Source organism: Lelliottia sp. SL45, assembly GCF_026672535.1.
Lineage (GTDB): Bacteria > Pseudomonadota > Gammaproteobacteria > Enterobacterales > Enterobacteriaceae > Enterobacter > Enterobacter nimipressuralis.
Genome location: NZ_JAPPRH010000001.1, coordinates 632847 through 690517, shown reverse-complemented (window position 1 = coordinate 690517; position 57671 = coordinate 632847). Strand labels below are relative to the sequence as shown.

Below are 57671 nucleotides of genomic sequence, written 5' to 3'. Positions count from 1 at the left end.
CAGCACTCCCTCGGCAAGCTTGAAATGTTGCACCATTTCCCGGAAAAACTGTTCAGCGGCTACGATATCCAGCGTTGGAAGCCCGATCCGGCCCTGATGTTCCACGCCGCGAAAGCGATGAACGTGAACGTTGAAAATTGCATTCTGGTGGATGATTCCAGCGCAGGCGCGCAGTCCGGGATTGATGCAGGGATGGAGGTGTTTTACTTCTGTGCCGATCCGCATAACAAACCGATCAGCCACCCAAAAGTGACGACCTTTACCGATCTGGCGCAGTTGCCGGAATTGTGGAAAGCGCGTGGGTGGGATATTACGCGTTAATGAAAAAAGCCGGACAGCGCTCGCGCTTATCCGGCCTACAGATCCGTGGTTTTTCAGGCCCGGTAAGCGTCGCGCCACCGGGCTTTTTACTGCGGATCACTCTTTCGGGTCTTTCCCCGCCAGCAGCTTGTCCAGCTCATCCCCGCCCACGTGACGGAAATCCTGTCCCTTCACGAAGTAGAAGATGTATTCACAAATGTTCTGGCAGCGGTCGCCGATACGCTCGATAGATCGCGCGCAGAACAGGGCGGTCAGGACGCTCGGAATAGTGCGCGGATCTTCCATCATGTAGGTCATCAGCTGACGCACGATGCCTTCATACTCCTGGTCGACCTTCTTGTCTTCACGGTAGATACGCACTGCTTCATCGAGATCCATACGCGCGAACGCATCCAGCACGTCATGCAGCATCTGCACCGTATGACGGCCCAAGGATTCCAGGCTCACCAGCAGCGGCTGGTGCTGATGGGAGAACTTCTCGAGCGCGGTGCGGCAGATTTTGTCCGCCACGTCACCAATGCGCTCCAGCTCGGCGATAGTTTTGATGATCGCCATCACCAGACGCAGGTCGCTCGCCGTCGGCTGACGTTTCGCGATGATACGAACGCAGGCTTCGTCGATCGCCACTTCCATCATGTTGACGTTTTTGTCGCCTTCAACAACGCGCTTTGCCAGCTCGCTGTCCTGGTTGTGCATGGCGGTGATCGCATCAGACAGTTGCTGCTCGACCATGCCGCCCATCGTCATCACCTGGGTGCGGATACTTTCCAGCTCTGCGTTGAACTGGCCGGAAATGTGTTTATTTAGATTGAGGTTATCCATGGTTTCTCCACATGCACTAAGGCAAATCAACCGTAGCGGCCAGTAATATAATCTTCGGTTTGTTTCTTCGCGGGCTTGGTGAACAGATCGTCCGTGTTGCTGAACTCAATCAACTCGCCCAGATACATAAACGCCGTATGGTCGGAACAACGCGCAGCCTGCTGCATGTTGTGGGTCACAATCACCACGGTGTAATCCTGTTTCAGCTCGGTGATCAGCTCTTCAATACGACCGGTGGAGATCGGGTCCAGGGCTGAGCACGGCTCATCCAGCAGCAACACTTCCGGGCGAATGGCGATACCGCGCGCAATGCACAGACGCTGCTGCTGACCACCGGAGAGAGAGTATCCGCTCTGGTGCAGTTTATCTTTGGTTTCGTTCCATAATGCGGCTTTGGTCAAGGCCCACTGCACGCGCTCGTCCATATCGGCACGGGAGAGTTTTTCGAACAAACGCACGCCAAACGCGATGTTGTCGTAGATCGACATCGGGAACGGCGTCGGTTTCTGGAACACCATCCCCACTTTGGCACGCAGCAGGGCGATATCCTGGGTATTGGTCAGAATGTTGTCGCCATCCAGCAGAATTTCACCTTCCGCGCGCTGCTCCGGATACAGCTCAAACATCTTGTTAAAGGTGCGCAGCAGCGTGGATTTGCCACAACCTGATGGACCGATAAATGCCGTGACCTGGTTCTTGGCGATATCCAGGTTGATGTTTTTCAGGGCATGGAATTTACCGTAGTAGAAGTTCAAATCACGAACCTTGATCTTACCCGGTGCAGTATCAACCATACTCATTGACTCATTTCCTCATTCGGCGCCGCGTGATGCCGCGCCGTCAAAATTAACCGTGTTTCTGCTTCGCGAAGATGACGCGCGCCAGAATGTTCAGCAACAGTACGCAAAGGGTAATAATCAGCACGCCGGCCCAGGCCAGCTGCTGCCACTCCGCGAACGGGCTCATCGCAAATTTAAAGATAGTGACCGGCAGGTTGGCGATGGGCTGCATCATGTCCGTGCTCCAGAACTGGTTGGAGAGCGCGGTGAACAGCAGCGGCGCGGTTTCACCCGCAATACGCGCAATTGCCAGCAGGATACCGGTCATGATCCCCGAGACCGACGCTTTCAGCGTGATCGCCGAAATCATTTTCCATTTCGGTGTGCCGAGTGCATAGGCCGCTTCGCGCAGGCTGTCCGGCACCAGTTTCAGCATGTTCTCGGTGGTACGAATAACGATAGGTACCTGCAGCAGCGCCAGCGCAATCACGCCCGCCCAGCCGGAGAAGTGCTCCATCTGCGCTACCACAATGGTGTAGACGAACAGACCGACAACGATAGACGGCGCAGAGAGCAGGATGTCGTTGATGAAACGAATCACTTCCGCGACCCAGGATTTACGGCCATATTCCGCCAGATAAATCCCCGCCATGATGCCGAGCGGCGTACCGACTGCGGTCGCCCACAGGATCAGCAACCCGCTGCCCGCCAGGGCGTTCGCCAGGCCACCGCCCGCTGTATTCGGCGGCGGCGTCATTTCGGTGAACAGGGCAATCGACATCCCGTCGATGCCGCGCGTAATGGTAGAAAACAGGATCCACACCAGCCAGAACAGGCCAAACGCCATCGTTGCCATCGACAGCGTCAGCGCCAGACGGTTCTTCATGCGGCGGCGCGCCTGCATTTTGCGGCGAGATTCTGCCAGTTCAGCGGTGGATTGCATTTCGAGAGTCGTCATTAGCGTGCCCCCTCACTTTTTGCGAGGCGCATAATCATCAGCTTGGAGATCGCCAGAACAATAAAGGTGATAACAAACAGAATCAGGCCCAGCTCCATCAGTGCCGCCACGTGCAGCCCAGATTCCGCTTCGGCGAACTCATTTGCCAGCGCAGAGGTGATACTGTTGCCCGGCATATAGAGCGAAACGCTGTCGAGCTGGTAGGTGTTACCGATGATAAAGGTCACGGCCATGGTTTCACCCAGCGCGCGCCCGAGGCCCAACATGATGCCACCGATAACACCATTTTTGGTGAACGGCAGGACGATACGCCAGATCACTTCCCACGTGGTGCAACCGATCCCGTAGGCCGACTCTTTCATCATCACCGGGGTTTGTTCGAAGACATCGCGCATGACCGCCGCAATGTACGGAATAATCATGATGGCGAGAATTACGCCTGCCGCCAGAATACCAATCCCGAAGGCCGGACCGGAGAACAGCGCGCCCACAAATGGAATGTTGGAGAGGATATTCCCCACCGGCTCCTGGAAGTAGGTCGCGAACAGCGGCGCAAAGATGAACAGGCCCCACATGCCGTAAACGATACTCGGGATCGCCGCCAGCAGTTCAATCGCAATACCCAGCGGGCGTCGCAACCAGCCAGGCGCCAGCTCCGTCAGGAACAGAGCGATACCGAAGCTCACCGGAACGGCAATCAGCAGGGCGATAAACGAGGTCACGAGCGTGCCGTAAATCGGCACCAGCGCACCGTAGATATCGTTTGGCGCGTCCCACTCTTTGGTCCACAGGAAGGAGAAACCGAATTTCTGGATGCTCGGCCAGGAGGAGAAAATCAGGGACACGATAATGCCGCCCAGCAGCAATAGCACAATCAGCGCAGCCAGTCGGACCAGCGCGCTGAAAATCTTGTCACCATGTTTCCCCGGAGGGCTAAAAGCAGGCTTGGTTGCAGCCATAAATCACTCTTCTGTTAAATACGTTTTACGAATAAGGGCGGGTGAAATCACCCGCCATTTTCGTCAGAATGCTGAATCAGTACAATGCTTTACCGCTGCTATCTTTTACGTTGGTTTTCCATGCAGCACGAATCTGCTCAACCACGCTGTCTGGCAGGCTGGCGTAATCCAGGTCATTAGCCTGTTTGCCGCCGTTTTTGTACGCCCAGTCGAAGAACTTCAGCACTTCGGCGCCCTGCTCAGGTTTCTTCTGATCTTTGTGGATCAGGATGAAAGTGGTGGAGGTAATTGGCCACGCCTCGTCACCTTTCTGGTTAGTCAGGTCCTGCGCGAAAGATTTGCTCCAGTCTGCGCCTTTGGCAGCGTTCGCAAAGTTCTCTTCAGTCGGGCTAACCGGTTTGCCGTCGGCAGAGATGAGCTTGGTGTAAGCCAGGTTGTTCTGCTTAGCATAAGCGTACTCTACGTAGCCGATTGAGCCAGGCAGACGCTGTACGAATGCGGCGATACCGTCGTTACCTTTGCCGCCCAGACCCGTCGGCCAGTTCACGGTAGAGCCAGAACCGACTTTGGATTTCCACTCTTCGTTCACTTTCGCCAGGTAGCTGGTGAAGACGAAGGAGGTGCCGGAACCGTCAGCGCGACGAACCACAGCGATGTTCTGCGAAGGCAGTTTTACACCTGGGTTCAGTTTGGTGATGGCTTCGTCATCCCATTTTTTGATTTTGCCGAGATAGATATCACCCAGCGTTTTGCCATCCAGCACCAGTTCGCCAGATTTGAGGCCAGGGATATTCACGGCCAGCACAACACCACCGATCACGGTCGGGAACTGGAACAGACCTTCCTGAGCCAGTTTGTCATCAGACAGCGGAGCGTCTGATGCGCCGAAATCAACGGTATTCGCCGTAATTTGTTTAACGCCACCGGAGGAGCCGATACCCTGATAGTTAACCTTGTTGCCGGTTTCTTTCTGGTAAGTATCAGCCCATTTGGCATACACCGGCGCAGGGAATGTTGCACCAGCGCCAGTCAGGCTTGCTTCTGCGAATACAGAGAAAGCGCTCAGAGATAAGGTCGCGGCGACAACAGTTGCGACAGTGGTACGCATAACTTTCATAATGTCTCCTGCAAGATTTCGTAAATCATTGTTTGAGTGGCTACGATGAGCAAAATAGGACAAACAGGTGACAGATAAATGTACGAATTATGACAGTTTTATGACACTGAAAGTTTGACTTAAGACTTCACAAAATTAGACTTAATAATCATATGGTTATCCACTTATGTGACAGTGGGATTTCAGAAAAATTTTCTTTCTGTGACACACTAATATGTAGCTGAAGATGACAGATTGTCATAAATAAAAAAAATAAGAATGGATGAAAAACGAACCGGGAAGGGATAAAAAAGCTCCACCCGAAGGTGGAGCCTGAAGGGATTATTCTACGGTGACGGACTTCGCCAGGTTACGCGGCTGGTCAACATCGGTGCCTTTGATCAGCGCGACGTGATACGCCAGCAGCTGCAGCGGAACGGTGTAGAAGATCGGGGCAATGACCTCTTCCACATGCGGCATCTCAATGATGTGCATGTTGTCGTTGCTGACGAACCCGGCATCCTGATCGGCGAAGACGTACAGCTGGCCGCCACGGGCACGCACTTCTTCGATGTTCGATTTCAGTTTTTCCAGCAGTTCGTTGTTCGGTGCAACGACGATGACCGGCATGTCTGCGTCAATCAGCGCCAGCGGGCCGTGTTTCAGCTCGCCTGCGGCGTAGGCTTCCGCATGAATGTAAGAGATCTCTTTCAGCTTCAGCGCGCCTTCCAGCGCGATAGGGTACTGATCGCCACGACCGAGGAACAGCGCGTGGTGTTTGTCAGAGAAATCTTCAGCCAGCGCTTCGATGCGTTTGTCCTGGGACAGCATCTGCTCGATACGGCTCGGCAGCGTCTGCAGCCCGTGAACGATATCGTGCTCGATAGATGCATCCTGGCCTTTCAGACGCGCCAGTTTCGCCACCAGCATCAACAGCACAGTCAACTGGGTGGTGAACGCTTTGGTCGATGCCACGCCGATTTCGGTGCCGGCTTTGGTCATCAGCGCCAGATCCGATTCACGTACCAGAGAAGAACCCGGCACGTTACAGATCGCCAGCGAACCGAGATAACCCAGCTCTTTCGACAGACGCAGTGCTGCCAGGGTATCCGCCGTTTCACCGGACTGGGAAAGGGTGATCATCAGGCTGTTACGGCGCACCGCTGATTTGCGGTAGCGGAATTCCGAGGCGATTTCGACATCGCACGGTACGCCCGCCAGCGCTTCAAACCAGTAGCGCGACACCATCCCCGAGTTGTAAGAGGTCCCGCAGGCCACAATCTGAATATGCTCGACGTTGGCCAGCATTTCGTTGGCGTTAGCGCCCAGCTCGCTGAGATCCACCTCGCCGTGGCTGATACGCCCGGTCAGGGTGTTCTTGATCGCGTTCGGCTGCTCGTAGATCTCTTTCTGCATGTAGTGACGGTACGCGCCTTTGTCGCCCGCGTCGTACTGCAGGTTGGATTCGATCTCCTGACGCTTCACCTGCGCGCCGGATTTATCAAAGACCGTCACACTGCGACGGGTCACTTCCGCGATATCGCCCTCTTCCAGGAAGATGAAGCGACGGGTCACCGGCAGCAGCGCCAGCTGATCGGAAGCAATGAAGTTTTCGCCCATCCCCATGCCGATCACCATCGGGCTACCGGAACGTGCCGCCAGCAGGGTGCTCGGATCGCGGGAATCCATAATCACTGTACCGTACGCACCGCGCAACTGAGGAATGGCGCGCAGCACTGCTTCACGCAGCGTACCGCCCTGCTCCAGCTCCCAGTGAACCAGGTGAGCGATAACTTCGGTGTCAGTTTCAGAGACAAAAGTGTAGCCACGCGCTTTCAACTCTTCGCGCAGCGGTTCGTGGTTTTCGATAATGCCGTTATGCACCACCACAATGTGTTCAGACACATGCGGGTGGGCGTTACCTTCAGACGGTTCACCGTGCGTTGCCCAGCGGGTGTGCGCGATGCCTGTTCCGCCGTGCAGCGGCGTTTCTTCCGCGGCTTGCGCCAGCATTTGCACTTTACCGAGACGGCGCAGGCGGGTCATGTGACCTTCTGCATCAACCACTGCCAGACCGGCAGAGTCATAGCCACGGTATTCCAGACGGCGTAAACCTTCGAGAAGGATTTCAGCAATATCACGCTGCGCAACTGCGCCAACAATTCCACACATAGTTAGATTTCCTGATAATGGCGATTTGCCATGCGTTGTCGCTGACCTGTATTACTCTTCGTCTTTTACGCTGAGACTGTATTGGCGGGCATGTTTTCCGCCGGGTCACAACGCAAAATCCTTTGAGTAATGCCCGTTAGGGCGCCCCGAGCCTTGTAGAGAGTGGGGTTATATTTATAGGTACTGCCTTTGGGCGGGGGATTATGTTATCCCCTCATCCCCTCATCCCCTGTCCACCGGCAATGCCGACAGACAAGTTCGTCGGGCGAGTAAGCGAAGTGCCACCCGCCCTGGTTTTACTTTTTCTTCACCGGACGCTGCCAGCCTTGCTTGTGAACCTGCGGTACGCGGCTGAGCACCAGCTCATTGTCCGCAACATCGCGCGTCACAGTCGTTCCGGCGGCGATGGTCACACCGTTACCGACGGTGACCGGAGCCACCAGCTGCGTATCGGAGCCGACAAACACATCGTTACCGATAATGGTTTTAAACTTGTTCGCGCCATCGTAGTTACAGGTGATGGTACCCGCACCGATATTGACGTTATCGCCAATTTCCGCGTCGCCCAGATAGGTCAGATGACCGGCTTTGGAGCCTTTACCCAGACGCGCTTTTTTCATCTCGACGAAGTTACCGACGTGAGCGCCTTCCAGCAGCTCAGCGCCTGGACGCAGACGCGCGAACGGGCCGATGGTGCAGGCCGCTTCCAGATGCGCATCTTCCACCACGCTATAGGGGCTGATTTCGCAGTCATCGCCAATCACGCTATTTTTGATCACGCAGCCGGTACCGATTTTGACGCGATTCCCCAGCGTGACCTGACCTTCAATAATAACGTTAGTGTCGATTTCCACATCACGCCCGTGAATCAACGCCCCGCGCAGATCAAAACGCGCCGGATCGCGCAGCATGACACCTGCCAGCAGCAGCTTTTCAGCCTGCTCAGCCTGGTAAACACGCTCAAGACGGGAGAGCTGCAGACGGTTGTTCACGCCCTCAACTTCGCTCAGGCGATCGGGATGAACCGCCACGATCTCGTTACCTTCCTGGTGCGCCAGGGCAATGATATCGGTGATGTAGTATTCACCCTGGGCATTGTTGTTGTTCAGTTTAGCCAGCCAGCGCTTCATGTCTGCGCCGTTGGCGATCAGGATTCCGGTATTGATTTCCTGAATCTGACGCTGTTCGTCAGAGGCATCTTTGTGCTCAACGATACCGGTCACTTTGCCATTTTCACGCGTGATACGGCCATAGCCTGTCGGGTCGTCCAGTTTAACGGTCAGTAAACCGATGCCGCCCTGCGGTTTGGCTTCACGCAGGCGAGTCAGGGTTTCCACCGCGATCAGCGGGACATCACCGTAGAGCATCAGAATGTCTTCATCATCGGCAAAGAACGGCGCGGCCTGCTGCATCGCATGGCCCGTTCCCAGCTGTTCTGCCTGAAGTACCCAATTGAGTTTGTCATCGCGCAACGTTTGCTTAAGCAGATCGCCGCCGTGGCCGTACACCAGATGCACTTTGCTGGCGCCTAATTCGCTTGCGGCATCAATGACATGCTGCACCATTGGCTTTCCTGCCAGGGTGTGAAGCACCTTAGGAAGATCGGAATACATGCGGGTACCTTTGCCTGCGGCAAGGATGACCACGCTCATCGTATTGTTCAACATACGCGTCCTGACTGTAATTTGAGTGAGAAGTAAAACCCTTTGACGTTGAAAATTCTACATATTTTGCGCCATAAAATGGACTGCTGGTAAAACGCTCAACATCGGCTGCTTATCGCTATTTGAGGATAGATTTGAGGCCAGAGTAAATCACTTTTTCTCTGGAAAATAGCTTTCTTGCGGCAAGTCGTAAGCGTTCACAACAAGTTAGCTATTTTTTCGCCTCAAGAATAAAGATCGTTCTAAAGCAAAACAGCGTTTTAATTATTCAATATTGTGACACCTAAAAAAGAAACACTGTTTCATCTTGATGATAATGGCGCTCAATTATCAATCAGGAGAATAAAATGAATTATAAAATACCTCTGGCCCTAATGATGTGTAGCTCCTTTGCTGTCTCGGCTGCTGAGCAGCACGTCTGGAAAGCCATTGCCTTTGGGCAGTCTACGGATCTGAATTTTTCCTCGAACGTCCTGCCGGAAAAAATAGGCGTCAACGATGTCACCATTGATGGCAAAAAACTTACGCCGCAGGACAGCGCGGATCTCACGAAACCCGTCACCCTTGAAAGCCGGGGCGGTAAGATCGCCAACTCTCACGATGGATTAACCTTTTTCTATACCGAACTGCCCACCAGCGACAATTTCGAGCTACAGGCTACCGTTCGGGTTGAGCAGTTTGGACCAGAGAATGGCGCAAAACCCGCCGCGCAGGAGGGGGCTGGCCTGCTGGTGCGTGATGTGATCGGTGTGCCGCGCCAGCAGCCGCTCAAGGAGGGCTATGAAGAGTTTCCTGCCGCCTCCAACCTGGTGATGAACGCCATCATGACGCAGGATAAAAAGGACAATGTGCGGGTAAAAATGCAGGCGGTCACCCGCGAGGGGATTTCTCAACCCTGGGGCAATGCGGGTGCAGGAATCAAAAAGCAAAGCTACAAAGAGGAGATCGATCTGAGCCAGACGCCGGAATTCCGTCTGAAACTGCAACGAACCAACGACGGATTTATTACAGCCTGGTCGCCCGTCGGCAGCGATGCCTGGGTGAGCCAAAGCGTGCCACGCGCGGATCTTATTTCAGTGCAGAAAAGGGACCATTATTACGTCGGCTTCTTCGCCTCACGTAATGCAAAAATAACGGTGTCAGATGCCTCTCTCATGACTTCAGCGGCAGAAACGGTCACCTCAAAACCCTGGCAGGCAAAAGCGCTGCCGGTGGTGGTGCAGCTGAATTCCGCAGCGAAAAGCACATCAGAGAAGTATCAGGTGCAGGCCCGGGCGAATAGCGATGGCGTTTTCAGCGTGCGTCAGAACGAAGTGGTGATCGGTAATGATAAAGCGGTCAAAGCCGGAGAGATGTACTCCCTGCCGACCACGCTGACAGAGACCAATGCCTTTAACCTGAGCTTTACGCCCGCGCACGGCGATGCGGTTCATCAGCAGTTCACTGTCGAGAAGGTCGATGGTTTTACGGCACAGACACTTTACGCCGCACCTGACGGCACGGCCAACGGACAGGGAACGATCGCCTCGCCGCTGGATTTGGCGAGTGCAATTAACCTGCTTGCACCGGGCGGCACCCTTATCCTGAAAGCCGGAGAGTATCCGCGCAGCGATATCCCACTGGCGGCCAGCGGTCATGCCGAACAGCGTAAAACGCTGCTGGCAGAAGGCAAAGCCGTGATCCATGGTCTGCTGGTGGACGCCAGCTACTGGAACATTAAAGGCGTCGATATTACGGACAAAAGCCTGCGCATCCAGGGCAGCCATAACCTGATTGAAAATGTGACTGCATACCGTAACGACGATACGGGCATTCAGATATCGTCCCCGGATAACGTGGGCCGACCGCTGTGGGCAAGCGATAACCGGGTGATCAACTCGGAGTCTTACGCCAACGTTGATCCCGGCAAAATCAATGCTGATGGGTTTGCGGTGAAGATGCGCGTGGGTGAGGGCAATCGTCTGGAGAACTGCTATTCCCACGACAATATCGACGATGGCTTTGACCTGTTTAATAAGATAGAAGACGGCGCAAATGGGGTTGTGGTGATCGAGAACTCTATCGCCCGCAATAACACCAGCAACGGCTTTAAACTGGGGGGAGAGGGGCAGCCAGTGGCGCATGAAGTGCGTAACAGCAAGGCGGAAGGGAATCAGCTGGACGGGTTTACCGACAACTTCAATCCAGGGAAACTGGTGGTGACGAACAATGTGGCGGTGGACAATCAGCGCTTTAACTTTATCTTCCGTCCGAGTCCGTATGGAGATGCCTCAACGCAGGGTATTTTCAGCGGGAACAAATCCGTGCGGACAAAACCGGGCCGCTATGACGATGCCGTGGTCGGTAATATTGATGAGACGAATTATTTTATCGCGGACGGGAAAAGCGTGAATAACAGCGGGGAAGTGCTGCCAGATGGCGCTTCGCTTATCACACAACGGTAAGCGTGGCGCCACTCGGCATACAGCAGATTACAGATTGAACGTGCCGAAAGAGACGTTCATATTGCTGAAGAGAGCAATGACTTTATTGATCAGTTTCATGTTGGTATCCCAATGTTGTTGGCGTTAATTATGTGACACACATCACAAAAAGAAGTCTACTCCTCAACATTTAACCGATCAATATTTTTGTGATGAAAATCACAAAAAATTAAAACACCTTTTCAGTTCCATAAAATCTGAAACGCAGCCATAAAAAAAGCCAGTCTGAAACCAGACTGGCTTTTGTGCTTTTCAAGCCGGTGTTACATCGCTTTTTTGGTCAACTCGATAACGCGCAGTTTCGCGATCGCTTTGGCCAGCTCAGCTGAGGCCTGTGCGTAATCCACGTCGCCGTGAGAGCTCTTAATGTGCTCTTCCGCTTTACGCTTCGCTTCCAGAGCTCGCGCTTCGTCGAGATCCTGGCCACGAATAGCGGTATCAGCAAGAACGGTCACACTACCAGGCTGCACTTCAATCATGCCGCCGGACAGATAGATAAACTCTTCGTGACCGAACTGTTTCACGATGCGGATCATACCAGGCTTAATGGCGGTGAGCAGCGGTGCGTGCCCTGGGAAAATACCCAGTTCACCTTCACTACCCGTTACCTGGATTTTTTCGACCAGACCAGAGAACAGCTGTTGCTCTGCGCTGACGACGTCCAGGTGGTAAGTCATTGCCATATCACCCTCCGATTAAGGCGTTAAAGTTTTTTGGCTTTTTCCACGGCTTCGTCGATGGAACCAACCATGTAGAACGCCTGCTCTGGCAGGTGATCGTATTCGCCTTCCATGATGCCTTTAAAGCCACGGATGGTGTCTTTCAGGGAAACGTATTTACCCGGAGAACCGGTGAATACTTCCGCAACGAAGAACGGCTGGGACAGGAAGCGCTGAATCTTACGCGCGCGAGCTACCACCAGTTTGTCTTCTTCAGACAGCTCATCCATACCCAGGATGGCGATGATGTCTTTCAGTTCCTGGTAACGCTGCAGCAGAGACTGTACGCCACGCGCGGTGTCGTAGTGTTCCTGACCAACAACCAGTGGATCCAGCTGACGGCTGGTGGAGTCCAGCGGGTCAACGGCCGGGTAGATACCCAGAGACGCGATCTGACGGCTCAGTACCACGGTTGCATCTAAGTGAGCAAAGGTGGTGGCTGGTGATGGGTCAGTCAAGTCATCCGCAGGTACGTATACCGCCTGTACGGAGGTGATAGAACCGGTTTTGGTTGAAGTGATACGTTCCTGCAGAACGCCCATCTCTTCCGCCAGAGTCGGCTGATAACCTACCGCTGAAGGCATACGACCCAGCAGTGCAGATACTTCAGTACCGGCCAGGGTGTAACGATAGATGTTATCGACGAACAGCAGTACGTCACGACCTTCGTCACGGAACTTCTCAGCCATAGTCAGGCCGGTCAGTGCCACACGCAGACGGTTTCCTGGTGGCTCGTTCATCTGGCCGTAAACCAGGGATACTTTATCCAGAACGTTGGAATCGGTCATTTCGTGGTAGAAGTCGTTACCCTCACGAGTACGCTCACCCACGCCTGCAAACACGGAGTAACCGGAGTGCTCGATCGCGATGTTACGGATCAGCTCCATCATGTTTACGGTTTTACCTACACCCGCACCACCGAACAGACCGACTTTACCGCCCTTAGCAAACGGACACATCAGGTCGATAACTTTGATGCCGGTTTCCAGCAGTTCCTGAGAGCTTGACAGCTCTTCGTAGGAAGGTGCTGCACGGTGGATTGCCCAACGGTCTTCTTCACCGATGTCGCCTTTCATATCGATCGGCTGACCCAGCACGTTCATGATACGACCCAGCGTTGCTTTACCAACCGGGACTTCGATCGGGTGCTCGAGGTCTTTTACTTCCAGACCACGACGCAGACCGTCGGAAGAACCCATGGCGATGGTACGCACGATACCACCACCGAGCTGCTGCTGAACTTCCAGCACCAGGCTCTCATTACCATTCATAACCTCAAGAGCATCGTACACGCGCGGTACGGCATCCTGAGGGAATTCGACGTCAACCACGGCGCCGATTACCTGGACAATTTTTCCAGTAGCCATCTTGAATCCTCTACGAATTAACCTGGTTATACCGCGGATGCACCACCGACGATTTCGGTGAGTTCCTGAGTAATGCTGGCCTGACGAGCTTTGTTGTATACCAACTGCAGCTCTTTAATCAGGCTGCCGCCATTGTCGGTCGCGGCTTTCATCGCCACCATACGTGCGGCCTGCTCGCTGGCCAGGTTTTCTACCACGCCCTGATAAACCTGAGATTCAACGTAACGACGCAGCAGGGTATCCAGCAGCGGTTTCGGATCGGGTTCATACAGATAATCCCAGGCTTTATGTTTTAACTCTTCATCTTCTGATGCCGGCAAAGGCAGCAGCTGAGTGAGTGTCGGAACCTGAGACATGGTATTAATAAATTTGTTGCTGACAACGTACAGCCTGTCCAGACGGCCTTCATCATAGGCCTGCAACATCACTTTAACCGGGCCGATCAGTTCGGACAGGGACGGGTTATCACCCATGCCAGTCACCTGAGCGACAATATTGCCACCCACTGAATTAAAGAAAGAAACGCCCTTGGAGCCGATCATCGCGATATCGCTCTGAACGCCTTTGTCGGACCAGACTTTCATATCCGCCAGCAGCTTTTTGAACAGGTTAATGTTCAAGCCACCGCACAGACCACGGTCGGTAGACACCACCAGGTAGCCCACGCGTTTAACGTCGCGTTCTTCCAGGTAAGGATGCTTATATTCCAGATTACCGTTCGCAAGGTGACCAATCACTTTGCGCATGGTATCTGCATAAGGACGGCTGGCCGCCATGCGATCCTGCGATTTACGCATTTTGGAAGCGGCGACCATTTCCATCGCTTTAGTGATCTTCTGCGTGTTCTGGACGCTTGCGATCTTACTACGTATCTCTTTTGCGCCGGCCATGAGCTTCTCCTCAATGCCTTGCGGCCTGTCCTAAGACAAGCCGCCGGACGTTACCAGGACTGGGTTGCTTTGAAGGAATCGAGGATAGCTTTCAGCTTGCCTTCGATTTCGTCGTTATAGCCACCGGACTGGTTGATCTCTTGCATCAGCGGAGCGTGATCACGGTCAACGTAAGCCAGCAGTGCGGCTTCGAAGCTACCGATTTTCGCCAGTTCCACATCTTCGAGGTAACCGCGTTCAGCCGCGAACAGCACCAGGCCCTGTTGTGCAACAGACATAGGGGCATACTGTTTCTGTTTCAGCAGCTCGGTCACTTTCTGACCATGGCTTAACTGCTTACGGGTCGCTTCATCCAGATCGGAAGCGAACTGAGAGAACGCAGCCAGTTCACGATACTGTGCCAGAGCGGTACGAATACCACCGGACAGTTTCTTGATGATCTTAGTCTGAGCAGCACCACCCACACGGGATACGGAGATCCCTGGGTTAACCGCAGGACGAATACCGGAGTTGAACAGGTTGGTTTCGAGGAAGATCTGACCATCGGTAATGGAAATTACGTTGGTCGGAACGAACGCAGAAACGTCACCCGCCTGGGTTTCGATAATCGGCAGAGCAGTCAGAGAGCCGGTTTTACCTTTCACTTCACCATTGGTGAATTTCTCAACGTATTCCGCGTTAACGCGGGATGCGCGCTCCAGCAGACGGGAGTGGAGGTAAAATACGTCGCCCGGGAATGCTTCACGTCCTGGTGGACGACGGAGCAGCAGGGAAACCTGACGGTAAGCAACAGCCTGTTTAGACAGGTCATCGTATACGATCAGCGCATCTTCACCGCGGTCACGGAAGTATTCGCCCATTGCGCAACCGGCATATGGCGCCAGGTATTGCAGTGCAGCAGATTCAGAAGCGGTTGCAACCACAACGATGGTGTTTGACAGCGCGCCGTGCTCTTCCAGTTTACGAACCACGTTAGAAATGGTGGACGCTTTCTGGCCGATAGCCACGTACACACATTTAATGCCGGAATCGCGCTGGTTGATGATCGCATCGATTGCCATCGCGGTTTTACCGGTCTGACGGTCACCGATGATCAGTTCACGCTGACCACGACCGATTGGGATCATGGCATCAACGGATTTGTAACCCGTCTGCACTGGCTGATCAACGGACTGACGTTCGATAACGCCCGGTGCGATAACTTCGATTGGCGAGAAGCCATCGTTATCAACTGGACCTTTACCGTCGATTGGTGCACCCAGGGTGTTCACCACGCGACCCAGCAGGCCACGGCCAACTGGAACTTCAAGAATACGACCAGTACATTTGACTTTCATGCCTTCGGCAAGGTCAGCGTACGGGCCCATAACTACAGCACCTACGGAGTCGCGCTCCAGGTTCAGTGCGATAGCGTAACGGTTACCCGGCAGGGAAATCATCTCACCCTGCATACAATCGGCAAGGCCGTGGATGCGGATAACACCGTCACTTACAGAAACAATAGTACCTTCGTTGTGAGCTTCACTCACAACACTGAACTGAGCAATGCGCTGCTTGATCAGTTCGCTGATTTCGGTGGAATTCAGTTGCATGCTCCAGTCCCCTTAAGACTGCAAGACGTCTGCAAGGCGTTCAAGACGGCCGCGTACGCTGCCATCAATGACCATATCACCCGCTCGGATGATTACGCCTGCCATTACAGACTTATCGATTTTGCAATTCAGCTTAACTTTGCGTGACAGACGTTTTTCCATCGCGGCGGTGATCTTCGCAAGCTGTTCTTGGCTCAGTTCATTCGCAGAGGTTACTTCAACTTCGGCGGTAGCTTCACTGAGGGCACGTAAGTGCTCAAACTGCTCGAGAACATCCGGGAGCACTCGCAGACGACCATTCTCAGCCATGACCTTAATCAGGTTCTGGCCGTTGTCATCCAGTTGCTCACCACAAATGGCGATAAACGATGCAGCAAGGGTTTCAGGTGCTAAGGCACCGGAAAGCATCTCAGCCACTTGCTCGTTTTTCGTTACCTCAGCGGCAAACGCCAGCATATCCTGCCAGCGATCGACATTTTGGTGTTCGACAGCAAAGTCAAAAGCTGCTTTGGCGTAGGGGCGAGCTACCGTAACAAATTCAGACATCAGCCCCTCCCTCCTTACAGTTCAGCGACAAGTTTGTCCACGATGTCGCTGTTAGCAGCTTCATCCACGGAACGTTCGATGATCTTCTCGGCGCCAGCAACAGCCAGAATCGCAACCTGCTTACGCAGTTCTTCACGAGCACGTTTACGCTCAGCATCAATTTCAGCCTGAGCTTGTGCAACGATCTTAGTACGTTCCTGTTCTGCTTCAGCTTTGGCTTCGTCCAGGATCTGAGAACGGCGCTTGTTAGCCTGTTCAATGATTACCTGAGCTTCAGCTTTCGCTTTTTTCAGCTGGTCTGTCGCGTTGGCCTGTGCAAGGTCCAAATCTTTCTTAGCGCGCTCTGCGGAAGCCAGACCGTCAGCAATTTCTTTCTGACGTTTCTCGATGGCTGCCATTAAAGGCGGCCATACATACTTCATGCAGAACCAGACAAAGAGAATAAACGCGATGGCCTGGCCGAGGATTGTTGCGTTCATGTTCACAGCACAATACCTCTTAAATTTCTGTGGCTTGGGTTTTTAAAAACGACTTACGCGACAGCAAACATCACGTACAGACCCAGACCTACAGCGATCATCGGGATTGCATCCACCAGACCCATAACGATAAAGAACTGAGTACGCAGCAGAGGAATCAGATCCGGTTGACGCGCAGCGCCTTCCAGGAATTTGCCCCCGAGGATGCCGATACCGATCGCAGCACCGATAGCCGCCAGACCCATCATCACAGCGGCAGCCATGTACAGCAGATCCATATTCAGGTTTTCCATGACAGTCTCCAGTTTGTTTCAATAAAAACGTAGTAGTGGTGGTTAAAAAATCAGTGCTCTTCAGACGCCATCGACAGATAGACGATCGTCAGAACCATGAAGATAAAGGCTTGCAGCGTAATGATCAGGATGTGGAAAATGGCCCATGGCACATTCAGAACCCACTGTGACCACCACGGCAGAAGACCCGCGATCAGAATGAAAATCAGCTCACCCGCATACATGTTACCGAACAGTCGCAGACCAAGTGAAACCGGTTTGGACAGCAGGCTTACGCCTTCCAGGATCAGGTTGACCGGAATGAACGCCCAGTGGTTGAACGGCTGCAAGGTAAGCTCTTTCACAAAGCCGCTTACGCCTTTCATTTTGATGCTGTAGAAAAGAATCAGGATGAATACGCCCAGCGCCATGGACAGGGTGATGTTCACGTCAGCAGACGGAACCACACGCAGTGCCGGCAGGCCGAGAACATGCTCACCGATGTACGGCAGCAGGTCGATAGGCAGAAGGTCCATCAGGTTCATCAGGAAGACCCAGACGAAGACAGTCAGCGCCAGCGGAGCAATCAGCTTGCTCTTACCGTGGTACATGTCTTTGACGCTGCCATGAACGAAGCCGATGACTAATTCGATAGCCGTCTGGAATTTCCCTGGAACACCGCTGGTCGCCTTTTTAGCAACGCTACGGAACATGGCCAGGAACAACAGACCCAACACCACCGAGAAGAACATGGAGTCAATGTTGAGCGTCCAGAAGGTGGCCGGGGGGTTATGCGGATCCACCAGCGAGAATGTACGCAGGTCCATCTGAAGGTTCGTCAGATGGTGACCTATGTAATCCTGCGGCGTCATATTTTCTGAAGCCATGATGCCTTTTACCCTTTGTTGTTGATTACAGCTGGCGCCAGAACTTGTACCACCAGCACCAAAACCCACGTCGCGATCAGCGGCAAAAATACCACTTTGAAAACAGCCAGCGCCAACACCAGGAAGGCAAAGGTTAGCAACACCTTACACACTTCGCCAAGAGCGAAGGACCAGGCCACGCGGCCTTTGGCAGGTGTATGCGCCTGATGACGCCAGGCAAAAATCATAAACAACATGTTTGGCAAAACCACTGCCAAACCTCCACACACTGCGGAGATGCCCCAGAAGGGGTCTTTGAGGCAGAACAGCAGTCCACTTGCTATCACCGCCAGAAACTGAATGAACAGAAGCTTACGAGCAACGTTTCGACTCAAGAGCGACACAGACATCACGTTTTTACTCCTGCTCCCTTCGAGGTATGTCGCGTGTCGTATAAAACGTCCTTTAAGGCTCAGAGTCAAGCATCAAAAAGCGGTCAAATTATACGGTGCGCCCCCGTGATTTCAAACATTAAGTAGCGAAAAGGTGAATAAATGTTTAAATAATTTTCCCCACCGCTATTTTTTAACTTTTCGCCAAACCACGACCCATCCGATAAAACTGCAAACTGCGCAGAAACATTGATGATAAAGCGTGCACGAGATCACAAAATGCACATTTACGATAAGGTCTTATTTATCAAATCAATAATTTGGTTTAATTCATCTTTATGATATTAAAGACAAATGACAGCAACTATTTTCAAAACAGCCCCGTACACAACAAAAACCTTTCATTGACATTTTTAATAAATAATTAACATCACCAACTCATCACTGAATTCCACTTTTAGCAGACTGATATTTTCAATGTTGACTATATTTGGTGTTAACGAGATAAATCAGGTTAACACCAAGAAAAACCTCGGTAACAACAAGGTTAAATGCAGTCCGGTGAGGTTCGTTCCTTAGGGCCGTTTTTTAACACTTTAAGAACCGCACGAATTCCACATTTTTTATTTAATTTTTAAAATTAGTTTGCCTTAATTATCACCAAATGGCGTTCGCCATCGAGCTGTGGAACCTGTAACTTCACAATCGACTCGACCACATAGCCAACCGGGAGCTGGGCGATTTCATCCTCAGGCACCAGGCCTTTGAGCGCGTAAAAACGCCCTTCCTGCGCTGGCAGATGCTTACACCAGCTGACCATATCGTTGAGTGACGCAAACGCACGGCTAATCACGCCGTCAAACGACGGCTCGGACGGAAACGCCTCTACCCTGCTCTGAACCGGCTCGATATTGTTGATTTTCAGCTCATGCTGCACCTGACGCAGGAAGCGCACGCGCTTGCCCAGGCTGTCCAGCAGCGTGAACTGGCACTCAGGCCGCACGATGGAGAGCGGAATGCCTGGCAGACCAGGGCCGGTCCCCACATCGATGAAACGCTCACCCTGCAGGTAAGGCGCAACCACAATGCTGTCGAGAATATGGCGAATCAGCATCTCGTTGGGATCGCGTACCGACGTGAGGTTGTACGCTTTGTTCCATTTGTTCAGCATATCGACATAGGCCACCAGCTGATTTTTCTGGTGATCGGTGAGCGAAATACCTGCTTCATCCAGCAGACGAGAGAGTTTGTTGAGCACGGTGAATACCTGTCTGAAATAATGAGCCCGGTGGCGTTAACGCTTACCGGGCCTACGATACGAACTGTAGCGGGTCAGCGAAGCACCACCCGCCAAAATGGCAAAAATCGCCTGATGTTAAGCGCTGCGGCGCAGCATACCTTGTTTTTTCAGCCATACCAGCAGAATAGAGATGGCTGCTGGCGTCACGCCGGAGATGCGAGATGCCTGGCCGATCGACACCGGTTTGTGATCGTTCAGTTTCGCGATCACCTCGTTTGACAGCCCCGTCACCTGACGGTAATCCAGCATCGCAGGCAACAAGGTGTTCTCGTTACGCTGCTGCTTTTCGATCTCATCCTGCTGACGCGCGATGTAACCTTCGTATTTGACCTGGATTTCGACCTGCTCGGCCGCTTCGGCATCGTCGAGACCCGGCGCGAACGGCGTCATCTGCACCAACTGCTCGTAAGTCATCTCCGGACGACGAAGAAGATCTTCTCCGCTGGCTTCGCGTGAGAGCGGCGCGGTCAAGTGAGCGTTCACTTCGGCTGCGGATTCCGCCAGAGGATTCACCCATGAGGTTTTCAGGCGTTGACGCTCAGTCTCAATGCGCTCCAGCTTCTGGTTGAAACGCGCCCAGCGTTCGTCATCCACCAGGCCCAGCTCGCGGCCCATTTCGGTCAGGCGCAGATCGGCGTTGTCTTCACGCAGCATCAGACGATATTCCGCGCGAGAGGTGAACATACGGTACGGCTCTTTTGTACCGAGCGTGCTGAGATCGTCCACCAGCACGCCAAGGTAGGCCTGATCGCGACGCGGTGACCAGCCCTCTTTTTCCGCAGAGAAGCGGGCGGCGTTCAGACCGGCCAGCAGGCCCTGGGCTGCAGCTTCTTCATAACCGGTGGTGCCGTTAATTTGTCCCGCGAAGAACAGGCCCTGGATAAATTTGCTCTCCAGCGTCGGTTTCAGATCGCGCGGGTCGAAGAAATCGTACTCAATAGCGTAACCTGGACGAACGATTTTTGCGTTCTCCATGCCCTGCATTGAGCGAACAATTTGCATCTGCACATCGAACGGCAGGCTGGTGGAGATGCCATTCGGGTAAATTTCGTTGGAGGTGAGTCCTTCCGGCTCCAGGAAGATCTGGTGCTGGTTACGATCGGCAAAGCGCATGACTTTGTCTTCGATCGACGGGCAGTAACGTGGACCGATCCCTTCGATCACGCCTGCGTACATCGGGCTGCGATCGAGGTTATTGCGGATCACGTCATGGGTTTTCTCATTGGTGTGCGTGATGTAACACGGCACTTGCTGGGGATGTTGCGCCGCAGAACCCATGAACGAGAAGACCGGCATCGGGTTGTCACCGTGCTGCTGTGCCAGCACGCTAAAATCGATAGTGCGGGCGTCAATACGCGGCGGTGTCCCGGTTTTCAGGCGGCTGACGCGCAGCGGCAGCTCGCGAAGACGACGGGAAAGTGGAATGGACGGCGGATCGCCTGCACGGCCACCGCTGTAGTTATCCAGACCAATATGAATTTTTCCATCGAGGAAAGTCCCGACCGTCAGCACCACGGCTTTGGCACGGAACTTCAGTCCCATCTGGGTGACGGCACCGACGACACGATCGTTCTCAACGATAAGATCTTCAACCGCCTGCTGGAAGATCATCAGGTTCGGCTGGTTCTCCAGCGCAGTACGAACGGCCTGGCGGTACAGCACACGGTCTGCCTGAGCACGAGTGGCGCGAACGGCGGGTCCTTTGCTCGCGTTTAGTATCCTAAACTGAATGCCTGCCTGATCGATCGCTTTCGCCATCAAGCCGCCCAGAGCATCCACTTCTTTTACCAGGTGTCCTTTCCCAATGCCGCCAATCGCCGGATTACAGGACATTTGTCCCAGCGTGTCGATATTGTGTGTCAAAAGCAGGGTCTGTTGACCCATACGCGCTGCGGCCATTGCGGCCTCAGTGCCTGCATGACCCCCGCCAATGATGATGACGTCAAAAGGATCCTGATAAAACATGCTTTCCTGCCTTGCGTAAAGCGGTTTGAAAATGGATTTAAGCCCGGGCCGTGGATTCTACTCAAGTTTAGTCTTTCGAGAAAGCATTGGGATCTTGGCTATTAAAAAGAAGATCTTCTTATTTAGAGATCTGTTTTACTATGATCTCTTATTAGGATCGCCTTCTCGTGTGGATAAGTCGGATCCGGTCATAAAGATCATAAGGATAGAAAGGATCGTTTGCTGTGAATGATCGGTGATCCTGGACCGTATAAGCTGGGGTTAGATCCGGTACTTATTCACAGGTCAAAAACCAGCCAACGGTTATACCTTGGATAACTACCGGTTGATCCAAGGTTTTAACCAGACTTATCCACATCTGATCGCACGATCTTTAAGCGTTATTGAGTAAATTTTTCCATTCACCCAGCCATTCTTCGGCTGGATCCTCCGGAATATCGTGATCGAGGATGTTGATCTTCAGCGTTTCGCCGATCTGTTTTGCTCCACACGACGCGATCGCCGCTTCTACTTTCTCTACTGCACCACAAAAGGTGTCGTATTCGCGGCTTCCTATCCCAATCGCGCCAAAACGCACGGCTGACAGATTAGGACGTTGCTCGAGAAGCTCATCATAGAAAGGTTGCAGGTTATCAGGGATATCGCCCGCACCGTGCGTGGAGGTAATCAGCAGCCAGATCCCATCAGCAGGGAGATCTTCCAGTAACGGTCCATGCAGGGTTTCGGTCGAGAAACCTGCGTCTTCCAGCTTTTCCGCGAGATGTTCAGCAACATATTCCGCGCCGCCAAGAGTACTGCCACTGATAAGAGTAATATCTGCCATGATCGCTCGCTCATATAAAGAGGGGATCATTGTACGCTGTGAGCGAGCTGGGATCTACCTGTGGAAAATGTGGTAATTAAATGGCGCCGCTAGGGCCGGATGGTGCGCATAATCGGGTTCTGCAGGGAGATCAGCGTCTCGGTGGACTGAATTTCATCAATTGTTTGGATCTTGTTGATAAGTACCTGCTGCAGGGCATCGATCGATTTACACATGACCTTAATAAAGATGCTGTAGTGGCCAGTGGTGTAATAGGCTTCGGTCACCTCTTCCAGACTTTCGAGCCGGGCCAGCGCAGAGGGGTAATCTTTTGCGCTTTTCAGAATGATGCCAATAAAACAGCAGACGTCATACCCGAGCTGTTTTGGACTGACGTCAATCCGCGCCCCGGTGATAATCCCCGCTTGCTTCATCTTCTCCACGCGAACGTGAATCGTCCCTGGGCTGACGCCAAATTGTTTAGCCAGTTCGGCATACGCCGTGCGCGCATTGGCCATTAACGCTTCGAGGATGCCGCGGTCCAGATTATCGATCTGATAATTTTCCATAGTATTTTCTTATGAAGATTGAGTAATCACTCTATTCTAGCGCCATATTTTAACGAATCAAAAGCGAAGTAGGCTTTTTGTTGTTGGATTATTGTATTGAGTGCCGTTTTTGTTGCTTAATCAATATCAACAGGACGCAGGAGTATAAAAATGAAAACCGCTTACATCGCAAAACAACGCCAGATCAGTTTCGTTAAATCCCATTTTTCACGTCAGCTTGAAGAGAAACTTGGCCTCATTGAAGTCCAGGCTCCGATTCTGAGCCGCGTCGGCGATGGGACGCAGGACAACCTGTCTGGTTGCGAAAAAGCGGTACAGGTAAAAGTGAAAACCTTGCCAGACGCCCAGTTCGAAGTGGTTCATTCACTCGCGAAATGGAAGCGTCAGACACTGGGACAACACGACTTCAGCGCGGGCGAAGGGCTTTACACGCACATGAAAGCGCTTCGCCCCGATGAAGACCGCCTGACGGCCATCCACTCCGTTTACGTTGACCAGTGGGACTGGGAGCGTGTAATGGGTGATGGGGAACGTCACTTAGGGACGCTGAAATCCACCGTAGAGGCCATCTACGCGGGGATCAAAGCAACCGAAGCGGCGGTGAGTAAGGAGTTCGGACTGGCACCGTTCCTGCCAGACTCGATCCACTTTGTTCACAGCCAGGATCTGCTGAGCCGTTTCCCGGATCTCGATGCCAAAGGCCGTGAGCGCGCGATCGCTAAAGAGCTGGGCGCGGTATTCCTGATCGGTATCGGTGGCAAACTTTCTGACGGACAGCGCCATGACGTGCGTGCCCCGGATTATGATGACTGGAGCACTCGCGACGAGCGAGAATTAGCCGGTCTGAATGGCGATATTCTGGTGTGGAACCCGATTCTGGAAGATGCGTTTGAGCTTTCTTCCATGGGAATCCGCGTGGATGCCGACGCCCTGAAGCGCCAGCTGGCGGTGACGGGAGATGAAGATCGCCTGAAACTTGAGTGGCACCAGGCCCTGCTGCGCGGTGAAATGCCGCAAACTATCGGCGGCGGTATCGGCCAGTCACGCCTGACAATGCTGTTGCTGCAGTTGTCCCATATCGGGCAGGTTCAGTGTGGGGTGTGGCCGCATCAGGTGCGTGAAAGCATCGGTTCTCTGCTTTAATTAACGCCGCCAGCGCCTGACCAGGCGGCTGCGTAACCCGGTATCAAAGCGCCAGATATGATCGAAAATGCGCATGATGCCGGGCTTTCCATGTTGCGACATCGCCACCGCATGAAAGCGGTGCTGGTGATCCCGCTGTAATGATTTCACCTTTGTGACCACGTCGTCCGGCAGTCGCTGCGCAATAAAATCGGAAATGACCACCGCATCCGCGTCATACCAGTCCCCGCCCTGCATGCGTTCTGCGATAGCGCGAAAACAGCTGGCGATATCGGTTCCGCCGCGAAAACGCTGGCTCAAAAAGCGGATCGCCTGTTCGATACCCTGCTCTCCCGTCAGTTCGTATCCCACCACTTCGCTGGAAAACAGCATGATATAACAGCGACGCCGGTCGGCGAGGGCGACGCGCATCAGTGCCAGGCAAAACGCTTTGGCACACTGTTCGTTAAAGCCGCCCATCGAACCGGAAGTATCTACGCAGACAATGAAGGGGCCGCGCGGCTGTTCGTCGAAATCCTGATGAACGACCGGACGCTGGCTGATTTTTTCGCGCCAGGATTCGCCGTGCAGGCGATAGGTAAGCAGCTGTTTCTCCACCAGCCGCCGGTAAAACTCATACTCCAGCTCGGTGATCCCAAGCGTCGCCAGCTCTGTTGGCAGCAGGCGCAGGATGTCATCACTTTGCTGTAAACCGTCGACCTGTTCCGGCACGGTTGCCGGTTCGCGAACCAGCGTGCGGAAGGTTTCCATTGGCGCGTCTTTTTTTGGTACCGACTTCGCCTCCCGCGAACGGCCAAGCTGCTCCGCGAGCTGCATCAGCTCGGGCTGCTGTGCCAGAAAATCGCCGTATTTAACGATCAACTGATAGTCGCCGCGCTGGATCTGCCCGGCGCTCATATCCCAAAGCCTTCCGGCGGCGTTTTCGTTCTCCACCAGCACTTGCTCCAGCTGGCCGCTCAGCGTCATCCGCTCCTGAACTTCACTGAGCAGCTGATCGCGCTCCTCCTCCAGCAACTGCTGGTTGAGCGACGTGGTCTGCACCACCAGACTGAGCCGCCATCGCTGCAGGAAAAGCGTATGCAGCGCCGGAGTAAAGGTGGCGTTGTCCGAGACCAGCTTGCGGGCCTGGGCGGCGTACGGGGAGTGCACTTTATCTAGCAGCGTCAGGATCTGGGGAAGCTGAACGATAAATTGCGGTGTGGATAACCGCTGGCACTGCTGGTAGCAGGCCACTTCTTCCGTAAGCTCTGGCGGGACTTCGGTCTCTTTTAGCCGCTGGCGCAGGCTATCTCGCCAGCGCGGGATATCGTCGGTGACGGCTTTTTTAATGCGCGGAAACTTTTCAAAGAATGCGGCCAGCTGGGGAGAGGCGAGTAAGGTCAGGACGACCTCTTCAATCAGCCCCTCTTCACCAACCGCCAGCATCACATTGAGCGTATCCAGCGTTAGCATTGACGCGCCTGTTTGATCTGCGCGCTGACATCCTGCAGGCTGGCTTCGATGCGACCCAACCAGTCGCTATGTATAAAGAGGCATTTTTGCTGTTCGCTGAAGCGCGTGTGCTGCTGATGCCACTCCGTATCCAGCGCGTCAAGCTGCTGTTTTATCTCTTCCGGCACGTTATCCGAGGCATTTCCCGGCAGGGCGAGGCGTGAACCCTGCAGGCTCACATCGCGGATCACCAGATGCATGCTGGTATCCACTTCCAGGTTCAGCACCTGGGCAAAGCCGATGCCGTTGAGTTTTCCACGGATTTCGCCATTTTTATCCAGCCACTGCGACAGCGCTTCGCGCTCAATGGTGATGTGAACCACCTGCATATCGTGCAGTTTTAACGGCTGCTGGAGTAAGAGCGTCAGGGTCGTGTCCGTCAGCTCTGTGGGCAACTCGTAGTGCGGTTTACGTGAGAACATCCCGCCGAGACGGCTCACCTTCAGTGCCGTTTTGTCGCTTTGCTGCTGCTGAAGCTGGATGCGTCGCTGGGTGATGGCGCCCAGCTGGTTGAGCATTGCCTGCTGCCCCCACGCGTGTCCGGTCATCAAAACGTCCAGCTGCTGTTCCATCAGGTGCATCCCTTCCGCATCGTGCCACAGGCAGTCTTTCAGCAGGATAAGATCGATGGGGGCGACGGAATCCCGGCCGCTGAACAAAGCACTGGACTGTAACAGGCGGATCGCCTTTTTCCAGCGCCGATCCGAGACATACGGCGCGGCCGGCAATAAATCCAGCTGCTGGCGCAGCATAAAGATCAGTTCAAAAACGGCGTCCGGCAGTTTGATTTTGCCGATATCCTGTTGCCACTGCTGGTACTCGTCGTCAGTCACCTGTAATGACGGCGCCACCGGGTTTTCATTTTCGTCCTGCTGGCTCACCAGCATCGAGCGGAAATTCGACTTGTCCTGCACTTTATCCAGCCACAGGCGAATCAGCATGCGGTCATACAGCGCTTCAAGGCTGCTGTCGGCTTCAGGCAGTTCGTTGGACGCTGCCACCAGCAGGCGCATCGGGATTTTTTCTTCATAAGCGCCGTTACGAAAGCGACGTTCGTTGATGGCGGTAAGCAGGGTGTTCAGGATCGCCGGGCCAGCTTTCCAGATCTCATCCAGAAAGACAATTTCAGCCTCGGGCAGATACCCTGCCGTTAATCGTTGATAGCGACCTTCATCTTTCAGGGCCTGAATGGAAAGCGGGCCAAAAACCTCTTCCGGAGTGGAGAAACGGGTCATCAGATATTCAAAGGCGCGCGCATTCTGGAAGGCAAATTTCAGTCGACGCGCAATCAGGCTTTTGGCGATGCCGGGCGGGCCGAGCAGGAACACACTTTCGCCGCTGAGCGCCGCCAGCAAACAGAGCCTGATCGCATGGCTTCGTTCGAAAAGGCCTTTCTCCAGCGCACCGCTGAGACGGGAAATTCTTTCTGCTAATAAATGTGAGTGAGCCATAATTGTGTTGCGTCCTTTCGGCGTCGTCGCAGCTAATTGATGCGAGTATAGACGTTTCAGCATGGGCTGGTAATAGACTGAAGTGCGGCGTTATTTTCTTTGCGCTACATTAATAGGGTTGCATTTAGGGGTACGATCTTGCGATTAATCGTGCATACTGTGCGCCTTTTTGTGGGCCAAGGGACTAAGCACACATTTGTTATACAACGAAAAGACTAGTCTATGAGCACTGATAATAAGCAATCATTAAGCGCTATAACGCTTGCGGCCATTGGGGTTGTGTACGGTGATATCGGTACCAGCCCGCTCTATACGCTTCGCGAATGTCTGTCCGGTCAGTTTGGTTTTGGTGTTGAACGTGACGCCGTTTTTGGCTTTTTGTCACTCATCTTTTGGCTGCTGATCCTGGTGGTTTCCGTTAAGTATCTCTCCTTTGTCATGCGCGCGGATAACGCCGGTGAGGGCGGGATCCTGACCCTCATGTCGCTTGCCGGGCGTAATACATCGGCAAAAATGACCTCGTTCCTGGTGATTATCGGCCTGATCGGTGGCAGCTTCTTCTATGGAGAAGTGGTGATTACCCCGGCGATTTCGGTGCTCTCAGCAATTGAGGGGCTGGAGATTATTGCGCCGCAGCTGGATACGTGGGTCGTTCCGCTCGCCATCATTGTGCTGACGCTGCTGTTTGCTATTCAGAAGCACGGTACGGGGCTGGTGGGGAAACTCTTTGCACCCATTATGCTGGCATGGTTCCTGATTCTGGCGGCACTCGGTCTGCGCAGTATTATCGCCAATCCGGAAGTGCTGCAGGCGCTGAACCCGATGTGGGCGGTCCACTTCTTCCTGGAATACAAAACGGTTTCGTTCGTCGCGCTGGGCGCCGTGGTGCTGTCGATCACCGGTGTGGAAGCGCTGTATGCGGATATGGGTCACTTCGGTAAGCTGCCGATTCGCCTTGCCTGGTTCACCGTGGTTCTGCCGTCTTTGGTGCTGAACTATTTCGGTCAGGGCGCGCTGCTGCTCAAACATCCGGAAGCGATCAAGAACCCGTTCTTCCTGCTGGCGCCTGACTGGGCGCTGGTGCCGATGCTTATCCTTGCCACTCTGGCGACGGTCATTGCCTCTCAGGCGGTAATTTCCGGCGTCTTCTCCCTGACGCGCCAGGCGGTTCGTCTGGGCTATCTGTCGCCGATGCGCATCATTCATACCTCGGAGATGGAGTCTGGCCAGATCTACATTCCGTTCATCAACTGGCTGCTCTACTTTGCCGTGGTGATCGTGATTGTCAGCTTCGAGCACTCCAGCAACCTGGCCGCGGCGTACGGTATTGCGGTGACGGGTACGATGGTGCTGACTTCGATTCTCTCGACCACTGTGGCGTACCGGAACTGGCACTGGAATAAATTCCTGGTTGCGCTGATTCTGGTGGGCTTCCTCTGCATCGATGTACCGCTGTTCTCAGCAAACCTCGACAAAATTGTCTCCGGCGGCTGGCTGCCGTTGACCCTGGGGCTGGTGATGTTCCTGGTGATGACCACCTGGAAGAGCGAGCGCTTCCGCCTGCTGCGACGTATGCACGAGCACGGTAACTCTCTGGAAGCGATGATTGCCTCGCTGGAGAAATCTCCGCCGGTGCGCGTGCCTGGCACCGCAGTTTATATGTCACGGGCGCTGAACGTGATTCCGTTTGCCCTGATGCACAACCTCAAGCACAACAAAGTGCTGCACGAGCGCGTGATCCTGCTGACGCTGAGAACCGAAGATGCGCCATACGTCCACAACGTGCGCCGTGTGCAGATCGAACAGCTTTCTCCGACCTTCTGGCGCGTGGTGGCGAGTTACGGCTGGCGCGAAACGCCGAACGTGGAAGAGGTATTCCACCGCTGTGGTCTGGAAGGGCTGAGCTGTCGAATGATGGAAACCTCGTTCTTTATGTCGCACGAGTCGCTGATTGTCGGCAAACGCCCGTGGTATCTGCGTCTGCGCGGCAAGCTGTACCTCATCCTGCAGCGTAACGCCCTGCGCGCACCTGACCAGTTTGAAATCCCGCCTAACCGCGTGATTGAATTAGGGACGCAGGTCGAGATTTAACCTCCGCAACACCTTCTCCCGGTGACGCTTCGCTTGCACGGCCCTACGAAACTGTAGGCCAGATAAGCGAGGCGCCACTAGGTAAAACACTCCTTAAAATGCCCCCACATTTCACTTAGCGAAACGTTTCGACGTTGATCACAATTCTGTTACGTCATGATGGTTTTCTGAACACTCTTGCGGCTACACTTCTTTTAGCGAAACGTTTCGCTAGTGGAGCAAGAAAATGAAGAAAGGCACGGTACTCAATTCTGAAATCTCATCGGTTATTTCCCGTCTTGGGCATACCGATACGCTGGTGGTTTGCGATGCAGGCTTACCGGTTCCGCGCAGCACAACCCGTATTGATATGGCGTTAACGCAGGGCGTGCCCTCGTTTATGCAGGTACTGGGTGTGGTGACGTCGGAGATGCAGGTTGAGGCGGCCATTCTCGCGACGGAGATCAAACAACATAATCCGCAACTCCACGAAACGTTGCTCAGCCATATTGAGCAACTGCAACAACACCAGGGAAACACCATAGAAATTCGTTACACAACGCACGAGCAATTCAAACAACAAACCGCAGACAGTCAGGCGGTGATTCGCAGCGGGGAGTGTTCCCCGTATGCGAATATCATTCTCTGTGCTGGCGTCACGTTCTGAGGCCATCATGGACGCATTATTGCAACTCAAAGGGATCGATAAATCGTTCCCGGGCGTAAAAGCCCTCTCCGGCGCCGCGTTAAACGTTTACTCCGGGCGCGTTATGGCGCTGGTGGGTGAAAACGGCGCTGGCAAATCCACGATGATGAAAGTGCTCACCGGCATTTATGCCCGTGACGCCGGAACGCTGCTGTGGCTGGGGAAAGAGACGACCTTCACCGGACCTAAATCCTCTCAGGAAGCCGGGATTGGCATTATCCACCAGGAGCTGAACCTGATCCCGCAGCTCACCATTGCGGAAAACATCTTCCTGGGCCGTGAATTCGTTAATCGCTTTGGCAAAATCGACTGGAAAAAGATGTACGCCGAAGCCGATCTTTTGCTGGCGAAGCTGAATCTGCGCTTTAAAAGCGACCGTCTGGTAGGCGACTTGTCTATTGGCGATCAGCAGATGGTGGAAATCGCCAAAGTGCTGAGCTTCGAGTCGAAAGTCATCGTTATGGATGAACCGACCGACGCCCTGACCGATACGGAAACCGAATCCCTGTTCCGCGTGATCCGCGAGCTGAAATCTCAGGGGCGCGGGATCGTCTATATATCCCACCGTATGAAAGAGATCTTCGAGATTTGCGATGACGTGACGGTATTCCGCGACGGGCAATTTATTGCCGAGCGCGAGGTCTCCTCGCTGACCGAAGATACACTGATTGAGATGATGGTGGGGCGCAAGCTGGAAGAACAGTATCCGCGTCTCGACAAAACGCCGGGCGCTGTCCGTCTGAAAGTCGACAATCTGTGTGGGCCGGGCGTAAACGATGTCTCCTTCACGCTGCGTCAGGGCGAAATCCTTGGCGTGGCCGGGCTGATGGGGGCCGGGCGTACCGAGCTGATGAAAGTGCTGTACGGCGCGCTGCCGCGCACCAGCGGTTACGTCACCCTCGACGGCCATGAAGTTGTCACCCGCTCTCCACAGGATGGGCTGGCGAACGGCATCGTCTATATCTCCGAAGACCGTAAGCGCGATGGCTTAGTGCTCGGGATGTCGGTGAAAGAGAATATGTCCCTGACGGCGCTGGGCTACTTCAGCCGCAGCGGCGGCAGCTTGAAGCACAAAGACGAACAGCAGGCGGTCAGTGATTTTATTCGCCTGTTTAACGTGAAAACGCCGTCGATGGAACAGGCAATCGGCCTGCTCTCCGGTGGTAATCAGCAAAAAGTGGCGATTGCCCGCGGTCTGATGACGCGTCCAAAAGTGCTGATCCTCGACGAGCCAACCCGTGGCGTTGACGTGGGCGCCAAGAAAGAGATTTATCAGCTGATCAACCAGTTCAAGGCTGACGGTCTGAGCATCATTCTGGTCTCTTCCGAGATGCCAGAAGTATTAGGCATGAGCGATCGCATTATCGTCATGCATGAAGGGCATCTCGGCGGTGAATTCACTCGCGAGCAGGCCACCCAGGAAGTTCTGATGGCTGCCGCTGTGGGCAAGCTTAATCGCGTGAATCAGGAGTAAGAAGATGACTACCCAGGCTGTTTCTGGTCGCCGCTATTTCACCAAGGCATGGCTGTTGGAACAAAAATCACTGATTGCGCTGCTGGTGCTGATCGCGATTGTGTCGACCATGAGCCCGAACTTTTTTTACCGTCAATAACCTGTTCAATATTCTCCAGCAGACGTCCGTGAACGCCATTATGGCGGTCGGCATGACGCTGGTTATTCTGACGTCGGGGATCGACCTGTCCGTCGGTTCCCTGCTGGCGCTCACCGGCGCGGTAGCGGCTTCAATCGTAGGGTTTGAGGTTAACGCGCTGGTGGCTATCGCCGCTGCCCTGGCGTTAGGCGCCGCAGTGGGTGCAGTCACCGGGATGATTGTGGCTAAAGGCCGCGTGCAGGCGTTTATCGCCACGCTGGTGATGATGCTGCTGCTGCGCGGTGTCACGATGGTGTACACCAACGGCAGCCCCGTGAATACCGGCTTTACCGATAACGCCGATCTGTTTGGCTGGTTTGGTATCGGTCGTCCGCTGGGTATCCCGACGCCGGTGTGGATTATGGGTATCGTCTTCCTGGCGGCCTGGTACATGCTGCACCACACGCGCCTCGGCCGCTATATCTATGCGCTGGGCGGTAACGAAGCGGCGACGCGTCTCTCCGGTATTAGCGTCAATAAAGTCAAAATTATCGTCTATTCCCTGTGCGGTTTGCTGGCATCGCTGGCAGGTATCATCGAAGTGGCGCGCCTCTCTTCTGCGCAGCCGACAGCGGGAACGGGCTATGAGCTGGATGCGATTGCCGCCGTGGTACTGGGGGGTACGAGCCTGGCGGGGGGTAAAGGTCGCATTGTTGGGACATTGATCGGCGCACTGATTCTTGGCTTCCTGAATAATGGTTTGAATTTGTTAGGTGTTTCCTCCTATTACCAGATGATCGTTAAAGCAGTGGTGATTTTGCTGGCGGTTCTGGTAGACAACAAAAAACAGTAACTGACGACACTACAGGACATCTCTGATATGAACATGAAAAAACTGGCTACCCTGGTTTCTGCTGTGGCACTGAGCGCGACCGTTAGTGCGAACGCAATGGCGAAAGACACCATCGCGCTGGTCATCTCGACCCTGAATAACCCGTTCTTCGTTTCCCTGAAGGATGGTGCGCAGAAAGAAGCCGACAAACTGGGTTATAACCTGGTGGTTCTAGACTCTCAGAACAACCCGGCGAAAGAGCTGGCTAACGTTCAGGACTTAACCGTTCGTGGCACCAAAATCCTGCTGATCAACCCAACCGACTCTGATGCGGTCGGTAACGCCGTGAAGATGGCCAACCAGGCGAAAATCCCGGTAATCACCCTTGACCGTGTGGCGACAAAAGGTGACGTCGTTAGCCATATCGCGTCTGATAACGTGCTGGGCGGTAAAATCGCGGGTGATTACATCGCGAAGAAAGCAGGCGAAGGCGCCAAAGTGATCGAACTGCAGGGTATCGCAGGGACATCCGCAGCGCGTGAGCGTGGCGAAGGTTTCCAGCAAGCCGTGGCAGCCCACAAATTTAACGTCCTGGCCAGCCAGCCTGCTGACTTCGACCGTACTAAAGGCCTGAACGTTATGCAGAACCTGCTGACGGCGCACCCTGAAGTGCAGGCTGTCTTCGCACAGAACGATGAAATGGCACTCGGCGCGCTGCGTGCGCTGCAGACTGCCGGTAAATCGGATGTGATGGTGGTTGGTTTTGACGGCACGCCAGACGGTGAGAAAGCCGTAAATGATGGCAAACTGGCGGCAACCATCGCGCAGCTGCCTGAGCAGATTGGTGCGACGGGTGTTCAGACTGCGGATAAAGTGCTGAAGGGCGAGAAAGTCCAGGCGAAATATCCGGTTGACCTGAAGCTGGTCGTCAAGCAGTAATAGGCGATTCAGGCGGTCGTCTGACGGCCTGAGGGACTACAAATAAAGAAAAGTGTGGCATACGCCACCGGGTAAAACCGGTGGCGATCTTTACTGGACAGCTTAAACATGAAAACCGCAGTTAATCTCGTCGTCCTTGGCAGTATTAATGCCGATCACATTCTTAACCTTGATGCTTTCCCCACGCCTGGCGAAACCGTCACCGGTAATCAGTATCAGGTGGCTTTCGGCGGTAAAGGCGCGAACCAGGCGGTGGCCGCCGGTCGCAGCGGCGCTAATATTGCATTTATCGCCTGTACCGGCGATGACGATACGGGCGAGCGCGTGCGTAAACAGCTGGAGAGCGACCATATCGATATCTCACCCGTAAGTGTGGTGGGCGGGGAATCGACGGGCGTGGCGCTGATTTTTGTCAACGCAGAAGGTGAGAATGTCATCGGTATTCATGCGGGTGCCAATGCGGCACTGACCATCGAACGCGTTGAAGCGCAGCGAGAATTGATCTCCAGCGCCGAAGCGCTGCTGATGCAGCTCGAATCGCCGGTCGAAAGCGTGCTGGCGGCCGCGAAAATTGCACATGAAAATCATACCACTGTCGTACTTAACCCTGCTCCAGCGCGTCTATTATCAGACGAGTTGCTGGCGCTGGTGGACATCATCACCCCGAACGAAACGGAAGCCGAAAAGCTGACGGGCATTCGCGTGGAAAATGATGACGACGCGGCGCGTGCCGCTCAGGCGCTGCACGATAAAGGTATCGGTACGGTCATCATTACGCTCGGAAGCCGTGGCGTATGGGCGAGCGTCAACGGCGAAGGTCGTCGCGTTCCCGGCTTTAAGGTTAAAGCGATTGATACGATCGCGGCGGGAGATACCTTTAACGGTGCGCTGGTTACGGCGCTGCTGGAAGGTGGCTCGCTGGACAATGCCATCCGCTTCGCTCATGCCGCAGCCGCGATTGCGGTGACACGCAAAGGGGCACAGCCTTCCGTTCCATGGCGCAAAGAGATTGATGAATTTTTGAGTCAGCAGAGGTAACGCTTGGCCACAATGAAAGATGTCGCCCGCATGGCGGGCGTTTCTACTTCGACGGTTTCCCATGTCATCAATAACGATCGCTTTGTCAGCGAGGCGATACGGGAAAAAGTCGACGCTGCCATTAAAGACCTCAACTACGCTCCTTCGGCGCTCGCGCGCAGTCTTAAGCTTAATCAGACGCACACCATCGGCATGCTGATCACCGCCAGTACTAACCCGTTCTATTCAGAGCTGGTGCGCGGCGTTGAGCGTAGCTGCTTTGAGCGTGGTTACAGCCTGGTGCTGTGTAACACCGAGGGCGACGAACAGCGTATGAACCGTAATCTGGAAACGCTAATGCAAAAACGCGTCGATGGATTATTGCTGCTGTGTACCGAAACGCACCAGCCCTCCAAAGAGATCATGCAGCGCTATCCCTCCGTTCCAACGGTGATGATGGACTGGGCGCCCTTCGACGGGACCAGCGATCTGATTCAGGATAACTCGCTGCTGGGCGGGGATATGGCGACGCAGCATTTGATTGATAAAGGCTACAGCCGCATCGCCTGCATTACCGGGCCGCTGGATAAAACTCCGGCGCGTTTACGTCTTGAGGGATTTCTCGCTGCTATGGAACGCGCGGGGCTGCCCGTTCCGGACGGATATCGCATCACCGGCGATTTTGAATTTAACGGTGGTTTTGAGGCGATGCAAAAACTGCTGGCGCAGGACGTGCGTCCGCAGGCGGTATTTATCGGTAACGATGCGATGGCTTTTGGTGCGTATCAGGCGTTGTATCAGGCGGGATTACGCGTTCCCCAGGATATGGCGGTGATTGGTTACGATGATATCGAGCTGGCTCAGTATATGACGCCGCCGCTGACCACCATTCATCAGCCGAAAGATGAGCTGGGCGAGCTGGCGATCGATGTGTTGATTCATCGTATGGCACAGCCCGCACTTCAGCAGCAACGTTTGCAGCTTACTCCTGTTCTGATGGAACGCGGTTCTGTTTCGGCTGGTGGCGATCTTTAATCAGATTGCGCCCATCTTTGGGTTTGAGCAGCATGAACACCAGCGCCGAGACCACCGTCAGTGCGCCCATCGTGATAAAGGTGTAATGGAACTGCTCAACCGTGTTCGTCCCTTCCATCCCTTCATAGACGCGCAGCACCGCTGCGCTCACCGCCACGCCTAAACTGATCGACAGCTGCTGCGTCACAGCCAGTACGCTGTTGCCGCCACTGGCATTTTCGTCGGTGAGATCCGCGAGGCTGATGGTATTCATCGACGTAAACTGGATAGACATCGCCATGCCCAGGATAAAGAGCGGGAGCAGCAGCATCCACGCCGGGAAGGCGGCGGACTGAAGCGAAAACTGCGCAATCATTAGACCGATAAAGACCGTGACACCCACCAGCGTTTTACGATAGCCCAGCCGACGCAAAATCTGCGTCACCATCGATTTCGCCAGAATTGACCCGACGGCGGTCGGGGCCATCATGCACCCGGCTATCAGCGCCGGATAGCCAAACCCTACCTGCAGCATCAGCGGCATCAGGAAGGGCACGCAGCCGGTACCCAGACGCGAAGCGATGTTTCCTGCAATCCCCACCGAGAAAGTTCGGGTTTTGAACAGCAGCAATGAAATCAGCGGCGTCGGATGACGACGCGCGTGACGTATATAGAGAAGGAAAAGCAGGATGCCGCTCAGAATGATAGAAAGGGCGATCCAGGTGGCGACGATTTTCTCGCCAAATAACTCCATGCCGGTGGAGAACAACACCAGGCTCAGGCCGAACAGGAAAAAGCCGCCCATATCAAAGCTGCGTTTTGGCGTGGTGAAGTTCGGCATATATTTGCGGGCGTAGCAAAGGCCTGCCACGCCAATCGGAATATTGATGAGGAATATCCAGTGCCAGCTCGCCCAGGTGACCAGCACGCCGCCAAGAACCGGCCCGAGAATGGGGCCGACCAGACCGGGCATGGTCACAAAGTTCAGTACCGGTAAAAGCTCGCTGCGCGGGTAAGCACGTAACAGCGCCAGGCGTGCGACCGGCATCATCATTGCGCCGCCGATGCCCTGCAGGATACGGAAGACAACCAGCTCCGCCAGGGATGTCGAAAGTGCACAGGCCAGCGAACCGAGCGTAAACAGAGTGACGGCGAGCATAAAGATTCGACGTGTACCGAAGCGGTCCGCCAGCCAGCCGCTGACCGGGATCAGCATCGCGACGGTCAGCGTATAGCTGATGATGGCGGATTGCATCGCCAACGGGGAGCGGTTGAGACTTTCGGCAATGGCCGGGAGGGCCGTGTTAAGAATGGTGGCATCCAGCGCCTGCATAAAGAAAGCCATTGCCGCAATCCATGGCAATCCCGCCATGCTGCGTGCTTTTTTCTCAGTCATTGATTGTCCGGTTGTTGGTGTGGTGTTGCTAATAAAACCTGGCAGGCGAGTAAAGCGCGCTGTCCGTCGCTCTCCTGAATGGCATCGACAATGGCCTGGTGCTGGTCCAGCTTCACCACGTCATTCTGAGTAATAGAAGCAAAGTAGGTGTGATACACCGAATGGAACAGGGAGGCAAAGGAGGTCAGGAAAGGGTTTCCGCTCATCGCGTAAATTTGCTCGTGCCAGGACATATCCACTTCAATCCAGCGCTGGCGGTTGAAATGCTGCTTCAGGAAGGTCATTTCGTCCATCAACGTATTAAGCTGCGCTTTTTGCTCGGCGCTGCCTTGCACAGCGGCGAGCAGACATGCCTGAGGTTCGAGGCTGCCACGCATAACCAGGAAATGCTCCACAACCTGATGGAAGTTCTCTTCGGTCATCCACCACGAGAGCAGCTCCTGGTCGAGGAAGTTCCAGTTGCTCTGAGGCATCACGCGAGTTCCGATGCGTGGGCGCGGAAGCACCATGCCTTTCGCGGTTAAGGTTTTTACCGCTTCACGCACGGCGGTACGGCTCACGCCAAACTGTTCACCCAGCTCCATTTCACCGGGAAGAATGCTTCCGGGCATATATTTTCCTGCCAGAATGCGTTGGGCCAGTTTCTCTGCCAGCACGTAAGAGAGGTTTTTTTGGGCGGCCAGCTGTTGCGCGCTTAAGGGCATCGCTCTTATTCCTTAATAGTACATGCTGTTAAGTATGCCATCAGGCGTGTGTTTGTGACTGCAAAAACAGCAAATAGGACAGTTTGTGGCTTGTTAACCAGCGTTTTGGCGAAAAAAGATACGGTCAGAAAGTTTTTTTACATTTCCTCTTGTCACCTCAGAATAACTCCCTATAATGCGCCTCCACTGACACGGAACAACGGCACGCAAGCCGCCGGGACAGAAGGGGTTCAGCGATGAACGCCGACAGCGAAAAGCGAAATTAAACGCTTGACTCTGAATGAGGAAAACGTATTATACGGGACCTCGCAACGGTGAGCGAAAGCCGCGTTGCACTGCTCTTTAACAATTTATCAGACAATCTGTGTGGGCACTCAAAGTGACATGGATTCTAAACGTCGAAAGACGCTAAATGAATACCAAAGTCTCTGAGTGAACATACGTAATTCATTACGAAGTTTAATTCACGAGCATCAAACTTAAATTGAAGAGTTTGATCATGGCTCAGATTGAACGCTGGCGGCAGGCCTAACACATGCAAGTCGAGCGGTAGCACAGAGAGCTTGCTCTCGGGTGACGAGCGGCGGACGGGTGAGTAATGTCTGGGAAACTGCCTGATGGAGGGGGATAACTACTGGAAACGGTAGCTAATACCGCATAACGTCGCAAGACCAAAGAGGGGGACCTTCGGGCCTCTTGCCATCAGATGTGCCCAGATGGGATTAGCTAGTAGGTGGGGTAACGGCTCACCTAGGCGACGATCCCTAGCTGGTCTGAGAGGATGACCAGCCACACTGGAACTGAGACACGGTCCAGACTCCTACGGGAGGCAGCAGTGGGGAATATTGCACAATGGGCGCAAGCCTGATGCAGCCATGCCGCGTGTATGAAGAAGGCCTTCGGGTTGTAAAGTACTTTCAGCGAGGAGGAAGGCATTGTGGTTAATAACCACAGTGATTGACGTTACTCGCAGAAGAAGCACCGGCTAACTCCGTGCCAGCAGCCGCGGTAATACGGAGGGTGCAAGCGTTAATCGGAATTACTGGGCGTAAAGCGCACGCAGGCGGTCTGTCAAGTCGGATGTGAAATCCCCGGGCTCAACCTGGGAACTGCATTCGAAACTGGCAGGCTAGAGTCTTGTAGAGGGGGGTAGAATTCCAGGTGTAGCGGTGAAATGCGTAGAGATCTGGAGGAATACCGGTGGCGAAGGCGGCCCCCTGGACAAAGACTGACGCTCAGGTGCGAAAGCGTGGGGAGCAAACAGGATTAGATACCCTGGTAGTCCACGCCGTAAACGATGTCGACTTGGAGGTTGTTCCCTTGAGGAGTGGCTTCCGGAGCTAACGCGTTAAGTCGACCGCCTGGGGAGTACGGCCGCAAGGTTAAAACTCAAATGAATTGACGGGGGCCCGCACAAGCGGTGGAGCATGTGGTTTAATTCGATGCAACGCGAAGAACCTTACCTACTCTTGACATCCACGGAATTTAGCAGAGATGCTTTAGTGCCTTCGGGAACCGTGAGACAGGTGCTGCATGGCTGTCGTCAGCTCGTGTTGTGAAATGTTGGGTTAAGTCCCGCAACGAGCGCAACCCTTATCCTTTGTTGCCAGCGGTCCGGCCGGGAACTCAAAGGAGACTGCCAGTGATAAACTGGAGGAAGGTGGGGATGACGTCAAGTCATCATGGCCCTTACGAGTAGGGCTACACACGTGCTACAATGGCGTATACAAAGAGAAGCGACCTCGCGAGAGCAAGCGGACCTCATAAAGTACGTCGTAGTCCGGATTGGAGTCTGCAACTCGACTCCATGAAGTCGGAATCGCTAGTAATCGTAGATCAGAATGCTACGGTGAATACGTTCCCGGGCCTTGTACACACCGCCCGTCACACCATGGGAGTGGGTTGCAAAAGAAGTAGGTAGCTTAACCTTCGGGAGGGCGCTTACCACTTTGTGATTCATGACTGGGGTGAAGTCGTAACAAGGTAACCGTAGGGGAACCTGCGGTTGGATCACCTCCTTACCTGAAAGAACCTGCCTTTGTAGTGTCCACACAGATTGTCTGATGAAAAGTAAATAGCAAGGCGTCTTGCGATTGAGACTTCAGTGTCCCCTTCGTCTAGAGGCCCAGGACACCGCCCTTTCACGGCGGTAACAGGGGTTCGAATCCCCTAGGGGACGCCACTTGCTGGTTTGTGAGTGAAAGTCACCTGCCTTAATATCTCAAAACTGATTCTCAGGAATCATGTTTGAGATATTTGCTCTTTAAAAATCTGGATCAAGCTGAAAATTGAAACGACACACTGCGTCTGTTCTCCGTAATAAGAACAGAGTGACGGTGTGTTCGAGTCTCTCAAATTTTCGCGACACGAGGGTGTTTTACGAAACATCTTCGGGTTGTGAGGTTAAGCGACTAAGCGTACACGGTGGATGCCCTGGCAGTCAGAGGCGATGAAGGGCGTGCTAATCTGCGATAAGCGTCGGCGAGGTGATATGAACCTTTGACCCGGCGATACCCGAATGGGGAAACCCAGTGTGTTCCGACACACTATCATGTCATGAATACATAGTGGCATGAGGCGAACCGGGGGAACTGAAACATCTAAGTACCCCGAGGAAAAGAAATCAACCGAGATTCCCCCAGTAGCGGCGAGCGAACGGGGAGGAGCCCAGAGTCTGAATCAGCGCGTGTGTTAGTGGAAGCGTCTGGAAAGTCGCACGATACAGGGTGAAAGTCCCGTACACAAAAATGCACACGCTGTGAACTCGAAGAGTAGGGCGGGACACGTGGTATCCTGTCTGAATATGGGGGGACCATCCTCCAAGGCTAAATACTCCTGACTGACCGATAGTGAACCAGTACCGTGAGGGAAAGGCGAAAAGAACCCCGGCGAGGGGAGTGAAAAAGAACCTGAAACCGTGTACGTACAAGCAGTGGGAGCCTCTTTTATGGGGTGACTGCGTACCTTTTGTATAATGGGTCAGCGACTTATATTCTGTAGCAAGGTTAACCGTATAGGGGAGCCGAAGGGAAACCGAGTCTTAACTGGGCGTTAAGTTGCAGGGTATAGACCCGAAACCCGGTGATCTAGCCATGGGCAGGTTGAAGGTTGGGTAACACTAACTGGAGGACCGAACCGACTAATGTTGAAAAATTAGCGGATGACTTGTGGCTGGGGGTGAAAGGCCAATCAAACCGGGAGATAGCTGGTTCTCCCCGAAAGCTATTTAGGTAGCGCCTCGTGAACTCATCTTCGGGGGTAGAGCACTGTTTCGGCTAGGGGGCCATCCCGGCTTACCAACCCGATGCAAACTACGAATACCGAAGAATGTTATCACGGGAGACACACGGCGGGTGCTAACGTCCGTCGTGAAGAGGGAAACAACCCAGACCGCCAGCTAAGGTCCCAAAGTCATGGTTAAGTGGGAAACGATGTGGGAAGGCACAGACAGCCAGGATGTTGGCTTAGAAGCAGCCATCATTTAAAGAAAGCGTAATAGCTCACTGGTCGAGTCGGCCTGCGCGGAAGATGTAACGGGGCTAAACCATGCACCGAAGCTGCGGCAGCGACGCTTATGCGTTGTTGGGTAGGGGAGCGTTCTGTAAGCCGTTGAAGGTGTGCTGTGAGGCATGCTGGAGGTATCAGAAGTGCGAATGCTGACATAAGTAACGATAAAGCGGGTGAAAAGCCCGCTCGCCGGAAGACCAAGGGTTCCTGTCCAACGTTAATCGGGGCAGGGTGAGTCGACCCCTAAGGCGAGGCCGAAAGGCGTAGTCGATGGGAAACAGGTTAATATTCCTGTACTTGGTGTTACTGCGAAGGGGGGACGGAGAAGGCTATGTTAGCCGGGCGACGGTTGTCCCGGTTTAAGCATGTAGGCGGAGGTTCCAGGTAAATCCGGTACCTTTTTAACGCTGAGGTGTGATGACGAGGCACTACGGTGCTGAAGTAACAAATGCCCTGCTTCCAGGAAAAGCCTCTAAGCATCAGGTAACATCAAATCGTACCCCAAACCGACACAGGTGGTCAGGTAGAGAATACCAAGGCGCTTGAGAGAACTCGGGTGAAGGAACTAGGCAAAATGGTGCCGTAACTTCGGGAGAAGGCACGCTGGTGTGTAGGTGAAGTCCCTGCGGATGGAGCTGAAACCAGTCGAAGATACCAGCTGGCTGCAACTGTTTATTAAAAACACAGCACTGTGCAAACACGAAAGTGGACGTATACGGTGTGACGCCTGCCCGGTGCCGGAAGGTTAATTGATGGGGTTAGCGGCAACGCGAAGCTCTTGATCGAAGCCCCGGTAAACGGCGGCCGTAACTATAACGGTCCTAAGGTAGCGAAATTCCTTGTCGGGTAAGTTCCGACCTGCACGAATGGCGTAATGATGGCCAGGCTGTCTCCACCCGAGACTCAGTGAAATTGAACTCGCTGTGAAGATGCAGTGTACCCGCGGCAAGACGGAAAGACCCCGTGAACCTTTACTATAGCTTGACACTGAACACTGGTCCTTGATGTGTAGGATAGGTGGGAGGCTTTGAAGCGTGGACGCCAGTCTGCGTGGAGCCAACCTTGAAATACCACCCTTTAATGGCTGGTGTTCTAACGTAGACCCGTAATCCGGGTTGCGGACAGTGTCTGGTGGGTAGTTTGACTGGGGCGGTCTCCTCCTAAAGAGTAACGGAGGAGCACGAAGGTTAGCTAATCCTGGTCGGACATCAGGAGGTTAGTGCAATGGCATAAGCTAGCTTGACTGCGAGAGTGACGGCTCGAGCAGGTGCGAAAGCAGGTCATAGTGATCCGGTGGTTCTGAATGGAAGGGCCATCGCTCAACGGATAAAAGGTACTCCGGGGATAACAGGCTGATACCGCCCAAGAGTTCATATCGACGGCGGTGTTTGGCACCTCGATGTCGGCTCATCACATCCTGGGGCTGAAGTAGGTCCCAAGGGTACGGCTGTTCGCCGTTTAAAGTGGTACGCGAGCTGGGTTTAGAACGTCGTGAGACAGTTCGGTCCCTATCTGCCGTGGGCGCTGGAGAATTGAGGGGGCTGCTCCTAGTACGAGAGGACCGGAGTGGACGCATCACTGGTGTTCGGGTTGTCATGCCAATGGCATTGCCCGGTAGCTAAATGCGGAAAAGATAAGTGCTGAAAGCATCTAAGCACGAAACTTGCCCCGAGATGAGTTCTCCCTGACCCTTTAAGGGTCCTGAAGGAACGTTGAAGACTACGACGTTGATAGGCTGGGTGTGTAAGTGCAGCGATGTATTGAGCTAACCAGTACTAATGAACCGTGAGGCTTAACCTTACAACGCCGAAGATGTTTTGGCGAAGCAGAGACCGATTTTCAGCTGATACAGATTAATTGATTCGCAGGAATGCGTGTTGATAACAGAATTTGCCTGGCGGCTTTAGCGCGGTGGTCCCACCTGACCCCATGCCGAACTCAGAAGTGAAACGCCGTAGCGCCGATGGTAGTGTGGGGTCTCCCCATGTGAGAGTAGGGAACTGCCAGGCATCAAATAAGTGAAGAGGCCATCCGCAAGGATGGCCTTTTTGCGTTTTTGTCTTTATTCAAAATTAATCCCGGACCGGCACAACAGCCCGGTTACTGTCCTGCCATCCACTCCTGAATAAACGCAACAACACCAGCAACATCATTTAAATCCAGAATCGGCACCGGAAGTGAAAGCGGAATATCACTGGCGACAGCAATCACATGCTGATCCACGGTCAATTCAGCGATTTCATGCCCTGCATCGCTTCTGAAAAGCAAAATCTTCGCTACCGATTCATGCTTAAATCCCTCAACCAGCACCAGATCCAGCGTCGAATGATCCATTCGGCTCACCAGATAATCCAAATCCAGCGCCTCTTCTCCCGGTGTCTCCGTCATTAATGCCCATCGTTGCGCGCTGGCTACCATGGTTTGAGCCGCACCCGCTTTTCGCAGCTCGTAGCTGTCTTTGCCGGGCTTATCAATATCCATATTGTGGTGAGTATGCTTAATCAATCCTGGACGAATACCTTGCGCGCACAGGGCCGGGATCAGCTTTTTCAGAAGTGATGTTTTCCCCGTCCCACTCCAGGCGGCAATCGCTAAAACAGGTTTCATACTTTCCCCTGCAGTGTTTGCAAATCTTCCGTGGTATTCACGTTAACAAAAGCCTCTTTCAGATCGCTAAAATCAACGGAATGACCGCCTGACTGGCGCATAAATACCATAACGCGTCTCTCCCCTGAGGACAGGTAAGCGCGTAAATCTGGACAAAGTTTCCTGCTAATCAACGTAATCGCAGGGTGATCGCGCTCTCCGTCATGTACCCAGACGACGGGAGCGTCTTTTCGGTGTTCTATCATGCGCTCAGCAAGCGTAGAGGGGATAAACGGCGTATCACATGGGCAGAAAAGAAACCATTCATCATCTGCCTGCTGCATCACGCTCAGCATGCCAGCCAGAGGCCCAGGATAGTTAGCTAACGCATCCTGATAGACGGGATATCCGCGTTGCTGATAAATATCAATGTGACGATTAGCGCTAACGGCGATTGCTCCCACCTGGACTCTCAGCGCATCGGCGACGTGCAGCCATAATGGCTTTCCATTAAGCTCCTGTAAGCCCTTATCTTTTCCGCCCATCCTCGTCGCCCTTCCCCCTGCAAGCACGACGCCGAGCACTCCCCGGCACTGATTCACGAATGTCGCCTCTTTTATTGTGGGATTGACCCTGCTAACGTGTTCCTATCAATGAAAGGAGCACTACGATGAAATGTAAACGTCTGAACGAAGTTATCGAACTTCTCCAGCCTGCCTGGCAAAAAGAGCCAGAGCTTAACCTGATGCAATTTTTACAGAAACTGGCGAAAGAGTCAGGTTATGACGGCGAACTGGCCGACCTTTCTGATGACATCCTGATCTATCATCTTAAAATGCGTGATTCTGATAAAGATGCCGCGATTCCAGGTATTAAGAAAGATTATGAGGAAGATTTCAAAACCGCGCTGCTGCGCGCCCGTGGCGTAATTAAAGAGTAAAACCTTGTAAGCGGCGCCATCGAAATCGCTGTGAAATGATATCCTGAATCATTCGTATAATTTCCGGATGATCGGATGAACGACAAGGCTTTTACTTTCCAGACATTAAACCCGGATACCATTATGGATGCTCTGTTTGAACAGGGCATTCGAGTGGATTCCGGGCTAACCCCTTTAAACAGCTATGAAAACCGCGTCTATCAATTCCAGGACGAGGATCGCCAGCGCTTTGTCGTCAAATTCTATCGTCCCCAACGCTGGTCGGCGGAGCAAATTCAGGAAGAGCACCAGTTCGCTTTCGATCTGGTGAATGACGACGTCCCGGTCGCCGCACCTATTCAGTTTAATCACCAGTCGCTGCTCACGCATCAGGGATATTTCTTTGCTGTTTTCCCGAGCCTGGGTGGGCGCCAGTTTGAGTCTGATAATATCGATCAAATGGAGTGGGTCGCTCGTTACCTGGGACGCATGCATCAGACAGGGCGCAAAAAAGCATTCAGCGCACGACCTGTTATTGGGCTTGAGGAATATTTAACGGAGCCGCGTCAGGTGTTCGAAACATCTACGCTGATTCCCAAAGCGTTGAAAGCGAATTTCCTGAAAGCCACCGATGCCCTTATTGCTGCCGTAACTGAGTGCTGGGATGATCAAACCGATATTCTGCGTTTACATGGCGACTGCCACGCGGGGAATATTCTCTGGCGCGACGGCCCGCTATTTGTTGATCTCGATGATGCCCGTATGGGGCCAGCGATTCAGGATCTGTGGATGCTGCTGAATGGTGATAAAGCCGAACAGCGGATGCAGCTTGAAACCATCATCGAAGCCTACGAAGAATTTAGTCCCTTTAATTCAGACGAAATTGCCCTGATTGAACCTTTACGCGCCATGCGTTTTGTATATTATCTCGCATGGTTAATCAGGCGTTGGGACGATCCCGCGTTTCCTAAAAACTTCCCATGGCTTACCGGGGAAGATTACTGGCGCAGCCAGACAACCACCTTTATTCAGCAAGTTAAGGTTCTGCAGGAACCGCCACTTCAATTAACGCCAATGTATTAATCGGACACATCAGGAGAAAGTTGATCATGAAAAAAATATGGCTGGCGCTGGCAGGTATGATTCTGGCATTTAGCGCATCTGCTGCTCAATTCAGCGATGGCAAGCAGTTCACTACCCTCGAAAAGCCGGTTGCCGGTGAGCCGCAGGTGCTTGAGTTCTTCTCATTCTATTGCCCGCACTGCTACCAGTTTGAAGAAGTTCTGCACGTTTCTGATAACGTGAAGAAAAAGCTGCCTGAAGGCACCAAAATGACCAAGTATCATGTCGAGTTCCTGGGTCCTTTGGGTAAAGATCTGACGCAAGCCTGGGCTGTTGCGCTGGCGCTGGGCGTGGAAGATCAAGTCACAGCACCTATGTTTGAAGCTGTACAGAAAACTCAAACTGTTCAGACCGTTGCTGATATCCGTAAAGTCTTTGTTGATGCGGGCGTGAAAGGCGAAGATTACGACGCAGCATGGAACAGCTTTGTGGTGAAATCTCTGGTCGCGCAGCAGGAAAAAGCGGCCGCAGACCTTCAGCTGCAGGGCGTTCCGGCGATGTTCGTCAATGGTAAATACCAGGTGAATCCGCAGGGTATGGATACCAGCAATATGGATATCTTCGTGCAGCAGTACGCTGACACCGTGAAATATCTGGTTGAGAAGAAATAAAAGTGAAAACGCCGGTCACAGACCGGCGTTTTTGTTTGCATACTTAAGATCGTTTATCAGCACATCTTTATCATTCCACAGCGTGTTCAGCCACAGCTGGAAACGACGTTTGAAATTCTTATCATTGATGTAATCGCCGTGCAGCTCTTCATTCACCGGCACCAGGTTTATCCTCACCACAATACGCGTCAGTTTACCGCTTAACATATCGTAAAAAGGTGTCTCGTCATTTTCTGGATAGCACAGCGTCACATTCAGCAATTTATCGAACTGCGATCCCAGTACATTAAGGGCCATCGCAATTCCCGCCGCTTTTGGCGGCAGTAGATTCTTATAAGGGGATCGAGTTTGCTGACGTTTCAGTTCCGTAAAACGTGAGCCTTCAACGAAGTTAACGATTGTCGTCGGGTGAGCCCGAAATTTCTCACAGGAGCGACGTGTCGTTTCAACATCACGCCCTCGGCGTTCGGGATGACGAATAAGATAGCTGCGTGAATAGCGTTTCATAAACGGCATATCCAGCGACCAGCAGGCCAGCCCGATAAACGGCACCCAAGCCAGTTGCTGCTTGAGAAAGTATTTGTTCATCGGAATATGTTTGCGAAACAGCACGCATAACACCACGATATCTGCCCAACTGTGGTGATTACAGAGCAGTAAATACCAGTTTTTCTTGTTCAGGCCTTCCAGCCCTTCGATATCCCATTGCAGATGCGGGTTCAGGCGTAGCAGCCATGCCAGCCCTTCACACCAGCAGTACATCATAAAATTGCAGAAGACTGATACCGCGCGCCAGACAGCAGGGACAGGCAGTAATAGTTTAATGATTCCGGCGACGATGATCGGCACTGAACAGGCGATGGTAACCAGGATCGTTAAAAAGATGCTTAACAGTAATGTTACTGCAGCGAGTAATCTCGACATGATGAGCTTTTTCAGGTAGTTAGCTGTAATCTGGCAGCCAAACCGGTGCCGCAGGGCGCTGATTTTACCAGAAAACAAATAAAAGCAGGGGCTTTCACTCCACGATACCGCAGGATCTGCACCTTAACAGATTATTTGTCTGTCATACCTTATTAGGCTCTTCTTATATCCACATAGAGCAAATAGTCATCAAATGGAAATATACCGTTCGGATCTATTTATAACTAGCTGATAATATTCTATAAAAAAATCATACGCGATCTGGAAATGACAATATTCTTCATATGAATTAAAAGTATGCACAAACTTATCCACAGTTTGATTTTGCGAGCGATCCCGACGATCGCAAAATCTTTTCCTGTATTCGGTGCTAAAAACTGATGTTTTCATCCTTCTGTGGCATCCTTTAGCCATAAATTGATTAAAGGCACGAACATTATGGTTCAGATTCCAGAAAACCCTCTTATTCTCGTCGACGGCTCTTCATACCTGTATCGGGCGTATCATGCGTTTCCTCCTCTGACCAATAGCGCAGGGGAGCCAACCGGCGCGATGTATGGCGTGCTGAATATGCTGCGCAGTCTGATCCTGCAATACCAGCCGTCACATGCGGCGGTGGTATTCGATGCGAAGGGTAAAACCTTCCGCGACGAGCTTTTTGAGGATTACAAATCCCATCGCCCGCCGATGCCAGACGATCTGCGCGCGCAAATCGAGCCGTTGCACACGATGGTAAAAGCGATGGGCCTGCCGCTGCTGGCAGTTTCTGGGGTAGAAGCGGACGACGTCATCGGTACGCTGGCCCGTGAAGCAGAGAAAATGGGCCGTCCGGTGCTGATCAGTACGGGTGATAAAGACATGGCGCAGCTGGTTACGCCTGGGATCACCCTCATCAATACCATGACCAATACCATTCTTGGGCCGGAAGAAGTCGTCACCAAATATGGCGTGCCGCCAGAGCTAATCATTGATTTCCTCGCCTTAATGGGCGACTCCTCGGATAACATTCCAGGTGTGCCAGGTGTCGGCGAAAAAACCGCGCAGGCGCTGCTGCAAGGCCTGGGTGGGCTGGATACGCTGTATGCCGAATCAGACAAAATCGCCGGCCTGACGTTCCGTGGTGCAAAAACCATGGCGGCGAAGCTGGAGCAGAACAAAGAGGTGGCCTACCTCTCCTATAAGCTGGCCACCATCAAAACCGACGTCGAGCTGGAACTTACCTGTGAGCAGCTCGAAGTTCAGCAGCCGGTGGCGGAAGAGCTTCTCGGCCTGTTTAAGCAATATGAGTTCAAACGCTGGATAACAGATCTCGAAGCCGGTAAATGGATGCAGGCAAAGGGCGCAAAACCTGCCGCGAAGCCAAAAGAGACAATCGTTGTTGATGCCGATGAGGACGTCGAAGAGGCCGCCAGTACGCTCTCCTTCGAAAACTACGAAACGGTGCTGGAAGAAGCGCAGCTTATCGCCTGGATCGAGAAACTGAAAAAAGCGCCGGTCTTCGCCTTTGACACCGAAACCGACAGTCTGGATAACATCTCCGCCAATATGGTGGGCCTTTCCTTTGCCACCGAGCCAGGCATCGCCGCCTATGTCCCGGTCGCGCATGATTATCTGGATGCTCCGGATCAAATCTCCCGTGACCGCGTGCTTGAGCTACTCAAACCGCTGCTGGAAGATGACAAAGCGCTTAAGGTCGGGCAAAACCTGAAGTATGACCGCGGTATTTTGCAGAACTACGGCATCGAGTTGCGCGGTATTGCCTTCGACACCATGCTGGAATCTTACATCCTGAACAGCGTGGCGGGCCGCCACGATATGGATTCACTCTCCGATCGCTGGCTCAAGCATAAAACCGTCACCTTTGAAGAGATTGCCGGGAAGGGCAAAAACCAGCTGACCTTCAACCAGATCGCCCTGGAAGAGGCGGGCCGCTATGCGGCGGAAGATGCGGACGTAACTCTGCAACTGCACCTGAAGATGTACCCGAAACTGCAAAAGCAGGAAGGGCCACTGAATATTTTCGAAAATGTTGAAATGCCGCTGGTGCCGGTGTTGTCTCGTATTGAGCGTAATGGCGTCAAAATTGATCCTGCGGTACTGCACAAACATTCGGAAGAGATCAGCCTGCGTCTGAATGAGCTGGAACTGAAAGCGCATGACATTGCCGGCGAGCCTTTTAACCTCGCGTCCACCAAACAGCTGCAAACTATTCTTTTTGAAAAACAGGGCATTAAACCGCTGAAGAAAACACCTGGCGGCGCGCCGTCCACCTCGGAAGAGGTGCTGGAAGAGCTGGCGCTGGATTACCCGCTGCCGAAAGTGATTCTGGAATACCGCGGCCTCGCGAAGCTAAAATCGACTTACACCGATAAGCTCCCGCTGATGATCAATCCAAAAACCGGCCGCGTTCATACCTCCTACCACCAGGCGGTTGCGGCGACCGGGCGTTTATCATCGACCGATCCTAACCTGCAAAACATTCCAGTTCGTAACGAAGAGGGGCGACGCATCCGTCAGGCATTTATTGCCCCGGAAGATTATCTGATCGTCTCGGCCGACTACTCGCAAATCGAGCTGCGCATCATGGCGCACCTGTCGCGTGATAAAGGTTTGCTGACGGCATTTGCGGAAGGCAAAGATATCCACCGCGCCACGGCGGCAGAAGTGTTCGGTCTGCCACTGGACAGCGTGACCGGGGAGCAGCGCCGCAGCGCGAAGGCGATTAACTTCGGCCTGATCTACGGCATGAGCGCTTTTGGCCTCTCTCGCCAGCTCAATATTCCGCGCAAAGAGTCGCAGAAGTACATGGATCTCTACTTTGAGCGCTATCCGGGCGTGCTGGAATACATGGAGCGAACTCGCGCTCAGGCGAAGGAAAAGGGCTATGTGGAAACTCTCGATGGCCGTCGTCTCTATCTGTCGGATATCACCTCCAGTAACGCTGCGCGCCGCGCCGGCGCTGAACGTGCGGCAATCAACGCACCGATGCAGGGGACCGCAGCAGACATCATCAAACGCGCGATGATTGCGGTTGATGCCTGGCTGGAAAAGGACAAACCCCGCGTGAAGATGATCATGCAGGTACACGATGAACTGGTGTTTGAAGTGCACAAGGATGATCTGGAAGCAGTCTCGAAAAAGATCCACGAACTGATGGAAAGCAGCATGAAATTAGATGTGCCACTGCTGGTGGAAGTTGGGAGCGGAGACAACTGGGATCAAGCTCACTAAAGGTCCGATGACTAAGACGCTGTTTATGTAAGTAAGCAACATAACAGCGTGGTTTTTGTGACGATCATTAGATTTACCTATGTAAAGAGTGAAAAAAAACTACAAAAAGTGCTTTGTCCAGCGATAAAAAAAGAGTAGAGTTAACGACGTAGGGTACAGAGGTAAGATGTTCTATCTTTCAGACCTTTTACTTCACGTAATCGGATTTGGCTGAATATTTTAGCCGCCCCAGTCAGTAATGACTGGGGCGTTTTTTATTGCGGCAAAGAAAATATTTGGACAAAAAAAACGCGGACATCGCCGCGCTTTTTATCACTCTTCCGCTTCTGTCGCGGGTTCCAGATCGTTAAACCAGCTATCAAGCTTATGACGTAAAACGTCCACACCTTGCTTTTTCAGCGATGAAAACGTCTCAATTTGCACGTCACCGCCAAATTCTACCGCGGCTTCGCGCACCAGTTTTAACTGTGCTTTACGCGCACCGCTCGCCAGTTTATCGGCTTTGGTCAGCAGCACCAGAACAGGAATTTCGCTGGCGACGCCCCAGTGGATCATCTGCTGATCGAGATCTTTAAGCGGATGGCGGATATCCATCAGTACAACCAACCCTTTCAGGCACTGGCGTTTTTCCAGGTATTCCCCCAGCGCGCGCTGCCATTTGATTTTGATCTCTTCCGGCACTTCTGCGTATCCGTAACCGGGTAAATCCACCAGGCGCTTACCATCAGCGACTTCAAACAGGTTAATCAGCTGGGTACGACCTGGTGTTTTAGAGGTACGCGCCAGGCTTTTCTGGTTCGTCAGTGTATTCAGGGCGCTGGATTTGCCCGCGTTGGAGCGGCCAGCAAATGCCACTTCGATACCTGTATCAGGCGGTAAGTGGCGAATATCAGGCGCACTGGTGACAAAATGCGTCTGTTGGTAGTTCCAGGTAGTCACGTGGTCGTCTCCAAAAATCTTAATCTGAAGGGGAGTATACCTGAATGCAGGCAAAAGGCTTTTCACTTCGCTTCCGGGATGTAGATTAAACCCATTAGGTTTGTGAGACATTGCCCATAATCTCTATGGGATATTTAAGAGAATCCTCATGCGGTAAAAATAACATATCATTTAAAATCATAATGTTGAGGATTTGGAATTATCTGAAAATACCATTTTGGCCAGTTTGATGGCTTGTCAGAAGTACTGAAAAAGGTAAAGTAGCACCCAAGGCGAGGATGCCAACAGGATAACGACTTAGGGATAAGGGTCAGGAGCGCCAGGAGGCGAAGACTCAGGAAGACGACCAGGATGGTTAGCGCCAGGAGGCGTTCAAAAAAGGAAATGGACCCTATTAAGGATGATATTCGCTAAGGGATAAACAGGGTGAGTTGTTAGCAAACAGGGATTGAATAACCCGTTAAGGGTTGAGAGTCAGGAAAAAAGGCGACAGATTGCTCTGTCGCCTTTTTTCTTTGCTTGCTTTCTGCTAGATTTCGCCGCAATTCTATACTGAAGAAAATGGCTTAAAGACAAGGCATCATGAAAAAACCGACATCCACAGCGGGCGCTAAACGCCCGGCAAAAGCGCACCGCAAAACCCGTGAAGAACTGAATCAGGAAGCTCGCGATCGCAAACGTGCGAAAAAGCATAGTGGTCATGCTTCGGGTAGCCGTGCGAACGGCAGCAGTGCTTCAGGTTCCGCCGCGCAACAATCCAAACAGAAAGATCCGCGCATCGGGAGCAAAACGCCAATTCCCCTGGGCGTGACGGACGCCCCGGTTATCAAGCAGCAAAAACCTAAAAAGAGCGAGAAACCTATGCTTTCACCGCAGGCTGAGCTGGATATGCTGGAGAACGATGAGCGCCTGGACGCGCTGCTGGAACGTCTTGAGGGCGGTGAAGCCCTGAACGCTGAAGAGCAGAAATGGGTCGATGCCAAACTGGATCGTATCGATGAACTGATGCAGCAGCTCGGTCTCTCTTACGACGATGAAGAAGACGAAGAAGAAGAAAAGCAGGACGATATGATGCGTCTGCTGAAAGGTGGAAACTAACATTTGCACCCAGCGGGCTCTATAGTCCTTCTTATAACCCTTCCGGTTATATGTTATCTGGTGTGGTTATTCGTTAAACTACGGCGGTTGTCGCGGCGACAGAGGTGGCTGCGCACCCGAATATTGACCCGCAATGGGGTCAAAACGGGCCGCCGTATACGAACGCGACACCAACGGAAGGAGTGAGCATGTCTGTACCAAACATCGACTGGGATCTGGCCCTGATCCAGAAATATAACTATTCCGGGCCGCGTTATACCTCATACCCGACCGCGCTGGAGTTTGCTGAAACCTTCGGCGAGGCCGATTTTTTGCAGGCAGTTGCGCGATATCCTGAACGCCCGCTGTCGCTCTATGTTCACATTCCTTTCTGCCACAAGCTCTGCTATTTCTGCGGGTGCAATAAAATCGTCACCCGCCAGCAGCACAAAGCCGATCAGTATCTGGACGCCCTCGAGCAGGAAATCCTGCACCGTGCGCCGCTGTTTGCCGGGCGAAACATAAGCCAGCTCCACTGGGGCGGCGGTACGCCAACCTATCTCAATAAAACGCAAATCAGCCGTCTGATGGATCTTCTGCGGGCCAACTTCCGTTTTGAGGCCGATGCTGAAATCTCTATTGAAGTCGATCCGCGTGAAATCGAGCTGGATGTACTCGATCACCTGCGAGCCGAGGGCTTTAATCGCCTGAGCATGGGCGTGCAGGACTTTAACAAAGAGGTTCAGCGCCTGGTCAATCGCGAGCAGGATGAGGAATTTATTTTTGCGCTGCTGAACCACGCGCGCGAAATCGGTTTTACCTCGACCAATATCGATCTGATCTACGGCCTGCCGAAACAGACGCCGGAAAGCTTCGCCTTCACGCTGAAACGCGTGGCAGAGCTGAATCCCGATCGTCTGAGCGTCTTTAACTATGCGCACCTGCCGACGCTTTTTGCCGCTCAGCGCAAAATTAAAGATGCCGATTTGCCCTCTGCCCAGCAGAAGCTGGATATCCTGCAGGAAACTATCTCGTCCCTGACGGAAACCGGCTATCAGTTTATCGGCATGGACCACTTCGCCCGTCCTGATGACGAGCTGGCCATTGCCCAGCGCGAAGGTGTGCTGCACCGTAATTTCCAGGGCTACACCACCCAGGGCGACACCGATTTACTGGGGATGGGAGTCTCGGCGATCAGCATGATTGGCGACTGCTATGCGCAGAATCAGAAAGAATTGAAACAGTATTATCAGCAGGTGGATGAAAGCGGAAACGCTCTGTGGCGCGGCATTGCGCTTACGCGCGATGACTGCATCCGTCGGGATGTGATTAAGGCGTTAATCTGCAACTTCCGCCTCGATTTTGCCGACGTCGAATCCCATTGGGAACTCGCCTTTGCCGACTACTTTGCTGAAGATCTGAAGCTGCTCGCGCCGCTGGCGAAGGATGGGCTGGTGGATGTGAGCGATAAAGCGATTCAGGTGACGCCAAAAGGGCGCTTGTTGATTCGTAATATCTGCATGTGCTTTGACGCCTACCTGCGCCAGAAAGCCCGCTTGCAGCAATTTTCACGCGTCATCTAAAACCTTCTGTGGTGCAGCGCTGACCGGGACTACCAGGCGTAGTTCTGATCAGCGCTGCGCCAACAGGCGTAGAAGTGTTATTCCATTCCCAGCTCTTTCAGCTTCCGCGTCAGGGTATTTCGCCCCCAACCCAGCAGCCGTGCCGCTTCCTGTTTATGCCCCTGAGTATGGCGAAGCGCAGTCGTGAGTAACGTGCGCTCCATTTCAGGCTGCGCTTCGGAAAGCAGGTTTTGATGACCGGAACGCAGCGCGCGATCCGCCCACTGCGCCAGCAGCGTCGCCCAGCTGTCAGGTAACGACTGTCCGGTGCTGCTTTCGGGCGCGGTAGATTCAAACAGTTCACCCGGTAAATCCTGAATCAGCACTTCCTGCCCGGCAGCCATAACGGTGAGCCAGCGACAGGTGTTTTCCAGCTGACGCACGTTGCCCGGCCACGCCAGTCGCGTCAACGCGGCATCGGTTTCCGGGTGCAGCAGTTTGGCTTCCACGCCCAGTTCGCGAGCCGCCACCTGCAGGAAATGGCGCGCCAGACGCGGAATATCTTCCCGGCGTTCGCGTAGCGGCGGGAGATGGACGCGAATCACGTTCAGACGGTGGAACAAGTCTTCACGGAATTTGCCTTCCTGCACGCGCTGTTCAAGGTTCTGGTGCGTGGCGGCGATAATGCGCACGTCGACTTTAACGGGGGCGTAGCCGCCGACGCGGTAAAACTGCCCATCGGCCAGCACGCGCAGCAGACGTGTTTGCACGTCCAGCGGCATATCGCCGATTTCATCGAGGAAAAGCGTTCCGCCGTCTGCCTGTTCAAAGCGGCCCTGACGAATGGTATTTGCGCCGGTAAACGCGCCTTTCTCATGGCCAAACAGTTCCGACTCGATCAAATCCTTCGGAATGGCGGCCATATTCAGGGCGATAAACGGGGCTTTCGCGCGCGGGCTGTGGCGATGCAGGGCGTGCGCAACCAGCTCTTTACCGGTCCCGGATTCGCCGTTAATCAGCACACTGATGGATGAACGCGACAGGCGGCCAATGATACGAAACACATCCTGCATCGCGGGCGCTTCGCCAATGATATCGGTCGTCGGGCCAAACACTGGCGCGTTTCGCGGCTGCTGTTGCTCCTGATAGTGGCTGATGGCGCGTTCCACCAGGGCGACGGCTTCATCGATATCAAAGGGTTTTGGCAGGTAATCAAATGCGCCCTGCTGGTAGGCGCTAACGGCGGCATCCAGATCGGAGTGAGCAGTCATTATGATGACCGGAAGCATCGGATGACGTTGCTTAATCTGCTTTAACAGCGCAAGCCCATCCATCCCCGGCATCCGGATATCCGAAAGCAGCACGTCCGGGGTTTTGGTGATGAGCGCATCAAGCACTTCGCTACCGCTTTCAAAGGTGGTGCAGTTTAATCCTGCTCCGGTAAGCGCGCGTTCAAGCACCCAGCGGATGGAGCTATCATCATCGACTACCCAGACTATCCCTCGTTGCATCGTCGTCACCTTTATTTTTTTATTGGCAGGTAAACCGAAAACTCGGTATGACCCGGCCAACTGGTAAATTCAATTTTGCCGGAGTGTTGGTCAATCAAATTACGGGCGATGGACAATCCCAGCCCGGTTCCGCCCTCGCGGCCGCTCACCATCGGGTAGAACAGCGTGTCCTGCAGATGCGACGGAATTCCTGGCCCGTTGTCTTCTACGTCGATTCGGGCGGCGAGGCGATAGCGCACGCCATGCAGCGTCAGCTGGAACGCGGTACGCGTACGCAGAATGATTTGCCCGCCATCCGCGCCTAAGGCTTGCAGCGCGTTACGCACCACATTCAGCAGAACCTGTTCAATCTGGTCGGGATCGTGCGGCAATTCCGGCAGACTCGGATCGTAATCGCGCACCAGCGTAACGTTGGCAGGCAACTCCATCGACACCAGCTTCACCACCCGCTCAGCCACTTTGTGGATGCTCTCGGTAACGTGCATGCCTGGCTGCTGCGGCCCAAGCAGACGGTCCACCAGATTGCGCAGGCGATCGGCCTGTTCAATGATGACGTTGGTGTATTCGGCCAGCGCCGGGTCCGGCAGTGCTTTGGTTAACAGCTGTGCAGCGCCTCGGAGGCCTCCCAGCGGGTTTTTAATCTCATGGGCAAGCCCCCGCACCAGATCGCGTGCAGCGATTTGCTGTGCGTGCTGGAGCTGCTCCTGGCTCAAACGGCGCAGATTATCCATCGGCGCCATTTCCAGCAGTATTAATCCTTCCGGCAGACGTTGCGCCGTGAGGGAGAGAATGTGCGAGCGCCCGTCGATCACCAGGGTCACTTCGTTATCGGTAAAGCCTTGGCCTGCCGATAAACTTTCCTGCATCAACGCAATATTCAGCGAAAAATAGCTCAACAGTTCCGGGAGTGGGGTACCGAATAATTTACGCGAGCTTTGGGCGAGCAGTTGCTGCGCCGCAGGGTTGGCGTAATGAACCGCCAGCTCGTCGTCGACCAGTAAGATACTGTTGATTAAAGAATTGAGGATCTGCCCAGCATCGGGCAGCGTGCCAGTTGCCATTAAGCAGTCTCCTGGAGTTGGGTGCACTAATTTAGTGCAGTATAGCGTTTTAGTGGTAAAAAGCGCGTGAGATCAGGTTGTTGGTGGAGAAAAAAGCCCATCCGAAGATGGGCTAAAAGTTTCCACGGCAACAAAAAAATCTTCTGCGTCTTTCTTGCCACCGTAGCGACAAGAAAGACGGTGAATCAGATGAAAATTAAACGCTGTAGTACAGTTCGAACTCAACCGGGTGTGGCGTCATGCGAACGCGGTCGTTCTCTTCAATACGCAGTGCGATGTAAGCATCGATAGCGTCGTCAGTGAACACACCGCCAGCAGTCAGGAACTCACGGTCAGCGTCCAGCGCGTTCAGTGCTTCTTCCAGAGAACCGGCAACCTGTGGGATCTCTTTTGCTTCTTCTGGAGGCAGGTCGTACAGGTTTTTGTCCATCGCTTCGCCTGGGTGGATCTTGTTCTTGATACCATCAAGACCAGCCATCAGCAGCGCTGCGAAGCACAGGTATGGGTTAGCCGCTGGGTCCGGGAAGCGCACTTCGATACGACGCGCTTTTGGAGACGCAACCACTGGAATACGGATAGAAGCAGAACGGTTACGGGCAGAGTAAGCCAGCATTACTGGCGCTTCGTAGCCTGGGACCAGACGCTTGTAGGAGTTGGTGGTTGGGTTCGCCAGGGCGTTGATCGCTTTAGCGTGCTTGATGACACCACCGATGTAGAACAGCGCCTGCTCGGACAGACCCGCATATTTGTCACCAGAGAACAGGTTAGTCCCGTTCTTGGAGAGAGACATGTGGCAGTGCATACCGGAACCGTTATCGCCGAACATAGGTTTTGGCATAAAGGTCGCAGTTTTACCGAAGCGGTGTGCAACGTTGTGAACCACATATTTGTAGATCTGAATCTCATCCGCTTTTTTGGTCATGGTGTTAAAGCGGGTTGCGATTTCGTTCTGACCCGCAGTCGCCACTTCATGGTGATGCGCTTCAACAACCAGGCCCATCTCTTCCATGATCAGACACATGGTAGAACGGATGTCCTGAGAAGAGTCGACCGGAGGAACCGGGAAGTAACCGCCTTTCACGCCTGGACGGTGACCTTTGTTACCACCTTCGTATTTGGTGGAGGAGTTCCATGCGCCTTCGATATCGTCGATAGCTACGTGAGAACCGGAGATAGACGCACCAAAGCGAATATCGTCAAACAGGAAGAATTCTGGTTCTGGCCCGAACAGCACGGTGTCCGCGATACCGGTA

Annotated in this window: 47 protein-coding genes, 1 tRNA gene, 3 rRNA genes and 1 pseudogene (2 of these 52 cut by a window edge); 21 read left to right on the top strand and 31 right to left on the bottom strand. The window is 53.4% G+C overall.

Annotated features, from left to right (window positions below; genetic code table 11):
• On the top strand, nucleotides 1-321 hold the end of the coding sequence (gene yieH, locus OVA10_RS03310) for a 6-phosphogluconate phosphatase (RefSeq protein WP_123429750.1). It extends 345 nt beyond the left edge of the window; the window shows 321 of its 666 coding nt (coding positions 346-666); the start codon falls outside the window, past its left edge; it ends in the stop codon at nucleotides 319-321.
• Nucleotides 322-417: 96 nt separating this feature from the next.
• On the opposite strand, the gene phoU is transcribed toward yieH, so the two are convergent.
• From phoU to glmU, 7 genes are all read right to left on the bottom strand, one after another.
• A complete protein-coding gene (phoU, locus tag OVA10_RS03305) occupies nucleotides 418-1143 on the bottom strand; it encodes a phosphate signaling complex protein PhoU (protein WP_095284109.1) in 726 nt (241 codons plus the stop codon).
• A gap of 26 nt (nucleotides 1144-1169) precedes the next feature.
• A complete protein-coding gene (gene pstB / locus OVA10_RS03300) occupies nucleotides 1170-1943 on the bottom strand; it encodes a phosphate ABC transporter ATP-binding protein PstB (protein ID WP_100778288.1) in 774 nt (257 codons plus the stop codon).
• Nucleotides 1944-1989: 46 nt separating this feature from the next.
• Nucleotides 1990-2880, bottom strand: coding sequence for a phosphate ABC transporter permease PstA (pstA, locus tag OVA10_RS03295; protein ID WP_100778289.1), 891 nt, complete (start codon nucleotides 2878-2880; stop codon nucleotides 1990-1992).
• Nucleotides 2880-3839: a phosphate ABC transporter permease PstC gene (gene pstC, locus OVA10_RS03290; protein ID WP_100778290.1), complete on the bottom strand. Its 960-nt coding sequence runs from the start codon at nucleotides 3837-3839 to the stop codon at nucleotides 2880-2882. Before pstC ends, pstA begins: the two co-directional genes overlap by 1 nt.
• 76 nt (nucleotides 3840-3915) lie before the next feature.
• Nucleotides 3916-4956: a phosphate ABC transporter substrate-binding protein PstS gene (gene pstS / locus OVA10_RS03285; RefSeq protein WP_102105125.1), complete on the bottom strand. Its 1041-nt coding sequence runs from the start codon at nucleotides 4954-4956 to the stop codon at nucleotides 3916-3918.
• Nucleotides 4957-5277: 321 nt separating this feature from the next.
• Complete coding sequence (gene glmS, locus OVA10_RS03280) at nucleotides 5278-7107, bottom strand: glutamine--fructose-6-phosphate transaminase (isomerizing) (RefSeq protein WP_100778292.1); 1830 nt, start codon at nucleotides 7105-7107, stop codon at nucleotides 5278-5280.
• A gap of 296 nt (nucleotides 7108-7403) precedes the next feature.
• The gene (gene glmU / locus OVA10_RS03275; protein ID WP_107702581.1) at nucleotides 7404-8774 is read right to left on the bottom strand and encodes a bifunctional UDP-N-acetylglucosamine diphosphorylase/glucosamine-1-phosphate N-acetyltransferase GlmU; all 1371 of its coding nucleotides are present in this window, start codon (nucleotides 8772-8774) and stop codon (nucleotides 7404-7406) included.
• 344 nt (nucleotides 8775-9118) lie between these two features.
• Between glmU and OVA10_RS03270 the strand changes: the two genes are divergently transcribed.
• Nucleotides 9119-11215, top strand: coding sequence for a right-handed parallel beta-helix repeat-containing protein (locus tag OVA10_RS03270; protein ID WP_268195232.1), 2097 nt, complete (start codon nucleotides 9119-9121; stop codon nucleotides 11213-11215).
• A 302-nt stretch (nucleotides 11216-11517) separates the two neighbouring features.
• Here OVA10_RS03270 and OVA10_RS03265 read toward each other — a convergent pair whose 3' ends face one another.
• The 13 genes from OVA10_RS03265 to asnC form a co-directional block, all read right to left on the bottom strand.
• Nucleotides 11518-11937, bottom strand: a complete 420-nt coding sequence (locus tag OVA10_RS03265) for a F0F1 ATP synthase subunit epsilon (RefSeq protein ID WP_100778295.1) — start codon at nucleotides 11935-11937, stop codon at nucleotides 11518-11520.
• A gap of 20 nt (nucleotides 11938-11957) precedes the next feature.
• Nucleotides 11958-13340 (bottom strand): F0F1 ATP synthase subunit beta, encoded by a 1383-nt coding sequence (atpD, locus tag OVA10_RS03260; RefSeq protein WP_100778296.1) that lies wholly within the window; start codon nucleotides 13338-13340, stop codon nucleotides 11958-11960.
• Between the two features lie 26 nt (nucleotides 13341-13366).
• On the bottom strand, nucleotides 13367-14230 hold the full coding sequence (gene atpG, locus OVA10_RS03255; RefSeq protein WP_100778297.1) for a F0F1 ATP synthase subunit gamma: 864 nt from the start codon (nucleotides 14228-14230) through the stop codon (nucleotides 13367-13369).
• Nucleotides 14231-14280: 50 nt separating this feature from the next.
• Nucleotides 14281-15822: a F0F1 ATP synthase subunit alpha gene (gene atpA, locus OVA10_RS03250; protein ID WP_100778298.1), complete on the bottom strand. Its 1542-nt coding sequence runs from the start codon at nucleotides 15820-15822 to the stop codon at nucleotides 14281-14283.
• A gap of 12 nt (nucleotides 15823-15834) precedes the next feature.
• On the bottom strand, nucleotides 15835-16368 hold the full coding sequence (gene atpH / locus OVA10_RS03245) for a F0F1 ATP synthase subunit delta (protein ID WP_100778299.1): 534 nt from the start codon (nucleotides 16366-16368) through the stop codon (nucleotides 15835-15837).
• A 14-nt stretch (nucleotides 16369-16382) separates the two neighbouring features.
• Entirely contained in the window at nucleotides 16383-16853 is a 471-nt protein-coding gene (atpF, locus tag OVA10_RS03240) for a F0F1 ATP synthase subunit B (RefSeq protein ID WP_015961084.1), read from the bottom strand.
• A 47-nt stretch (nucleotides 16854-16900) separates the two neighbouring features.
• Nucleotides 16901-17140 carry a F0F1 ATP synthase subunit C gene (gene atpE / locus OVA10_RS03235; protein WP_000429386.1) on the bottom strand — a complete coding sequence of 80 codons (240 nt, stop codon included), beginning with the start codon at nucleotides 17138-17140 and terminating at the stop codon, nucleotides 16901-16903.
• Nucleotides 17141-17190: 50 nt separating this feature from the next.
• Complete coding sequence (gene atpB, locus OVA10_RS03230) at nucleotides 17191-18006, bottom strand: F0F1 ATP synthase subunit A (protein ID WP_100778300.1); 816 nt, start codon at nucleotides 18004-18006, stop codon at nucleotides 17191-17193.
• An 8-nt stretch (nucleotides 18007-18014) separates the two neighbouring features.
• The gene (gene atpI, locus OVA10_RS03225) at nucleotides 18015-18395 is read right to left on the bottom strand and encodes a F0F1 ATP synthase subunit I (RefSeq protein WP_100778301.1); all 381 of its coding nucleotides are present in this window, start codon (nucleotides 18393-18395) and stop codon (nucleotides 18015-18017) included.
• Between the two features lie 622 nt (nucleotides 18396-19017).
• Complete coding sequence (gene rsmG / locus OVA10_RS03220; RefSeq protein ID WP_268195229.1) at nucleotides 19018-19635, bottom strand: 16S rRNA (guanine(527)-N(7))-methyltransferase RsmG; 618 nt, start codon at nucleotides 19633-19635, stop codon at nucleotides 19018-19020.
• 117 nt (nucleotides 19636-19752) lie between these two features.
• A complete protein-coding gene (gene mnmG / locus OVA10_RS03215; protein ID WP_123429752.1) occupies nucleotides 19753-21642 on the bottom strand; it encodes a tRNA uridine-5-carboxymethylaminomethyl(34) synthesis enzyme MnmG in 1890 nt (629 codons plus the stop codon).
• 373 nt (nucleotides 21643-22015) lie between these two features.
• Nucleotides 22016-22465, bottom strand: a complete 450-nt coding sequence (gene mioC, locus OVA10_RS03210) for an FMN-binding protein MioC (RefSeq protein ID WP_100778304.1) — start codon at nucleotides 22463-22465, stop codon at nucleotides 22016-22018.
• Between the two features lie 89 nt (nucleotides 22466-22554).
• Nucleotides 22555-23013: a transcriptional regulator AsnC gene (gene asnC / locus OVA10_RS03205; RefSeq protein WP_088221282.1), complete on the bottom strand. Its 459-nt coding sequence runs from the start codon at nucleotides 23011-23013 to the stop codon at nucleotides 22555-22557.
• Between the two features lie 150 nt (nucleotides 23014-23163).
• On the opposite strand from asnC, the gene asnA reads away from it, so the two are divergent.
• On the top strand, nucleotides 23164-24156 hold the full coding sequence (gene asnA / locus OVA10_RS03200) for an aspartate--ammonia ligase (protein ID WP_102105131.1): 993 nt from the start codon (nucleotides 23164-23166) through the stop codon (nucleotides 24154-24156).
• Here the strand turns inward: asnA and viaA are convergent, their stop codons facing one another.
• Nucleotides 24157-25608 (bottom strand): ATPase RavA stimulator ViaA, encoded by a 1452-nt coding sequence (viaA, locus tag OVA10_RS03195; RefSeq protein WP_268195226.1) that lies wholly within the window; start codon nucleotides 25606-25608, stop codon nucleotides 24157-24159.
• Nucleotides 25602-27098, bottom strand: coding sequence for an ATPase RavA (ravA, locus tag OVA10_RS03190; protein ID WP_100778307.1), 1497 nt, complete (start codon nucleotides 27096-27098; stop codon nucleotides 25602-25604). The genes viaA and ravA overlap by 7 nt, the downstream gene beginning before the upstream one ends.
• Nucleotides 27099-27320: 222 nt before the next feature.
• Between ravA and kup the strand changes: the two genes are divergently transcribed.
• From kup to rbsR, 7 genes and pseudogenes are all read left to right on the top strand, one after another.
• Nucleotides 27321-29189, top strand: coding sequence for a low affinity potassium transporter Kup (kup, locus tag OVA10_RS03185; protein WP_100778308.1), 1869 nt, complete (start codon nucleotides 27321-27323; stop codon nucleotides 29187-29189).
• 226 nt (nucleotides 29190-29415) lie between these two features.
• Nucleotides 29416-29835 carry a D-ribose pyranase gene (rbsD, locus tag OVA10_RS03180; RefSeq protein WP_102105134.1) on the top strand — a complete coding sequence of 140 codons (420 nt, stop codon included), beginning with the start codon at nucleotides 29416-29418 and terminating at the stop codon, nucleotides 29833-29835.
• Nucleotides 29836-29842: 7 nt separating this feature from the next.
• Nucleotides 29843-31348: a ribose ABC transporter ATP-binding protein RbsA gene (gene rbsA, locus OVA10_RS03175; protein ID WP_268195372.1), complete on the top strand. Its 1506-nt coding sequence runs from the start codon at nucleotides 29843-29845 to the stop codon at nucleotides 31346-31348.
• 4 nt (nucleotides 31349-31352) lie between these two features.
• Nucleotides 31353-32319: pseudogene (gene rbsC, locus OVA10_RS03170) on the top strand (ribose ABC transporter permease).
• Between the two features lie 27 nt (nucleotides 32320-32346).
• A complete protein-coding gene (gene rbsB, locus OVA10_RS03165; RefSeq protein ID WP_100778312.1) occupies nucleotides 32347-33237 on the top strand; it encodes a ribose ABC transporter substrate-binding protein RbsB in 891 nt (296 codons plus the stop codon).
• 108 nt (nucleotides 33238-33345) lie between these two features.
• On the top strand, nucleotides 33346-34275 hold the full coding sequence (gene rbsK, locus OVA10_RS03160) for a ribokinase (RefSeq protein ID WP_123429755.1): 930 nt from the start codon (nucleotides 33346-33348) through the stop codon (nucleotides 34273-34275).
• A gap of 3 nt (nucleotides 34276-34278) precedes the next feature.
• Nucleotides 34279-35289 (top strand): ribose operon transcriptional repressor RbsR, encoded by a 1011-nt coding sequence (gene rbsR, locus OVA10_RS03155; RefSeq protein WP_123429756.1) that lies wholly within the window; start codon nucleotides 34279-34281, stop codon nucleotides 35287-35289.
• Here the strand turns inward: rbsR and mdtD are convergent.
• Nucleotides 35237-36664 (bottom strand): multidrug transporter subunit MdtD, encoded by a 1428-nt coding sequence (mdtD, locus tag OVA10_RS03150; protein WP_100778315.1) that lies wholly within the window; start codon nucleotides 36662-36664, stop codon nucleotides 35237-35239. The genes rbsR and mdtD overlap by 53 nt on opposite strands.
• Entirely contained in the window at nucleotides 36661-37368 is a 708-nt protein-coding gene (locus OVA10_RS03145) for a FadR/GntR family transcriptional regulator (RefSeq protein ID WP_107702591.1), read from the bottom strand. Before OVA10_RS03145 ends, mdtD begins: the two co-directional genes overlap by 4 nt.
• A 481-nt stretch (nucleotides 37369-37849) precedes the next feature.
• Here OVA10_RS03145 and OVA10_RS03140 point away from each other — a divergent pair.
• The 4 genes from OVA10_RS03140 (at nucleotide 37850) to rrf (ending at nucleotide 42884) form a co-directional block, all read left to right on the top strand.
• A 16S ribosomal RNA gene (locus OVA10_RS03140) occupies nucleotides 37850-39389 on the top strand.
• 85 nt (nucleotides 39390-39474) lie between these two features.
• A tRNA-Glu gene (locus OVA10_RS03135) sits at nucleotides 39475-39550 on the top strand.
• Between the two features lie 219 nt (nucleotides 39551-39769).
• Nucleotides 39770-42675: ribosomal RNA gene (locus OVA10_RS03130) — 23S ribosomal RNA — on the top strand.
• Between the two features lie 93 nt (nucleotides 42676-42768).
• Nucleotides 42769-42884, top strand: a 5S ribosomal RNA gene (gene rrf / locus OVA10_RS03125).
• Together the 16S, 23S and 5S rRNA genes with 1 tRNA gene alongside form the textbook arrangement of a ribosomal RNA operon.
• A gap of 91 nt (nucleotides 42885-42975) precedes the next feature.
• Here rrf and mobB read toward each other — a convergent pair.
• Both mobB and mobA read right to left on the bottom strand, forming a co-directional pair.
• The gene (gene mobB / locus OVA10_RS03120) at nucleotides 42976-43482 is read right to left on the bottom strand and encodes a molybdopterin-guanine dinucleotide biosynthesis protein MobB (protein WP_129035598.1); all 507 of its coding nucleotides are present in this window, start codon (nucleotides 43480-43482) and stop codon (nucleotides 42976-42978) included.
• Entirely contained in the window at nucleotides 43479-44063 is a 585-nt protein-coding gene (gene mobA, locus OVA10_RS03115; RefSeq protein ID WP_268195222.1) for a molybdenum cofactor guanylyltransferase MobA, read from the bottom strand. Before mobA ends, mobB begins: the two co-directional genes overlap by 4 nt.
• Nucleotides 44064-44131: 68 nt before the next feature.
• Here mobA and OVA10_RS03110 point away from each other — a divergent pair, with 68 nt between their 5' ends.
• From OVA10_RS03110 to dsbA, 3 genes are all read left to right on the top strand, one after another.
• Nucleotides 44132-44401 (top strand): YihD family protein, encoded by a 270-nt coding sequence (locus tag OVA10_RS03110; protein ID WP_102105708.1) that lies wholly within the window; start codon nucleotides 44132-44134, stop codon nucleotides 44399-44401.
• Nucleotides 44402-44476: 75 nt separating this feature from the next.
• Complete coding sequence (locus OVA10_RS03105; RefSeq protein ID WP_181827057.1) at nucleotides 44477-45463, top strand: serine/threonine protein kinase; 987 nt, start codon at nucleotides 44477-44479, stop codon at nucleotides 45461-45463.
• Between the two features lie 26 nt (nucleotides 45464-45489).
• Complete coding sequence (dsbA, locus tag OVA10_RS03100) at nucleotides 45490-46113, top strand: thiol:disulfide interchange protein DsbA (protein ID WP_102105706.1); 624 nt, start codon at nucleotides 45490-45492, stop codon at nucleotides 46111-46113.
• 15 nt (nucleotides 46114-46128) lie between these two features.
• On the opposite strand, the gene OVA10_RS03095 is transcribed toward dsbA, so the two are convergent.
• The gene (locus tag OVA10_RS03095) at nucleotides 46129-47037 is read right to left on the bottom strand and encodes an acyltransferase (RefSeq protein WP_268195220.1); all 909 of its coding nucleotides are present in this window, start codon (nucleotides 47035-47037) and stop codon (nucleotides 46129-46131) included.
• Nucleotides 47038-47475: 438 nt separating this feature from the next.
• Here OVA10_RS03095 and polA point away from each other — a divergent pair, with 438 nt between their 5' ends.
• Both polA and OVA10_RS26095 read left to right on the top strand, forming a co-directional pair.
• A complete protein-coding gene (gene polA / locus OVA10_RS03090) occupies nucleotides 47476-50268 on the top strand; it encodes a DNA polymerase I (RefSeq protein WP_268195218.1) in 2793 nt (930 codons plus the stop codon).
• Between the two features lie 166 nt (nucleotides 50269-50434).
• Nucleotides 50435-50482 carry a spot 42 RNA, inhibition of DNA synthesis gene (locus tag OVA10_RS26095; RefSeq protein WP_071892919.1) on the top strand — a complete coding sequence of 16 codons (48 nt, stop codon included), beginning with the start codon at nucleotides 50435-50437 and terminating at the stop codon, nucleotides 50480-50482.
• Between the two features lie 98 nt (nucleotides 50483-50580).
• On the opposite strand, the gene yihA is transcribed toward OVA10_RS26095, so the two are convergent.
• Complete coding sequence (gene yihA, locus OVA10_RS03085; protein ID WP_102105704.1) at nucleotides 50581-51207, bottom strand: ribosome biogenesis GTP-binding protein YihA/YsxC; 627 nt, start codon at nucleotides 51205-51207, stop codon at nucleotides 50581-50583.
• Between the two features lie 582 nt (nucleotides 51208-51789).
• Between yihA and yihI the strand changes: the two genes are divergently transcribed.
• Entirely contained in the window at nucleotides 51790-52305 is a 516-nt protein-coding gene (gene yihI / locus OVA10_RS03080; protein ID WP_100778324.1) for a Der GTPase-activating protein YihI, read from the top strand.
• A gap of 188 nt (nucleotides 52306-52493) precedes the next feature.
• Complete coding sequence (hemN, locus tag OVA10_RS03075) at nucleotides 52494-53867, top strand: oxygen-independent coproporphyrinogen III oxidase (RefSeq protein ID WP_268195215.1); 1374 nt, start codon at nucleotides 52494-52496, stop codon at nucleotides 53865-53867.
• 77 nt (nucleotides 53868-53944) lie between these two features.
• Here hemN and glnG read toward each other — a convergent pair whose 3' ends face one another.
• From glnG to glnA, 3 genes are all read right to left on the bottom strand, one after another.
• Entirely contained in the window at nucleotides 53945-55357 is a 1413-nt protein-coding gene (gene glnG, locus OVA10_RS03070) for a nitrogen regulation protein NR(I) (protein WP_102105701.1), read from the bottom strand.
• 11 nt (nucleotides 55358-55368) lie between these two features.
• A complete protein-coding gene (gene glnL / locus OVA10_RS03065; RefSeq protein WP_100778328.1) occupies nucleotides 55369-56418 on the bottom strand; it encodes a nitrogen regulation protein NR(II) in 1050 nt (349 codons plus the stop codon).
• Between the two features lie 196 nt (nucleotides 56419-56614).
• Nucleotides 56615-57671, bottom strand: partial view of a glutamate--ammonia ligase gene (gene glnA / locus OVA10_RS03060; RefSeq protein WP_095284040.1) — the 3' portion only. The gene runs 353 nt beyond the window's last position; the window shows 1057 of its 1410 coding nt (coding positions 354-1410); the start codon falls outside the window, past its right edge — the gene reads right to left on this strand; its stop codon occupies nucleotides 56615-56617.

Excerpts from the sequence above, each read along its gene's own strand:
- phoU (WP_095284109.1), bottom strand. The coding sequence starts at position 1,143 with ATGGATAACCTCAATCTAAATAAACACATTTCCGGCCAGTTCAACGCA.
- pstB (WP_100778288.1), bottom strand. The coding sequence starts at position 1,943 with ATGAGTATGGTTGATACTGCACCGGGTAAGATCAAGGTTCGTGATTTG.
- pstA (WP_100778289.1), bottom strand. The coding sequence starts at position 2,880 with ATGACGACTCTCGAAATGCAATCCACCGCTGAACTGGCAGAATCTCGC.
- pstC (WP_100778290.1), bottom strand. The coding sequence starts at position 3,839 with ATGGCTGCAACCAAGCCTGCTTTTAGCCCTCCGGGGAAACATGGTGAC.
- pstS (WP_102105125.1), bottom strand. The coding sequence starts at position 4,956 with ATGAAAGTTATGCGTACCACTGTCGCAACTGTTGTCGCCGCGACCTTA.
- glmS (WP_100778292.1), bottom strand. The coding sequence starts at position 7,107 with ATGTGTGGAATTGTTGGCGCAGTTGCGCAGCGTGATATTGCTGAAATC.
- glmU (WP_107702581.1), bottom strand. The coding sequence starts at position 8,774 with ATGTTGAACAATACGATGAGCGTGGTCATCCTTGCCGCAGGCAAAGGT.
- OVA10_RS03270 (WP_268195232.1), top strand. The coding sequence starts at position 9,119 with ATGAATTATAAAATACCTCTGGCCCTAATGATGTGTAGCTCCTTTGCT.
- OVA10_RS03265 (WP_100778295.1), bottom strand. The coding sequence starts at position 11,937 with ATGGCAATGACTTACCACCTGGACGTCGTCAGCGCAGAGCAACAGCTG.
- atpD (WP_100778296.1), bottom strand. The coding sequence starts at position 13,340 with ATGGCTACTGGAAAAATTGTCCAGGTAATCGGCGCCGTGGTTGACGTC.
- atpG (WP_100778297.1), bottom strand. The coding sequence starts at position 14,230 with ATGGCCGGCGCAAAAGAGATACGTAGTAAGATCGCAAGCGTCCAGAAC.
- atpA (WP_100778298.1), bottom strand. The coding sequence starts at position 15,822 with ATGCAACTGAATTCCACCGAAATCAGCGAACTGATCAAGCAGCGCATT.
- atpH (WP_100778299.1), bottom strand. The coding sequence starts at position 16,368 with ATGTCTGAATTTGTTACGGTAGCTCGCCCCTACGCCAAAGCAGCTTTT.
- atpE (WP_000429386.1), bottom strand. The coding sequence starts at position 17,140 with ATGGAAAACCTGAATATGGATCTGCTGTACATGGCTGCCGCTGTGATG.
- atpB (WP_100778300.1), bottom strand. The coding sequence starts at position 18,006 with ATGGCTTCAGAAAATATGACGCCGCAGGATTACATAGGTCACCATCTG.
- atpI (WP_100778301.1), bottom strand. The coding sequence starts at position 18,395 with ATGTCTGTGTCGCTCTTGAGTCGAAACGTTGCTCGTAAGCTTCTGTTC.
- mnmG (WP_123429752.1), bottom strand. The coding sequence starts at position 21,642 with ATGTTTTATCAGGATCCTTTTGACGTCATCATCATTGGCGGGGGTCAT.
- mioC (WP_100778304.1), bottom strand. The coding sequence starts at position 22,465 with ATGGCAGATATTACTCTTATCAGTGGCAGTACTCTTGGCGGCGCGGAA.
- asnC (WP_088221282.1), bottom strand. The coding sequence starts at position 23,013 with ATGGAAAATTATCAGATCGATAATCTGGACCGCGGCATCCTCGAAGCG.
- asnA (WP_102105131.1), top strand. The coding sequence starts at position 23,164 with ATGAAAACCGCTTACATCGCAAAACAACGCCAGATCAGTTTCGTTAAA.
- viaA (WP_268195226.1), bottom strand. The coding sequence starts at position 25,608 with ATGCTAACGCTGGATACGCTCAATGTGATGCTGGCGGTTGGTGAAGAG.
- ravA (WP_100778307.1), bottom strand. The coding sequence starts at position 27,098 with ATGGCTCACTCACATTTATTAGCAGAAAGAATTTCCCGTCTCAGCGGT.
- kup (WP_100778308.1), top strand. The coding sequence starts at position 27,321 with ATGAGCACTGATAATAAGCAATCATTAAGCGCTATAACGCTTGCGGCC.
- rbsD (WP_102105134.1), top strand. The coding sequence starts at position 29,416 with ATGAAGAAAGGCACGGTACTCAATTCTGAAATCTCATCGGTTATTTCC.
- rbsA (WP_268195372.1), top strand. The coding sequence starts at position 29,843 with ATGGACGCATTATTGCAACTCAAAGGGATCGATAAATCGTTCCCGGGC.
- rbsB (WP_100778312.1), top strand. The coding sequence starts at position 32,347 with ATGAACATGAAAAAACTGGCTACCCTGGTTTCTGCTGTGGCACTGAGC.
- rbsK (WP_123429755.1), top strand. The coding sequence starts at position 33,346 with ATGAAAACCGCAGTTAATCTCGTCGTCCTTGGCAGTATTAATGCCGAT.
- mdtD (WP_100778315.1), bottom strand. The coding sequence starts at position 36,664 with ATGACTGAGAAAAAAGCACGCAGCATGGCGGGATTGCCATGGATTGCG.
- OVA10_RS03145 (WP_107702591.1), bottom strand. The coding sequence starts at position 37,368 with ATGCCCTTAAGCGCGCAACAGCTGGCCGCCCAAAAAAACCTCTCTTAC.
- mobB (WP_129035598.1), bottom strand. The coding sequence starts at position 43,482 with ATGAAACCTGTTTTAGCGATTGCCGCCTGGAGTGGGACGGGGAAAACA.
- OVA10_RS03110 (WP_102105708.1), top strand. The coding sequence starts at position 44,132 with ATGAAATGTAAACGTCTGAACGAAGTTATCGAACTTCTCCAGCCTGCC.
- OVA10_RS03105 (WP_181827057.1), top strand. The coding sequence starts at position 44,477 with ATGAACGACAAGGCTTTTACTTTCCAGACATTAAACCCGGATACCATT.
- dsbA (WP_102105706.1), top strand. The coding sequence starts at position 45,490 with ATGAAAAAAATATGGCTGGCGCTGGCAGGTATGATTCTGGCATTTAGC.
- OVA10_RS03095 (WP_268195220.1), bottom strand. The coding sequence starts at position 47,037 with ATGTCGAGATTACTCGCTGCAGTAACATTACTGTTAAGCATCTTTTTA.
- polA (WP_268195218.1), top strand. The coding sequence starts at position 47,476 with ATGGTTCAGATTCCAGAAAACCCTCTTATTCTCGTCGACGGCTCTTCA.
- yihI (WP_100778324.1), top strand. The coding sequence starts at position 51,790 with ATGAAAAAACCGACATCCACAGCGGGCGCTAAACGCCCGGCAAAAGCG.
- hemN (WP_268195215.1), top strand. The coding sequence starts at position 52,494 with ATGTCTGTACCAAACATCGACTGGGATCTGGCCCTGATCCAGAAATAT.
- glnG (WP_102105701.1), bottom strand. The coding sequence starts at position 55,357 with ATGCAACGAGGGATAGTCTGGGTAGTCGATGATGATAGCTCCATCCGC.
- glnL (WP_100778328.1), bottom strand. The coding sequence starts at position 56,418 with ATGGCAACTGGCACGCTGCCCGATGCTGGGCAGATCCTCAATTCTTTA.